The organism is Rhodopseudomonas sp. AAP120 (assembly GCF_001295845.1).
GTDB lineage: Bacteria > Pseudomonadota > Alphaproteobacteria > Rhizobiales > Xanthobacteraceae > Rhodopseudomonas.
Genome location: NZ_LJIC01000178.1, coordinates 1 through 46894, shown reverse-complemented (window position 1 = coordinate 46894; position 46894 = coordinate 1). Strand labels below are relative to the sequence as shown.

Annotated in this window: 42 protein-coding genes; 23 read left to right on the top strand and 19 right to left on the bottom strand. The window is 65.1% G+C overall.

What is annotated here, in order from left to right:
* Positions 1–111: 111 nt before the first annotated feature.
* Positions 112–1725 carry an urea ABC transporter permease subunit UrtB gene (urtB, locus tag IP86_RS24725; RefSeq protein ID WP_054165095.1) on the bottom strand — a complete coding sequence of 538 codons (1614 nt, stop codon included), beginning with the start codon at positions 1723–1725 and terminating at the stop codon, positions 112–114.
* A gap of 97 nt (positions 1726–1822) precedes the next feature.
* Complete coding sequence (gene urtA, locus IP86_RS24720) at positions 1823–3139, bottom strand: urea ABC transporter substrate-binding protein (RefSeq protein ID WP_054165096.1); 1317 nt, start codon at positions 3137–3139, stop codon at positions 1823–1825.
* Positions 3140–3621: 482 nt separating this feature from the next.
* Here urtA and IP86_RS24715 point away from each other — a divergent pair, with 482 nt between their 5' ends.
* The 3 genes from IP86_RS24715 (at position 3622) to IP86_RS24705 (ending at position 5915) form a co-directional block, all read left to right on the top strand.
* Positions 3622–5115 (top strand): DEAD/DEAH box helicase, encoded by a 1494-nt coding sequence (locus IP86_RS24715; protein ID WP_054165094.1) that lies wholly within the window; start codon positions 3622–3624, stop codon positions 5113–5115.
* 23 nt (positions 5116–5138) lie between these two features.
* The gene (gene infA, locus IP86_RS24710) at positions 5139–5423 is read left to right on the top strand and encodes a translation initiation factor IF-1 (protein WP_054165093.1); all 285 of its coding nucleotides are present in this window, start codon (positions 5139–5141) and stop codon (positions 5421–5423) included.
* A gap of 279 nt (positions 5424–5702) precedes the next feature.
* A complete protein-coding gene (locus IP86_RS24705; protein WP_025588297.1) occupies positions 5703–5915 on the top strand; it encodes a cold-shock protein in 213 nt (70 codons plus the stop codon).
* A gap of 133 nt (positions 5916–6048) precedes the next feature.
* Here the strand turns inward: IP86_RS24705 and IP86_RS24700 are convergent, their stop codons facing one another.
* From IP86_RS24700 to IP86_RS24690, 3 genes are all read right to left on the bottom strand, one after another.
* Entirely contained in the window at positions 6049–6669 is a 621-nt protein-coding gene (locus tag IP86_RS24700) for a TadE/TadG family type IV pilus assembly protein (RefSeq protein WP_054165092.1), read from the bottom strand.
* 9 nt (positions 6670–6678) lie between these two features.
* Positions 6679–7221: a TadE/TadG family type IV pilus assembly protein gene (locus IP86_RS24695; protein WP_054165091.1), complete on the bottom strand. Its 543-nt coding sequence runs from the start codon at positions 7219–7221 to the stop codon at positions 6679–6681.
* 173 nt (positions 7222–7394) lie between these two features.
* Positions 7395–7886, bottom strand: coding sequence for a pilus assembly protein N-terminal domain-containing protein (locus IP86_RS24690; RefSeq protein ID WP_054165090.1), 492 nt, complete (start codon positions 7884–7886; stop codon positions 7395–7397).
* Positions 7887–8264: 378 nt separating this feature from the next.
* Here IP86_RS24690 and IP86_RS24685 point away from each other — a divergent pair, with 378 nt between their 5' ends.
* The 10 genes from IP86_RS24685 (at position 8265) to IP86_RS24645 (ending at position 17129) form a co-directional block, all read left to right on the top strand.
* Positions 8265–8435 (top strand): Flp family type IVb pilin, encoded by a 171-nt coding sequence (locus IP86_RS24685; RefSeq protein WP_054165089.1) that lies wholly within the window; start codon positions 8265–8267, stop codon positions 8433–8435.
* A gap of 91 nt (positions 8436–8526) precedes the next feature.
* Entirely contained in the window at positions 8527–8664 is a 138-nt protein-coding gene (locus IP86_RS28870; RefSeq protein WP_156332617.1) for a hypothetical protein, read from the top strand.
* Positions 8665–8759: 95 nt separating this feature from the next.
* Positions 8760–9284, top strand: a complete 525-nt coding sequence (locus IP86_RS24680) for an A24 family peptidase (protein ID WP_054165088.1) — start codon at positions 8760–8762, stop codon at positions 9282–9284.
* A gap of 128 nt (positions 9285–9412) precedes the next feature.
* Positions 9413–10216 carry a Flp pilus assembly protein CpaB gene (cpaB, locus tag IP86_RS24675; RefSeq protein WP_054165087.1) on the top strand — a complete coding sequence of 268 codons (804 nt, stop codon included), beginning with the start codon at positions 9413–9415 and terminating at the stop codon, positions 10214–10216.
* Positions 10217–10230: 14 nt separating this feature from the next.
* Positions 10231–11676: a type II and III secretion system protein family protein gene (locus IP86_RS24670; protein WP_054165086.1), complete on the top strand. Its 1446-nt coding sequence runs from the start codon at positions 10231–10233 to the stop codon at positions 11674–11676.
* Positions 11677–11695: 19 nt separating this feature from the next.
* Positions 11696–12424 carry a CpaD family pilus assembly protein gene (locus IP86_RS24665; protein WP_054165085.1) on the top strand — a complete coding sequence of 243 codons (729 nt, stop codon included), beginning with the start codon at positions 11696–11698 and terminating at the stop codon, positions 12422–12424.
* Positions 12421–13698 carry a CpaE/TadZ family protein gene (locus tag IP86_RS24660; RefSeq protein ID WP_054165084.1) on the top strand — a complete coding sequence of 426 codons (1278 nt, stop codon included), beginning with the start codon at positions 12421–12423 and terminating at the stop codon, positions 13696–13698. The genes IP86_RS24665 and IP86_RS24660 overlap by 4 nt, the downstream gene beginning before the upstream one ends.
* A gap of 17 nt (positions 13699–13715) precedes the next feature.
* Positions 13716–15155: a TadA family conjugal transfer-associated ATPase gene (locus IP86_RS24655; RefSeq protein WP_054165083.1), complete on the top strand. Its 1440-nt coding sequence runs from the start codon at positions 13716–13718 to the stop codon at positions 15153–15155.
* A 13-nt stretch (positions 15156–15168) separates the two neighbouring features.
* Complete coding sequence (locus IP86_RS24650) at positions 15169–16143, top strand: type II secretion system F family protein (RefSeq protein ID WP_054165082.1); 975 nt, start codon at positions 15169–15171, stop codon at positions 16141–16143.
* Between the two features lie 11 nt (positions 16144–16154).
* A complete protein-coding gene (locus tag IP86_RS24645; RefSeq protein ID WP_054165081.1) occupies positions 16155–17129 on the top strand; it encodes a type II secretion system F family protein in 975 nt (324 codons plus the stop codon).
* 270 nt (positions 17130–17399) lie between these two features.
* Here IP86_RS24645 and IP86_RS24640 read toward each other — a convergent pair whose 3' ends face one another.
* The gene (locus IP86_RS24640; RefSeq protein WP_054165080.1) at positions 17400–18188 is read right to left on the bottom strand and encodes a tetratricopeptide repeat protein; all 789 of its coding nucleotides are present in this window, start codon (positions 18186–18188) and stop codon (positions 17400–17402) included.
* A 107-nt stretch (positions 18189–18295) separates the two neighbouring features.
* Here IP86_RS24640 and IP86_RS24635 point away from each other — a divergent pair, with 107 nt between their 5' ends.
* Both IP86_RS24635 and IP86_RS24630 read left to right on the top strand, forming a co-directional pair.
* Entirely contained in the window at positions 18296–19678 is a 1383-nt protein-coding gene (locus IP86_RS24635; RefSeq protein ID WP_054165079.1) for a leucyl aminopeptidase family protein, read from the top strand.
* Positions 19671–20528, top strand: coding sequence for a C40 family peptidase (locus IP86_RS24630; protein ID WP_054165078.1), 858 nt, complete (start codon positions 19671–19673; stop codon positions 20526–20528). The genes IP86_RS24635 and IP86_RS24630 overlap by 8 nt, the downstream gene beginning before the upstream one ends.
* Here IP86_RS24630 and IP86_RS24625 read toward each other — a convergent pair.
* From IP86_RS24625 to IP86_RS24585, 9 genes are all read right to left on the bottom strand, one after another.
* On the bottom strand, positions 20512–21150 hold the full coding sequence (locus IP86_RS24625) for an NUDIX domain-containing protein (protein ID WP_054165077.1): 639 nt from the start codon (positions 21148–21150) through the stop codon (positions 20512–20514). The genes IP86_RS24630 and IP86_RS24625 overlap by 17 nt on opposite strands.
* A 7-nt stretch (positions 21151–21157) precedes the next feature.
* Complete coding sequence (locus IP86_RS24620; RefSeq protein WP_054165076.1) at positions 21158–22795, bottom strand: ABC transporter ATP-binding protein; 1638 nt, start codon at positions 22793–22795, stop codon at positions 21158–21160.
* A gap of 167 nt (positions 22796–22962) precedes the next feature.
* On the bottom strand, positions 22963–23247 hold the full coding sequence (locus tag IP86_RS24615) for a type II toxin-antitoxin system VapC family toxin (RefSeq protein ID WP_054165075.1): 285 nt from the start codon (positions 23245–23247) through the stop codon (positions 22963–22965).
* Positions 23244–23465: a hypothetical protein gene (locus tag IP86_RS24610; RefSeq protein WP_054165074.1), complete on the bottom strand. Its 222-nt coding sequence runs from the start codon at positions 23463–23465 to the stop codon at positions 23244–23246. The genes IP86_RS24615 and IP86_RS24610 overlap by 4 nt, the downstream gene beginning before the upstream one ends.
* 31 nt (positions 23466–23496) lie before the next feature.
* Positions 23497–24675 carry an ABC transporter permease gene (locus tag IP86_RS24605; protein ID WP_054165073.1) on the bottom strand — a complete coding sequence of 393 codons (1179 nt, stop codon included), beginning with the start codon at positions 24673–24675 and terminating at the stop codon, positions 23497–23499.
* Positions 24675–25784, bottom strand: a complete 1110-nt coding sequence (locus tag IP86_RS24600) for a microcin C ABC transporter permease YejB (RefSeq protein ID WP_054165072.1) — start codon at positions 25782–25784, stop codon at positions 24675–24677. Before IP86_RS24600 ends, IP86_RS24605 begins: the two co-directional genes overlap by 1 nt.
* The gene (locus IP86_RS24595) at positions 25785–27662 is read right to left on the bottom strand and encodes an extracellular solute-binding protein (protein WP_054165071.1); all 1878 of its coding nucleotides are present in this window, start codon (positions 27660–27662) and stop codon (positions 25785–25787) included.
* Positions 27663–27676: 14 nt separating this feature from the next.
* Positions 27677–29572 carry an extracellular solute-binding protein gene (locus IP86_RS24590; RefSeq protein ID WP_054165070.1) on the bottom strand — a complete coding sequence of 632 codons (1896 nt, stop codon included), beginning with the start codon at positions 29570–29572 and terminating at the stop codon, positions 27677–27679.
* Between the two features lie 301 nt (positions 29573–29873).
* Positions 29874–30425 carry a c-type cytochrome gene (locus IP86_RS24585; RefSeq protein ID WP_054165069.1) on the bottom strand — a complete coding sequence of 184 codons (552 nt, stop codon included), beginning with the start codon at positions 30423–30425 and terminating at the stop codon, positions 29874–29876.
* A gap of 212 nt (positions 30426–30637) precedes the next feature.
* Here IP86_RS24585 and IP86_RS24580 point away from each other — a divergent pair, with 212 nt between their 5' ends.
* Positions 30638–31375, top strand: coding sequence for a 3-deoxy-manno-octulosonate cytidylyltransferase (locus IP86_RS24580; RefSeq protein ID WP_054165068.1), 738 nt, complete (start codon positions 30638–30640; stop codon positions 31373–31375).
* A 91-nt stretch (positions 31376–31466) separates the two neighbouring features.
* Positions 31467–32321 (top strand): prephenate dehydratase, encoded by an 855-nt coding sequence (locus tag IP86_RS24575; RefSeq protein WP_054165067.1) that lies wholly within the window; start codon positions 31467–31469, stop codon positions 32319–32321.
* A gap of 39 nt (positions 32322–32360) precedes the next feature.
* Here the strand turns inward: IP86_RS24575 and IP86_RS24570 are convergent, their stop codons facing one another.
* Complete coding sequence (locus tag IP86_RS24570) at positions 32361–32987, bottom strand: TetR/AcrR family transcriptional regulator (protein WP_054165066.1); 627 nt, start codon at positions 32985–32987, stop codon at positions 32361–32363.
* A gap of 151 nt (positions 32988–33138) precedes the next feature.
* Between IP86_RS24570 and IP86_RS24565 the strand changes: the two genes are divergently transcribed.
* The 3 genes from IP86_RS24565 (at position 33139) to IP86_RS24555 (ending at position 36573) form a co-directional block, all read left to right on the top strand.
* A complete protein-coding gene (locus IP86_RS24565) occupies positions 33139–34299 on the top strand; it encodes an HlyD family secretion protein (protein ID WP_054165065.1) in 1161 nt (386 codons plus the stop codon).
* Complete coding sequence (locus tag IP86_RS24560; protein ID WP_054165064.1) at positions 34296–35828, top strand: DHA2 family efflux MFS transporter permease subunit; 1533 nt, start codon at positions 34296–34298, stop codon at positions 35826–35828. The genes IP86_RS24565 and IP86_RS24560 overlap by 4 nt, the downstream gene beginning before the upstream one ends.
* Positions 35829–35910: 82 nt before the next feature.
* A complete protein-coding gene (locus tag IP86_RS24555; RefSeq protein ID WP_245290730.1) occupies positions 35911–36573 on the top strand; it encodes a siderophore-interacting protein in 663 nt (220 codons plus the stop codon).
* A 71-nt stretch (positions 36574–36644) separates the two neighbouring features.
* Here the strand turns inward: IP86_RS24555 and IP86_RS24550 are convergent, their stop codons facing one another.
* The gene (locus IP86_RS24550) at positions 36645–37661 is read right to left on the bottom strand and encodes an LLM class flavin-dependent oxidoreductase (RefSeq protein WP_054165062.1); all 1017 of its coding nucleotides are present in this window, start codon (positions 37659–37661) and stop codon (positions 36645–36647) included.
* A 442-nt stretch (positions 37662–38103) separates the two neighbouring features.
* On the opposite strand from IP86_RS24550, the gene metF reads away from it, so the two are divergent.
* From metF to IP86_RS24535, 3 genes are all read left to right on the top strand, one after another.
* Positions 38104–38994, top strand: coding sequence for a methylenetetrahydrofolate reductase [NAD(P)H] (metF, locus tag IP86_RS24545; RefSeq protein WP_054165061.1), 891 nt, complete (start codon positions 38104–38106; stop codon positions 38992–38994).
* 3 nt (positions 38995–38997) lie between these two features.
* Positions 38998–42879, top strand: a complete 3882-nt coding sequence (gene metH, locus IP86_RS24540; RefSeq protein ID WP_054165060.1) for a methionine synthase — start codon at positions 38998–39000, stop codon at positions 42877–42879.
* Positions 42880–42995: 116 nt separating this feature from the next.
* Positions 42996–43265 (top strand): hypothetical protein, encoded by a 270-nt coding sequence (locus tag IP86_RS24535; RefSeq protein WP_054165059.1) that lies wholly within the window; start codon positions 42996–42998, stop codon positions 43263–43265.
* Between the two features lie 78 nt (positions 43266–43343).
* On the opposite strand, the gene IP86_RS24530 is transcribed toward IP86_RS24535, so the two are convergent.
* Both IP86_RS24530 and IP86_RS24525 read right to left on the bottom strand, forming a co-directional pair.
* Entirely contained in the window at positions 43344–45398 is a 2055-nt protein-coding gene (locus IP86_RS24530) for a HAMP domain-containing methyl-accepting chemotaxis protein (RefSeq protein WP_054165058.1), read from the bottom strand.
* Positions 45399–45439: 41 nt separating this feature from the next.
* On the bottom strand, positions 45440–46216 hold the full coding sequence (locus IP86_RS24525) for a carbonic anhydrase (protein WP_054165057.1): 777 nt from the start codon (positions 46214–46216) through the stop codon (positions 45440–45442).
* Positions 46217–46894 lie beyond the last annotated feature (678 nt).

Below are 46894 nucleotides of genomic sequence, written 5' to 3'. Positions count from 1 at the left end.
CCGCGGGCACTGAGCGCGTGGCAAGAGCCCTCACCCCAGCCCTCTCCCGCAGGCGGGAGAGGGAGTCACGCTGCGGCTCGCGGAGAGGCAATGGCACTGAACTTATCATCCTCATGCCTCCACCGCCCGGCCCTTGAGCGCGAACAGACCGCGGGGACGCTTCTGGATGAACAGGATGATCAGCACCAGGATGGCGATCTTGCCGAGCACGGCGCCGGCAAACGGCTCCAGGAACTTGTTCGCAATGCCGAGCGAGAATGCGCCGACCAGCGTGCCCCACAAATTGCCGACGCCGCCGAACACCACCACCATGAAGCTGTCGATGATGTAGCTCTGTCCGAGGTTGGGCGAGACGTTGTCGATCTGCGACAGCGCCACGCCGGCGATGCCGGCGATGCCGGAGCCGAGGCCGAAGGTGAGCGCATCGACCCGTGAGGTGGCGATGCCCATCGACGCCGCCATGCGGCGGTTCTGCGTCACGGCGCGCATCTCGAGGCCAAGCGCAGTGTAGCGCAGCATCGCCAGCAGGATCGCGAACACGGCGAGCGTGAAGCACAGGATCCAGAGGCGATTATAGGTGATGGTGATCTGGCCGAGTTCAAACGCGCCGCTCATCCAGCTCGGATTGCCGACCTCGCGATTGGTCGGGCCGAACAGGGTCCGCACCGCCTGCTGCAGGATCAGCGACAGTCCCCAGGTGGCGAGCAGCGTCTCCAGCGGACGGCCATACAGAAAGCGGATCACCGTGCGCTCGATCAGCACGCCGATCGCGCCGGCGACCAGGAACGCCAGCGGCACGGCGATCAGCAGCGAATAGTCGAACAGCGCCGGATAACGCGTGCGGATCGCTTCCTGCACCACGAAAGTGGTGTAGGCGCCCAGCATCACCATCTCGCCATGAGCCATATTGATGACGCCCATCACGCCGAAGGTGATGGCGAGCCCGATCGCGGCGAGCAGCAGCACCGAGCCGAGCGACAGCCCGTACCAGGCGTTCTGCACCGCCGACCACATTGCGAGATTGCGCTCGATGGCCGCCTTGGCGCTGGCGATGCCGGCGGCAACGGCGGCGCTTTGCTCGACCGGAACGCCGGTGAGCAGCGCCATCGCCTCCTGATCGCCGCGCGCCTTGAGCGTGGCGATCGCGTCGAGCTTGTCGACGTCGCTGGCGCCGGACTTGAACAGCAGGATCGACGCGCGCGCCTCGGTGAAGGCCCGCTTCGCCGCGGCATTCTTCTCGGCCTTCAGCGCCGCCTCGACGGTCGGCAGCATGGTCTCGTCGTGCGACTTGAACACCGACTGCGCCGCCTGGATGCGCTTGTCGAGATCGGGCGACAGCAGCGTCAGTCCGGCCATGGCACCGGCCACGACGCGGCGCAGCTTGTTGTTGAGGCGCACCGCGCTGGCCTTGGCCGGCAGCGCGGCGACCGCCTCGCCGGTGGCGGCATTTGTGATCTTGCCGTCATCGGCCTTGATGAAGGCGGCTTTGCTGTCTGGATCGGCGTAGAGCTTGCCGTCCTGCAGCGCAGTGATGATCACGGCGGCGCGCGGATTGCCGCTGGCGATCAGCTTGCCGATCGCATCTTCAGTGTCGGAGAAGGAGTCTTGGGAGAATTGCGCGATGGCGTCCTCATAGGGACCAGCCAGCGCCGGCAGGCTCGCCAGGCCGGCGAACGCGATCGCCAAGGCGGCCAGAAAAATGCGCGACAAACGGATGAAGGGCACTGAATGATCCCGGCAAGGATGAAGGTGCGTCGAAGGGCGAAAAGGGCGGCGGCGCAACCGGCGTCGCCGCCCTCTCGATCGGTCAGTCAGCCAGCGCTCAGCTGCCGCCGCACTTCTTGGTCACGGTGTTGTAGTTGCCGCACTTGAGCGTCACCCAATCACCAACCAGATCCTTGGAGCCGTCGAGCTCCTTCGACCAGGCGTCGCCCGGCACCAGGCCCGGGGTCTTCCAAACCACGTCGAACTGGCCGTCACCCTTGATCTCGCCGATGAACACCGGCTTGGTGATGTGGTGGTTCGGCAGCAGCTCGGAAATGCCGCCGGTCAGGTTCGGCGCCTTGGTGCCCGGCAGGGTGTCGATCACCTTGTCGGTGTCGGTGGTGCCGGCCTTCTCGACCGCCTTCACCCACATGTTGAAGCCGATATAGGTGGCTTCCATCGGGTCGTTGGTGACGCGCTTCGGATTCTTCGTGTAGGCCTGCCACTCCTTGATGAACTTCTCGTTCTCCGGAGTCTTGATCGACTCGAAGTAGTTCCAGGCGGCGAGATGGCCGACCAGCGGCTTGGTGTCGATGCCGGCGAGTTCTTCTTCACCGACCGAGAACGCCACCACCGGGATGTCGGTGGCCTTGATGCCCTGGTTGCCGAGCTCCTTGTAGAACGGCACGTTGGCGTCGCCGTTGATGGTCGAAACCACGGCGGTCTTCTTGCCCGCCGAGCCGAACTTCTTGATGTCGGCGACGATCGTCTGCCAATCGGAATGCCCGAACGGCGTGTAATTGATCATGATGTCTTCGGACTTGACGCCCTTCGACTTCAAGTAGGCTTCGAGGATCTTGTTGGTGGTGCGCGGATAGACGTAGTCGGTGCCCGCCAGCACCCAGCGCTCCACCTTTTCTTCCTTGGCGAGGTAGTCGACCGCCGGGATCGCCTGCTGGTTCGGCGCGGCGCCGGTGTAGAACACGTTGCGCTCGCTCTCCTCGCCTTCGTACTGCACCGGATAGAACAGGATCGAGTTCAGCTCCTTGAACACCGGCAGCACCGACTTGCGCGACACCGAGGTCCAGCAGCCGAACACGACCGAAACCTTGTCCTTGGTGATCAGCTCACGCGCCTTCTCGGCGAACAGCGGCCAGTTCGACGCCGGGTCGACCACAACCGCTTCGAGCTTCTTGCCGAGCACCCCGCCCTTCTTGTTCTGCTCGTCGATCAGGAACAGCACCGTATCCTTCAGCGTGGTTTCGCTGATCGCCATGGTGCCGGACAGAGAGTGCAGAACGCCAACCTTGATGGTGTCCTCAGCGGCCTTCGCGGGCCCGAAGGCCGCCAGGCCGAGGGTCAGACCCGCGGCGGCGGCCATCACGGCGCGCCGGCTCAATGCCGTCTTCCTCGAAAACTTGGGTTCGATACGCATGCGGTTGTAATCTCCCTGGACGCAGATGATGCGCGGCCCCACGGCCGTCTGCGGCGAAGGAATCGCAAGAAGCATGCCATGCCTGCGTGCGAGCTTAACTGATTGATAACGCCTCATAAAAAGGCACTGTCTGAATCCTGCACTTTACGCACCTGCACAAAATTCGCGCCGTCGAAATGCATGCAGCTTAAACAATCAGCACAAAAAGTAAGCAGACGCGAAGCTCAGGCAGCTTGTGCCCGTCATCTGCTCGATCCGACGCGCAATTCGACCTTGAAAGCGCCGCTTTGATGTTCCATATGAGTTGCAAGACCTTGAGACTCGTCAGGTCGCCGCGAGCCGCGTGTTCTGATCCCCCTGCCCCTGAGTTCGGACAGCGGTTTCTGGCTCGTCTTTCAGCCGATTAGAGCCCACGCTCCAAACACGCGAGCGTCCCGGTTTGTGCCTGCTCCCGACGAGAGCGTCGGGCGCCTGCTTCCACAATGGAAAGAACCCATCTTTTGACCTCGTTTCAGGATTTCGGCCTCGCCGATCCCATCTCCCGTGCGCTTCAGGAAGAAAATTACCACACCCCGACGCCAATCCAGGCGCAGACCATCCCATTGGCCATTACCGGCCGCGATGTCGTCGGTATCGCCCAGACGGGTACCGGCAAGACTGCCTCTTTCGCGCTGCCGATCCTGCACCGGATCCTCGAGAACCGCATCAAGCCGCAGCCCAAGAGCTGCCGCGTGCTGGTGCTGAGCCCGACCCGCGAACTGTCGGGCCAGATCCTCGACAGCTTCAACGCCTATGGCCGCCACATCCGCCTCAGCGCCACGCTGGCGATCGGCGGCGTGCCGATGGGCCGCCAGGTCCGCGCGCTGATGCAGGGCGTCGAAGTGCTGGTCGCGACGCCGGGCCGCCTGCTCGACCTCGTCCAGGGCAACGCGCTGAAGCTGTCGCACGTCGAATTCCTGGTGCTCGACGAAGCCGACCGCATGCTCGACATGGGTTTCATCAACGACATCCGGAAGATCGTCGCGAAACTTCCGATCAAGCGCCAGACGCTGTTCTTCTCGGCCACGATGCCGAAGGACATTGCGGACCTCGCCGAGCAAATGCTGCGTGATCCGGCCCGCGTCGCCGTCACCCCGGTATCGTCCACGGTGGAGCGCATCAACCAGCGCGTGATCCAGCTCGATCACTCGGCCAAGCCGGCGATGCTCGCGCAGATCCTTCAGGCCGACGGCGTCAATCAGGCGCTGGTCTTCACCCGCACCAAGCACGGTGCCGACAAGGTGGTGAAGGGCCTGCAGCGCGCCGGCATTTCGGCCGACGCCATCCACGGCAACAAGTCGCAGAACTATCGCGAGCGCGTGCTCGCGGCGTTCCGCACCGGTGAGCTGCGCACGCTGGTGGCGACCGACATCGCCGCGCGCGGCATCGACGTCGACGGCGTCTCGCACGTCGTCAATTTCGACCTGCCGAACATCCCGGAGACCTACGTCCACCGCATCGGCCGCACCGCGCGCGCCGGTGCCGATGGCACCGCGATCTCGCTGTGCGCCGGTAGCGACGAGGCCGCCTATCTGCGTGACATCGAAAAGCTGATCAAGGTGTCGCTGCCCAAGGAAGACCACCGCACCCCCGGCGCCAAGCCGCCGCCGCCCGCGCAGCAGCGCGGTGGCCAGCGCAATAGCGGCCAGCCGCATCGCGGCCAACGGAACGGTGGCGCGCCGCACCAGGCCCGCGCCGAAGCCGGCGCCAACGACCCGCGCCGTCCGCGTCGCGGCGGCAACCCGAACGCCGGTCGCCATCCGGACGCGCGCCATACCGACACCCGGCATCCGGATGCCGGCCGTCACGAACCGGCGGCTCGCCCGCAGCACAGCGGCGGCCATAGCGCCGGTCATGGCGAGGGACTTCAGGGCGTCGCATTTTTGCAGCGCAAGAATCGGCCTGCTAAGACGACGACTCAACGACCGCAACGCTGATCAAGACCGATCTGGAGATCACGATGGCTAAAGAAGAGCTGATCCAGTTCGAAGGACTGGTGACCGAAATCCTTCCCGACGCGCGGTATCGTGTCCAGCTGGACGCCGGACACGAGATCGTTGCCTATACCGCAGGCAAAATGAAGAAGAACCGGATCAAGACGCTGGCTGGCGACCGGGTGACGATCGAAATGTCACCCTATGATCTGGAGAAGGGCCGCCTGATCTTCCGCCACAAGGACGAGCGTCCGGGCGGATCGGGCGCGCCGCGCGGCGCTCCGCCGCGGGGTCAGTTCCGGCGCAGGTAAGCCGCTGGACCGATACGACCACATGCGCTTTGCCGTTTCGCAGAGCGCGGTTTCCGAATGGATGCGAAACCCGCGCCTCCAAAAAATCCCGCATGTCAGGATTGTTTTGAGCGCAGGCTTCGCATAATATCTGTTAATCGATTTTCGGCCGGACGACATTAGCTACTACCGGTACAGCCGGTTCAGACGCTGACGACCCTTCCAAAAATTCGATGCCACCAGCCCGCCTGGTCACCAGATGGGCTCCGACCGTATCTATATTTAGAAGGGACTACCCCCGTGAGCATGGGAACCGTGAAGTGGTTCAACGCGACCAAGGGCTACGGCTTCATCCAGCCGGATGATGGCGGTAACGACGTTTTCGTTCACATCAGCGCTGTCGAGCGCGCGGGCCTCGGCACGCTGCGTGAAGGCCAGAAGATCAGCTACGAAATCGTTGCCGATCGTCGCTCTGGCAAGTCGTCGGCCGACAACCTGCGTTCTGCCGGCTAAGCAGATCGTCCGGGACTAAGCTACCGAGGGCCGCGCCACAGCGCGGCCTTTTTAATTTGCGGATGAGCGCGTGGGCTCGATCGCCGCGCGCAAGCGTGACTGCCGGGCACCTCGCACCGGCGCTGCCGAACGCTCACTGCGTCGGGCAGGTCGAGGTGCCGTACAGCACACAGATCGACTGCCGCGGCCGCGTGTAGGACAAGTCACTGAGCGTGATTCCCGCCGGCGCGACCACGTAGCCGACCACCGGCTTGTACAGATAGCCGACCTCACTCAGGATCATGTAGGCCTTCGCGACCTTGAGACCGTTGGGGATCGTGATCGTATCGCCAGCCTTCCTCGCCGGGGTGGTCAGCGTCGCGGCGATCGTCGTGCCGTTCTGCGCGACCTTGGCCGTCTGGCTCCACTGCACTTTGGCGACACCGGCGTCGTTCACATAGATCTCGGAGATCGTGGCCGTCACCGTGTCGGTCGGATACGGCGACAGCACGCCGTAGCTCGCCGAGAACACGTTCTTCAAGTCGCTGTCGGTGACGCTGACTGCCTGCGACACCAGATCCGACAGCGTCCGCGCCACCAGCGTCACCTTGCGATCGACCGCGATGCCGGCTGATAGTTCGACGGTCGCGAAGAACGTCACCAGCATCAACGGCACGATGAAGGCGAACTCGGTTGCCGCAAGGCCGCTGCGGTCCCGTAGCAGCCGTCGCCCGGATCGCTGCGCCTCCCGCCAGACCTTCGACAGCAGTCTCATCACTCGTTCCTAATTGTAAGGCTCGTTGCGGAACGCGGCAGTAGCCGTCAGCAGCCGCTTACTGTCGGTCAGGTTGGCGATGTTGTAGCCGAGGCCGGTGACGAACAGCGGCCACTGATAGAACGCCCGCACCACGACGATCTGGCCCGCGGTGCCGGGGTTGTATTGCATGGTGTTGACGAATTTCTTGTTGGCGTCGATCGGCGGCACGATGCTGACGGTCGAGAAATCGCTGCCGTAGCTGCGCACATCGACATAGACGCCGTTGCAATCGAACAAGCTGCTGAGCTTGCCGCACAACGCCGTCTTGAACTGGGCCGAAGAATAGGACGCGTTCTGCGCCTGGCCGGTCAGGATCAACCGGGCTGAATCCTGCACCGCGGTCTCGAGCACCTGTCCGGCGAAGAACATGAAGGCAGTCTCGATGATCGCGAACAGCAATCCGAAAAAGATCGGCGCCACCATCGCGAACTCGATCGCCGCCGAGCCGCGGCGGCTGCCGCGAAATCGTCGCAGCAGCATCGCGGCGCGCGCCATCAACAACGAACTCATCGGCGATCTCTCGGTGTCTGACAGGTTTTCCCGGTGCGAAACCTAGTCAAAACAGATTGTGGAAGTGTTTCGCCGGATCGAGACAACATCGACCGCGCTGTTGAGACTCCGTTAACGACGATGCCGGCGCCGGGCGGCTCCGTCTCGGTCGCCAGTCTAGGCACCCTCGTGCCTCAATTGCTCTTCGAGACCGAAACACCGGTGGCCTGGTTGTTCAGCGTTCCGGCCTGATCGATGGTGGCTTTAAAATAGGGTTCGGAATCGCCCAGCGTGATGCGGCGCTGGCAGATCGGCATACAGCTATAGGACTCGCGCTCGACGCCGCGATAGACCGTCACCACCTTGTCCATCGGGCCCTCGACCTGAATCAGCCGATCGGCCACGATCGCTCCCTTGCGGTCCATGGCAATCACATTGGTGGCGCCGTAGCCCTTGCCGGTAACGACGACCATGCCGCCCGGCTGCATCGTGACGTCGGCGATCAACGGATTGCCGACCACCAGCGTCGAGATGTTCTGCGGCAGCCTGATCAGCTTGGCCTGATCGACATTGACGGAGATGGTTTCCTCCGTCCCCGCCGAAACGACGGACACCGAGCTGACGGCGAACACCAGGGAAGATATCGCAAGCGCCGCGCGTACACCGCGCGAGGGTCGGATCGACATACTGTACTCCGGGACATCAACAGGCCGGCCAAAGCAGATACGCAGCGGGGCCGGCGCCCGACATGGGAAATGTGCCGTTAATTGATGAATGAACCGCAAACGCCGGTGCATCAATTTGACCGATCTGTCCGATGCTGGGGCGATCCTGCACCGCGGTGAGCAGCGACGGTATCGGGCTGACACAATCACTCAAATTTTCGATTAGTTTAATGCTGCATTCACTCTACTCAAGAAGTCGCTGTTGAGGCCGTGTTTCAGCAATCGAATTAACTGCGCTGCAATTTCCAGCTCCTAGGTTCCCCACATGGTCGCGGTGCTGAGAACGCCGGCAAGACCACACTTAGTTCGACAGCCACGGGCACATGGAGCTACTCCCCAATGAAGAACATTCTCGCGCGTTTCGTTAAGGACGAGTCGGGCGCCACTGCGATCGAGTACGGCCTGATCGCCGCCGGTATCGCTCTCGCCATCATCGTCGTCGTCAACGGCATCGGCAGCAAGCTGAACCTGGCCTTCACCAACATCAGCGGCAACCTGAAGACTCAGTAATCGAGCCTTCAGTCGCGACAAGGCCTCGGCTCCGCCGGGGCCTTTTCTGTCCCGAGCCGTTCCGCGATCGTCAACAGTCCGAGTTACGCGTATGAGTCGATCCGATCCGGCAATCCTGACCGGCACCACAAGGCCGGCGCTGCGCGAAATCGCTGCCAGACAGGCGGTCTGCGCGGCGCTGTTGCTCGGCATCGTGGCGCTCGCGGTCCGCATCGCCCTGGTGTGGTGATCCGGGCTTTCGTTTCCCGATCGTTCACCTCTACAGGCTAGCTTCGCCGCTCCGGTCCGCGGCGGTCGCGGCCTTCCCTTCGGCGAGACTCGACGATGATCGCTGACCTGCTACGCCTGTCGCTGTTTCCGGCCCTGATGGCCTTCGCGGCGTCCAGCGACCTGTTCACGATGACGATCCCCAATCGTGTCTCGATGTTGCTGATCGCCGGCTTTCTGGTATTGGCGCCGATCAGCGGCATGAACATCGAGCAGTTCGGCTGGCATCTGGCCGCCGGCTTCACGGTGCTCGCGGCGGCATTCACATGTTTCGCGATGGGCTGGATCGGCGGCGGCGACGCCAAGGTGGCTGCGGCGGCAGCGCTGTGGTTCGGCTTCGCCCACCTGCTCGACTACCTGCTTTACGTCTCGCTGTTCGGAGGCGCGCTGACGCTTCTGCTGCTCGGCTTCCGGCAGTGGCCGCTGCCCTATCCGCTGCACGGTCAGGCCTGGTTGACGCGATTGCACGCCCAGGAAACAGGTATTCCCTACGGCATCGCGATCGCGCTGGGCGCACTGATGATCTATCCGCAGACCGAATGGATCAAGGCCGTGGATCTGTCGCGGTTCGCGCTGCACTGACGGGGCCGCGGGAACATCTCGTTAACTCGATTTAGATACGCGTCATTAACCATGCTTTGACGAATAGCTGGTCAACTCCAGCTACTGCGGCGGGGTCCGTCGCCGAGTCATTCGGGAAGTGAAAGCGTATGAATTCCGCGCGCATCGTCGTTCTGGCCATTGCGATCGGCGCCGGTGCCGTCGCCGCCTATCTCGCCAGCAGCGGTGGCGGGCAGGAAACCGCCGGGCCGCCCGCGCCGGTCGCGCAACTTCCGACCGTCGACGTCCTGGTCGCAAAGTCCGACATTCCGCTCGGCCAGCCGGTCGGCCCTGACGACGTTCAGTGGCAGAGCTGGCCGGCCGCGACCGCCAGCTCACAATTCATCCGCCGCAATGACCAGCCCGAGGCGAACCGGCAGATCGTCGGTTCGATCGCGCGGTCGCCGTTCATCGCCGGCGAACCGATCCGCGAGCAGAAGCTGGTGAAGGCGACTGGCTCCGGATTCATGGCCGCCATCCTGCCGACCGGGATGCGGGCGATCTCGACCGAAATCTCCCCCGAGACCGGCGCCGGCGGCTTCATCCTGCCGAACGACCGCGTCGACGTCATCCTGTCGAAGCGCGATCGCAATCCCGACCGCACCGGCGGCGGCGGCGAAACCGTGAATTCCGAGATCATCCTCAGCAACGTCCGGGTTCTGGCGATCGATCAGACCATCGAAGAGAAGAACGGTCAGCGGGTGGTGGTCGGCAAGACCGCGACGCTCGAGCTGAAGCCCGACCAGGCGGAATTCCTCGCCCGTGCGCGCCAGAGCGGCACGCTGTCCTTGGCGCTGCGCAGCCTCGCCGACGCCAACGCGCCGGCCGGCACCGACGACACCGGCGGCGGCAAGCGGGACAGCATCAACGTCGTTCGTTACGGCGTCGCCACCCAGACGACGATGCCGAAGTGAGCAGAGAGACGGATATGAACCGCGGGGCCCACTACCGATTCATCCGGACCGTTAAAAGCACGGCGGCGGCGGTTTCCGCCGTCGTCGCGCTTTCGCTGCTGTCGGCCTGGTCACCGGTTCAAGCCGGCGATTATCGTGAAACGCCGGCGCAGACGGCCGGTGCTGGCCTGAACGCGCGCCCGCTCGCACTCGGCATCGGCAAATCGGTCGTGATCGATCTGCCGCGCGACATCAAGGACGTATTGGTCGCCGATCCGAAGATCGCCAACGCGGTGGTTCGCTCGGCGCAGCGCGCCTACATCATCGGGGCCGCGGTCGGCCAGACCAACATCGTGTTCTTCGATGCCAGCGGACAGCAGATCGGCGCCTACGATATCGCCGTGACCCGCGATCTCAACGGCATCCGCACCGCGCTGCGCCAGTCGATCCCCAATGCCGACATTCACGTCGAAGGCCTCGGCGACGGCGTCATGCTGTTGGGCTCCGCCGCGACCGCAATCGAGGCCCAGCAGGCGGCCGATCTGGCCGCGCGCCTCACCGGCGACGCCACCAAGGTCGTCAACAATATCGCGATCCGCGGCCGCGACCAGGTGATGCTGAAGATCACCGTCGCCGAAGTGCAGCGCAATATCATCAAGCAGCTCGGCGTCGATCTCACCGCCAATATGAGTTACGGCACCTCGGTGGTGAAGTTCACCAACAGCAATCCGTTCACTCAGTCCGGGCAGGCACTGGTGTCCGGCAATGCGCTGACGACCTCGTTCGGCAACGGCCCGTCGGTTCAGGCGACGCTCAAGGCTATGGAAAGCGCCGGCGTGGTGCGCACGCTGGCCGAGCCGAACCTGACGGCAATTTCCGGCGAGCCGGCGAGCTTCCTCGCCGGTGGCGAGTTTCCGGTGCCGAGTGGCGTCACCTGCACCAACGGCGTCTGCACGCCTTCTGTGCAGTTCAAGAAATTCGGTGTTCTGCTCAACTTCACCCCGGTGGTGCTGAGCGAGGGCCGGATCAGCCTGAAGGTGTCGACCGAAGTCTCCGAAGTCTCCAGCGACAACGCCGTCAACATCAACTCCTTCTCGGTGCCGTCCATCAAGACGCGCCGTGTCGACAGCACTGTCGAAATTCCCTCGGGCGGCTCGCTGGCGATGGCCGGCTTGATCCAGGATCAGACCAAGCAGGCGATCAACGGGCTCCCGGGCATGACGCAGGTTCCGGTGCTCGGCACGCTGTTCCGCAGCCGCGACTACATCAACCGTCAGACCGAGCTGATGGTGCTGGTGACGCCCTATGTGGTGCGCGCGGTGGCGCAGAAGGACCTGTCGCGGCCGGACGACGGCTTCGCCGATGCCTCGGATCCGCAATCCGATCTGCTCGGCAATATCAATCGGATCTACGGCGTGCCCGGTCGCAACGCCGCACAAGGCCAGAACTACCGGGGCCGCTTCGGCTTCATCACCGATTGAGCGGGACGAGGACAGCACGATGATTTCCATGACACCCGCCCGTGCACGCCGCGGCCTCGGTTTCGGGGCCGCTTTAGTCGGTGTATCGCTATCGCTCGGCGCCTGCACCCACACCGGGAGCACCGAGGACGTCACCGCCAGCATTCCGCTCGACTATCGCCAACGGCATCCGATCGCGATTCAGGAAGCCGATCGCAGCATCGTGGTGTTCGTCGGCAACGGCCGCGGCGGACTAACCGCGCCGCAGCGCGCCGACGTGATGGCCTTCGGCCGCGACTGGCTGCGCGAGGGTACGGGCTCGATCATCGCCGAAGTCCCGTCCGGCACGCCGAACGCCCGGGCCGCGGGCGAGACGGTCCGCGAGATCCAGTCGGTGCTGACCGCGGGCGGCGTTCCGGCGCGCGGCGTCATCGTGAAACCCTTTCATCCCGCCGATCCACGCACCTTCGCGGCGATCCGCCTGCTGTATCCGAAGGTCACGGCAGTGGCCGGCCCCTGCGGTCTGTGGCCCGAGGACATCGGTCCATCGATCAAGAACAAGGGCTATCTGGATAACCGGCAGTATTGGAATTTCGGCTGCGCCAATCAGCGCAACCTGGCCGCCATGGTGGAGAATCCGTCGGATCTGGTGCAGCCGCGGGCCGAGACGCCGCCCTACACCGCACGCCGCGCCACCACTTTCGAAACCTACCGGACCACCAAGCCGCAAACCACCGACAAGGCGCAACTGAGTAACGTCGGACCATGATCAGCTACGCACGCCAGAATCAGGACGAAGCCGGCGCCGAAGCGCCCGCGCCCACCGCAGCGTCGGACGAGCACATCGCGCCGGCCCCCCGCGTGTCGGTGCAGGCCTTCTGCGAGTCGGTGGAGACCGCCGCGGCGGTGCAGGCCGCCGGCGAAGACCGCCGCCTCGTCAAAGCCCATCTGAAGATCCAGATGGGCGGGATGGCGGCGGCGATCGAGGCCTATCGCTCGGCGCCGACGCCGAACGTCATCATTCTCGAGACCGATCCGCGCAGCGACGTGCTGGCCGGGCTCGACCAGCTCGCCACGGTCTGCGACCCGGGCACGCGCGTCATCGTGATCGGCAAGGTCAACGACGTCACGCTGTATCGCGAGCTGGTGCGCCGGGGTGTCAGCGACTACGCGATCGCGCCGGTGGCGCCGATCGACGTGGTGCGCTCGATCTGCAATCTGTTTTCCGCGCCGGAGGCCAAGGCCGTCGGGCGCATCATCGCGGTGGTCGGCGCCAAGGGCGGCGTCGGCGCCTCGACCATTGCCCACAACGTCGCCTGGGCGATCGCGCGGGATCTGGCGCTGGATTCCGTGGTGGCCGATCTCGATCTGGCTTTCGGCACCGCGGGCCTCGACTACAATCAGGATCCGCCGCAGGGCATTGCCGAGGCCGTGTTCGCCCCCGACCGGGTCGACACCGCCTTCGTCGACCGCCTGCTGTCGAAGTGCACCGATCATCTCAGCCTGCTGGCCGCGCCGGCGACGTTGGATCGGGTCTACGATTTCGGCAGCGAAGCGTTCGATTCGATCTTCGACACGCTGCGCGCGACGATGCCGTGCATCGTGCTCGACGTGCCGCATCAATGGACGGGCTGGACCAAGCGCGCGCTGATCAACGCCGACGACATTCTGATCGTCGCGGCGCCCGATCTCGCCAATCTGCGCAACACCAAGAACCTCTACGACCTGCTGCGGACCGCGCGCCCGAACGATCGGCCGCCGCTGTACTGCCTCAACCAGGTCGGCGTGCCGAAGCGGCCCGAAATCAATGCCGCCGAATTCGCCAAGGCGATCGAAAGCCAGCCGATCGTCACCATCCCGTTCGACCCGCAGATGTTCGGCGCGGCCGCCAATAACGGGCAGATGATCGCCGAGATCGCCGCGAGCCACAAGGTCACCGACATGTTCCTGCAGATCGCGCAGCGGCTGACGGGACGCGGCGAAGCGAAGAAACCGAAGGGCGGCTTCCTGTCGCCGATTCTGGAGAAGCTGCGGGCCAAGTAGGCCCACTGGAGTGTTTCGTGTTCGGTAAGCGTAGCAGTGCAGATCAGGAGGCGCGATCGAAGCCGGTGAGCCTGGCTCCCGAGCCGGTCGCGCGCGTGGAAGCGCCGGCCCCGGTGTCGTCTCCGCCGCTCGCCCCCTCGCGCAGCGCGCCCCCGGTCGAAGCCCGGCGCTCCGACACCTATTATCAGGTCAAGGCGACGATTTTCGGCGCGCTGATCGAAGCCATCGATCTGGCGCAGCTCGCCAAGCTCGACGGCGAGTCGGCCCGCGAAGAAATTCGCGACATCGTCAACGAGATCATCGCGATCAAGAACATCGTGATGTCGATCGCCGAGCAGGAGGAACTGCTCGACGACATCTGCAACGACGTGCTCGGCTACGGCCCGCTCGAGCCGCTGCTGTCGCGCGACGACATCTCCGACATCATGGTCAACGGCGCCGGCACGGTCTACATCGAAGTCGCCGGCCGCATCCAGCGCACCGGCATCCGTTTCCGCGACAATCAGCAGCTGCTCAACATCTGCCAGCGCATCGTCAGCCAGGTCGGGCGGCGCGTCGACGAATCCTCGCCGATCTGCGACGCCCGCCTCGCCGACGGCAGCCGCGTCAACGCCATCGTGCCGCCGCTGGCGATCGACGGCCCCGCGCTCACCATCCGCAAGTTCAAGAAGGACAAGCTGACGCTCGATCAGCTCGTCAAGTTCGGCGCGATCACGCCGGAGGGCGCCGAGATCCTGCAGATCATCGGCCGCAGCCGCTGCAACGTGCTGATCTCCGGCGGCACCGGTTCCGGCAAGACGACGCTGCTGAACTGCCTGACCAACTACATCGACGACGACGAACGCATCATCACCTGCGAGGACGCCGCCGAACTGCAGCTGCAGCAGCCGCACGTGGTGCGCCTCGAAACCCGGCCGCCGAATATCGAAGGCGAAGGCCAGGTGACGATGCGCGAACTGGTGCGCAACTGTCTGCGTATGCGCCCCGAGCGGATCATCGTCGGCGAAGTCCGCGGCCCCGAAGCTTTCGACCTGCTGCAGGCGATGAACACCGGCCACGACGGCTCGATGGGCACGCTGCACGCCAACAACCCGCGTGAGGCGCTGTCGCGCTGCGAGTCGATGATCACGATGGGCGGCTTCTCGCTGCCGTCGCGGACCATCCGCGAGATGATCTGCGCCTCGATCGACGTCATCATCCAGGCCGCCCGCCTGCGCGACGGCTCCCGCCGCATCACCCACATCACCGAAGTGGTGGGGATGGAAGGCGACACCATCATCACCCAGGATCTGTTCGTCTACGACCTGCTCGGCGAGGATGCCAACGGCCACATCGTCGGCCGCCATCGCTCAACCGGCATCGGACGTCCGAAATTCTGGGAGCGCGCGCGCTACTACGGCGAGGAAACGCGGCTCGCGGCGGCGCTCGACGCCGCCGAAGTCGTCACCAACATCTGACGGGAACGGCTCGATGCAGATGCAAACGCTCGCTCTGGCCTTCTTCGCAGCGATCGCCGTCGGCGGGCTGGCGTGGGTGTTCATCTATCCGCTGCTGTCCGGCGAGAAGCAGGCCGAAAAGCGTCGATCGAGCATCGCCCGCTCGGCGCCGGCAGTGCGTCAGGTCGACAGGACGCAGCGCTCGCGCCGCGAACAGATCGAAGGCTCGCTGCGCGAAATCGAAGCCCGCAACGAGAAGCAGAAGAACGTTTCTCTGAGCACCCGGCTGTCGCAGGCAGGCGTCGACTGGACGCCGAACAAATTCATCACGATCTCGGCCTGCCTCGGTGCGACGATGTTCGCGCTGGTGATGCTGTTCGACGGAGGCCTGCTTGCCGCGGCCGCGCTCGCCTTCGCCGGCGGCTTCGGCCTGCCGCGGTGGACCCTGGGCTTTCTCAAGAAGCGCCGCGAGAAGAAATTTCTCACCGCCCTGCCCGATGCGGTCGACGTGATCGTCCGCGGCATCAAGGCCGGTCTGCCGCTGTTCGAGTCGATCAAGGTGGTGGCCGCCGACGCGCCGGAACCGCTCAAGAGCGAGTTCAACGCTATCATCGAAACCCAGGCGATCGGGATGCCGCTCGGCGAGGCTTGCGCCCGCCTGTACGACCGCATGCCGCTGCCGGAGGCGAACTTCTTCGGCATCGTGATCTCGATTCAGCAGAAGTCGGGCGGCAACCTGTCGGAAGCGCTCGGCAACCTGTCCAAGGTTCTGCGCGACCGACGGCGCATGGCCGAGAAGATCCAGGCGATGTCGATGGAAGCGAAGGCCTCCGCGGCGATCATCGGTTCGCTGCCGCCCATCGTGATGTTTCTGGTCTACCTGTCGACGCCCGACTACATTTCGCTGCTGTGGACTCATCCGACCGGCCGCCTGATGCTGGCGGGCTGCGTGGTGTGGATGACCGCGGGCATCCTGGTGATGAGGAAGATGATCAATTTCGACTTCTGACGAGGTGACCCATGATCGATCTTCTCGTTGAGAAGTTCCACGACCGGCATTTCATGACGATGCTGCTGGCTGCGATCGCTGCCAGCGCCACGGTCTACACGCTGGTGATGCCGCTATTCGTCGGCGAGACGCTGGCAAAGCGCATGAAGGCGGTCGGCAGCGAACGTGAGCGCATTCGTCAGCGCGAACGCGACCGGCTGGCCAAGGTCGAGCGGGTGTCGCTGCGCCAAGCGCCGAAGCAGTTCATCGCCAAGGTCGTCGAAGATCTCAACCTCGGCAAATGGGTCGCGCAGGAGACCGCGCGCGACAAGCTGGTCATGGCCGGCTACCGCGGTCAGGCGCCGTACGTCACTTTCCTGTTCTTCCGCATGGTGATGCCGATCGCGTTCGGCATCGCCGCCGCCATCTACATCTTCCTGCTGACGAATCTCGATCAGTCGACCGCCGTCAAACTCGGGATCTGCCTCGCCGCCGTATTCCTCGGCATGCAGGCGCCGATGCTGTTTCTGAAGAACGCGATCTCGAAGCGCCAGCTCTCGATCCGGCGCGCCTTTCCCGACGCGCTCGACCTGCTGCTGATCTGCATCGAATCCGGCATGTCGATCGAGGCGGCGTTCCGCAAGGTTTCGATCGAGATCGGCACGCAGTCGGTGCCGCTGGCCGAAGAACTCACACTGACCACGGCGGAGCTGTCCTATCTTCCCGACCGCAAGCAGGCCTACGAAAACCTCGCCGCCCGCACCGGGCTGGAGGGCGTCAAGTCGGTCTGCCTCGCGCTGCAGCAGGCCGAACGCTACGGCACGCCGCTCAGCCAAAGCCTGCGCGTCATGGCGCAGGAAAATCGCGACATGCGCATGAACGAGGCGGAGAAGAAGGCCGCTGCTCTGCCGCCGAAGCTGACGGTGCCGATGATCCTGTTCTTCCTGCCGGTGCTGTTCGTGGTGATCCTCGGCCCGACCGGCATCAAGGTCGCCGCACTGCCGTAAGCTGAAACCAGGCGGCGCCGGATTCGGCGGGAATGCCAGATGATCTGGCTACAGCAGTCTGCATCTCGTGGAGTGGTGAGCGAGGATACGTCGCCCTGCCACAGACACAGCATCATCGCGAGGAGACGCAAAGCGTCGTCTCGAACCATGATGGCGAGTGATGCGCAGCCTCTGCCCGAAACGCCCGAAGTCGCCGGGCTCCTCAGCATGAGGATTCAGTGCCGTTGCTAAGCCCTGAGCGCGTCAATCATCTCACGCGTCGTCGGGCGATCACTCGCCCGAAGCGAGCACGCCGCCGCGGCGCGGCGCGGTCTTGCCGTCGAGCATCTGCTTCAGATAAGCGACATTGGCGGCCGCTTCGTCGGCCGGCAGGTCGGCGCGGACGATGTTCTCAGCTTCGGCAAAGCGGCCCTGCAGTCCGATGACCAGCGCCAGGTTCTGCCGTACGCGTGGATCGGCGCGACCGCTGGCATAGGCCTGGCGCAGCGTGTCCTCGGCTTTCGACAGATCCTTGGTGAGCACGTAGGACATGCCGAGGTTCGACAGCACCGACGGCTCACCTGGAGCGAGGTTCAGCGCGCTGGCGTAGTAGCGTCTTGCTTCATCGTGGCGGCCCATCTGATCCAACGTCGTGCCCTGCACCGACAGGATGCGCCAATCCGGATTGTCCGGACTATGCGCATTCGACAGGGCGTCGAACGCAGCGCTGAAATTGCCGTTGTCGGCGAGCGCACGACCATAGGCCGCGAGCACCGTCTTGTTGCCGGGATTGGCGAGGGTGGCACGTTCCAGCATCGCGACCGCCTGTGCGCGCTGACCGATCGCGCGCAGCGCCTGCCCGTAAGCCATCGCAGCGGCGGGGTCCTTCGGATTGGCACGATAACGTTCGCCGGCGAGCTCCGCAGTCCGGCTCGGATCGGCCGGAGCCTCGGCGCGGGCGTTGAGCGCGCCGGTGATGCCCGACATGCCCGTTGTCTGGCAACCGGCCAACGCGGTCGCCACAACGATGGTCAAGGCCGCGGATGTGACAAACCGGGCAAGACAAGAGGGCTGGCGCATGGCAACTTACTCGCGACCTGGATGATCGAACTCCATGCCAGCAATAGACCGTTAACCCTAATCTTGGGTTAATCCGCCCTCTCCGCCCGACGCTCGAAAGACCGTGCATGTCCCTTGTTTTCGCCACTGCTCCGGAACCCCAAGCCATTCCGATTTCCTTCGTCACCAAGTCCGGATGGGAGACGTTGCGCGCTAGCCTGCCGGCGGCGGCGCAGCGTTTCGCACAAGGGCACGGCTACAGCGCGAAAGCCGGGCAATTCCTCGCCCTGCCGAATGCAGACGGCGACATCGATCACGTGCTGTTCGGCCTCGATGAAGCGGACGCACCGGGCGCCGATCCGTTCCGCGCCGGGCAACTGCCAGGGCTGCTGCCCGCCGGCACCTATCGCTTCGCCAACGCGCCGCACGATGTTCGGCTGGCCGTGCTCGCCTTCGCGCTCGGCATCTACAAGTTCGGCCGCTATCGCAAGGCCGAGCCGCCGGCGGTGAAGCTGGTGCCCCCTGATGGCGTCGATGTTGCGGCGATCGAGCGTGCCGTCGAGGCCACGACGCTGGCACGCGACCTGATCAATACGCCGTCGAACGACATGGGCCCGGCCGAACTCGCCGAAGCCGCGCAGATGCTGGCGCAGCGCTTCGATGCGAGGTTCAATTGCATTGTCGGCGAGGATCTGGTGACGCAGAACTTCCCGCTGATCCATGCCGTTGGCAAGGCGGCGACACGCGCGCCGCGGCTGATCGACATGACATGGGGCGATCCGGCGCATCCGAAGGTGACGCTGGTCGGCAAGGGCGTCTGTTTCGACACCGGCGGTCTCGACCTGAAGCCGTCGAGCGCGATGCTCATCATGAAGAAAGACATGGGAGGCGCCGCCAATGTGCTGGCGCTGGCCTCGATGATCATGGATGCGAAGTTGAAAGTGCGGCTGCGCGTGCTGATTCCCGCTGTCGAGAATTCCGTGGCCGGCAACGCGATGCGGCCGCTCGACGTCTATCCGTCGCGCAAGGGCCCGACCGTCGAGATCGGCAACACCGACGCCGAAGGTCGACTGGTGCTCGCGGACGCGCTGGCGCTCGCGGATGAGGAAGCACCAGACCTGCTGATCGACCTCGGCACACTGACCGGCGCCGCGCGCGTCGCGCTCGGTCCCGATCTGCCGCCGTACTACACAAATGACGAAACGCTCGCGCTGGACGTCGCGCGCTGCGCCAGCGCCGAGAACGATCCGCTGTGGCGGATGCCGCTGTGGGGCGCCTACGATTCCTGGCTGGACTCGAAAGTGGCGAATCTCAACAACGCGCCGTCGGGCGGCTTTGCCGGCTCGATCACCTGCGCGCTGTTCCTGCAGCGCTTCGTCGAGAACGCAAAGAGCTGGCTGCACGTCGACATCTATGGCTGGACGCCGAAGTCCAAGCCGGCGCGCCCCGAAGGCGGCGAATGCCAGGCCGCGCGCGCGATCTTCGCGCTGTTGAGCGAGCGCTATGGCTGATCACAAGCACGATCCGCGGCTGACGCCGGCGCGGCCGGACCTCGCGGCCAAGTATCTCGAAGGCCGGGTCAGCGCTGCGAGGTTCGTCGAGGGCGAGGTGTTCGAACTCAGCTACGGCGTGACAGCGATGCGGCGCGAGCCGTTCTCCGGCGCGATGCAGGAAACCGAGGCGCTGAAGGGCGAACGCGTCACCATCTACGACCGCACAGATGAAGGCTGGGCATGGGGACAACTCGCTGACGACGGCTATGTCGGCTGGCTGCCGGACATCGCGCTGTACAGACCCGCGGCCGAGCCCACCCACAAGGTCACCGCACTGCGCACCTTCGCCTTCCCGGGCCCCTCGATCAAACTGCCGCCGGCGGAGACGCTGCCGCTCGGCGCACGGCTCGCCGTCGTGCGCGAGGACGCCGGCTTCGCGGTGACGCAGGAGGGCTGGCACGTGCCGCGCCAGCACGTCGCCGCGCTCGACGTGGTCGAGACCGATTTCGTCAGCGTGGCAGAGCGCTTCGTCGGTACGCCGTATCTGTGGGGCGGTCGCAGCAGTCTCGGCATCGACTGCTCCGGCCTGGTGCAGACCGCACTCGCCGCCTGCGGCGTCAAGGCGCCGCGCGACAGCGACATGCAGGAGGCCGCGCTCGGGCACATCGTGCCGCTGACGGAGCAGACGCGGCTCCAGCGCGGCGATCTGTTGTTCTGGAAGGGGCACGTCGCGATCGCGCGCGATGCCGACAGTATCGTGCACGCCAATGCGTATCACATGGCGACCGCGATAGAGCCGATGCGCGAAGCCATTACACGGATCGCCGCGAGTGGCAGCCCGCTGACGACGATCAAGCGGCTCGGCTGAACAGCTCCTGCAGCCGGGTGCGGTTGAGCGCCAGCCATTGCAGCGCGCTGTAGAGTAGCGCGTTGGCGATGCGGCCGTCGCCGAGCGCAGCCAGCGCCTCGTCGATCGACACGACGAATGGCTGCGTATCCTCATCCTCGTCGGCCACGCCGCCACGCTCCAGGACCGCGCTGGAATCGAGAAAGCCGGCGAAGAACGTGATCTGCTCGTCGGTAAATCCCGGCGTCGGCAGCACGCTGTACAGCTCGATCAGCCGCTCCGGCGCGGCGCCGATCTCTTCGATGCATTCGCGCCGGGCGGCGACCGCCGCGTCCTCACCGTCCTCAATTCGGCCGGCAACGATCTCGACCATATCGCCCCGACCGGTCGCGAGATGCGCCGGCAATCTGAATTGTCGGATCAGGACGACCTGGTCGCGCGCCAGATCGATCGGCACCACTGCGGCGACTCGGCTGGCGCGTAGCACGTCGCGCTTCTGCAGCAACGGCGGCTCGCCGTCCCGCCGCAGCGAGACCTCGTAGCGCTCATAGGTCATGAAGCCACGACCGATAATTTCGGGCGCAGACACGGTCACGTCCGCCTCGCGATCCGCGAGTTGATGAGTCCCGGCAACTTCCGTCATCGAACACCTATTGGGCCGCGGCGCCACCCGGAGCAGTCTCGAGCCGGAATGCGGCGGCGAACAGCGCCCGCGTATAGTCGGTCTTCGGCGACTTGAACAGTTCCACCGCCGGTCCTTCCTCGACGACCTTGCCCTGTTTCATGACGATCAGATGACTTGCGAGCGATGCCACCACCCGCAGGTCGTGCGAGATGAACATGTAGGTGAGATCGCGCTTGCGCTGTAGTTCGCGCAAGAGGTCGACCATCTGGGCCTGAAACAGCATATCGAGCGCGGATGTCGGCTCGTCCAGCACGACAAAGCTCGGCTCCAGCACCACGGCGCGGGCGATGCTGATACGCTGACGCTGGCCGCCGGAGAACTCGTGCGGGTAGCGGAAGCGCGTCGCCGGATCGAGCCCGACATCCTTGAGAGCCTTGATCACCCGCGCCTCGCGTTCGTCTTCCGACAGCTGCGGCTGATGCACCCGCAGTCCCTCGGCAACGATATCGCCGACCGACATGCGCGGGCTGAGCGCACCGAACGGATCCTGAAACACGATCTGCATGTCGCGGCGATGCGGCAGCATCTCTTTGAACTTCAGGCCTTGGATATTCTTGCTGAGGAAGACGATCGGACCTTCGGACGAGATCAGTCGCAGCAGCGCGAGCCCCAGCGTGGTCTTGCCCGAGCCGGACTCGCCGACAACGCCGAGCGTCTCGCCTTTGCGCACGGCGAGCGTCACGCCGTCGACCGCCTTGATATGCCCCACCGTCCTGCGCAACAGGCCGCGCTTGATCGGAAACCACACTTTGAGATCATCCGCAGAAATCACCACGGGCGCTTCCGGCCGGGGCGGCGCCGGATCCGGCTTCGGCTCGGCTGCCAGCAGAGCCTGGGTGTAGACATGCTGCGGCGAGCTGAACACCTGCTCGACCGGCCCCTGCTCGACGATCTTGCCATTGTGCATCACGCAGACCACGTCGGCGATCCGCCGCACAATGCCGAGATCGTGGGTGATGAACAGCATGCTCATGCCGAGCCGCGAGCGGATGTCGGCGAGCAACGCCAGGATCTGAGCCTGCACGGTGACATCGAGCGCGGTCGTCGGCTCGTCGGCGATCAGCAGATCGGGCTCGTTGGCGAGCGCCATCGCGATCATCACGCGCTGGCGCTGACCGCCGGACAGCTGGTGCGGATAGCTGCCGAGCCGCGTCTCCGGCTCGGGAATGCCGACCTGTGTCAGCAACTCGACGATCCGCGCCCTCCCCTTGGCGCCGCGCGGCCCGCCGTGCAACTGAAGTATCTCGCCGAGCTGCTGTTCGATCGTATGCAGCGGGTTGAGCGAGGTCATCGGCTCCTGAAAGATGATCGAGATCTCGTTGCCGCGCAGCTCGCGAATGTCGTTCTCCGACATGCCCAGCAGCTCACGGCCCTTGAACCGGATCTGCCCGGTGGGATGGGACGCCGTCGGATACGGCAGCAGCTTGAGGATCGACAGCGCACTGACCGACTTGCCGGAGCCGGACTCGCCGACCAGCGCGACGCACTCGCCGCGCTTGATCTGATACGAGATCCGATCGACCGCGGTGGTCGTGCCGCTCTGCTGATGAAACGCGACCGAGAGCTCGTCGACGGCGAGCAGAGGCTGGTTGAGCGCGTCCATTAGGTGAGCTCGTCGATAAGTCGTGAGACGTTCTCGCGAGTCGAATCGAGCAATCGTAATTTCTCCGGCGTTCTCAACCGCCGGTCTGCCGAAAGCATCGTACCACACGAGGTGTGAACAGCCGTCATGACATGGGTCGCATCTGCAAGTTTCACCATACCGAATGCCTATCGATAGCTCGCAGTCGCGACCAGAATGCCACATGTTACCGGACACAGATCAAACAGGTCGCTCTCGACGATGAGATCGATGTAGTCGCGTTGTTGAGTGGGTGTCGCCTTTGCCAGGACTTCCGCAATCGTCAGCTCGCTGGTCACGGCGAATCCTCGTCGGCGCTGGAACAGGTCGAACAGAGCACGAAGCGCTTCGGAGATCTCCGTCCGTCCCTCGACGGCGTAGATGAACACATTCGAGTCGAGATAGACGCGCAAGGGATCGAGAGCAGCGCTCATTCCCACTCGTCTCGCTGCCGCCGCCACTCTGCGTCGATTTCCTCTTTGCTCCGAAACGGAGGTCTGCGACGTGCAAAGATCTCGTCCAACGTCGGCCGCTGCTTCGGCGGCTGCTCGCCTTCTTCGATCGTCACGGTCACGACAGGCCCGGCCAAACCTTCGCGCAGATCGGCAGGCAATGCCGACACAGGATAGTTTTCTTTAACGATCCTATTCATGGCTCTGCTCCTCGCTCACCCTACCACACCTTCACCTGAACGTCTTGCGCGGGTCGAAGGCGTCGCGGACGGCTTCGCCGATGAAGATCAGCAGCGACAGCATGATGGCCACCGCGAAGAAGCCGGTGAAGCCGAGCCAGGGCGCCTGAACGTTGGCCTTGCCCTGCGCCAGCAGCTCGCCGAGCGACGGCGAGCCGGGCGGCAGGCCGAAGCCGAGGAAGTCGAGCGCCGTCAGCGTCATCACCGAGGACGACACGATGAACGGCAGGAACGTCATGGTCGCCACCATGGCGTTCGGCAACAGATGCCGCACCATGATCTTGGCGTTGGAAACGCCCAGCGCTCGCGCCGCGGTGATGTATTCGAAATTGCGGCCGCGCAAAAATTCGGCGCGCACCAGCCCGACCAGCGACACCCAACTGAACAGCAACAGGATGCCGAGCAGCACGAAGAAGCCGGGCACCAACACCGAGGACAGGATCAGCAGCAGGTACAGCGACGGGATCGCGGTCCAGACTTCGATGAAACGCTGGAAGCCGAGATCGACCCAGCCGCCAAAATAGCCCTGCACGCCGCCGGCCGCGATGCCGATGATCGACGACACGATGGTCAGGCTGAGGCCGAACAGCACCGAAATGCGGAAGCCGTAGATCAGCCGCGCGACGACGTCGCGGCCCTGATCGTCGGTGCCGAGCCAGTTGTATTCAAGATCGCGGCAGCCCTTCAGGCCCTTCTTCTCGACCACGGTCTTGCACTCTGCTTCGGTGAGCAGCCAGGTCGGCTTCGAGGGCGCCGGCGTCGGCAGGTCGAGATTGTGCGTGCCATAAGAATAGCGGATCGGCGCCCAGATGATGGTGCCGCCCTTGTCGGCGATCAGCTTCTGCAGGAAGGGATCGCGATAGTCGGCGGCGGTTTCGAAGTCGCCGCCGAACGTCGTCTCCGAATAGGTCACCACAGCCGGGAAGTAGAAGTGACCGTCGAACCGGATCAGCAGCGGGCGATCGTTGGCGATGAACTCGGCGAACAGCGAGACGCCGAACAGCACCAGGAAGATCCAGAACGACCAGTAGCCGCGACGGTTGGCTTTGAAGTTCTGCCAGCGGCGGCGATTGAGCGGCGACATCGCCAGCCTGTGCCGCGTCGGCGGCACGGCTTCGCCCATCGGGGCCTGCGTGGTGCTTTCGACCGGTTCGCGTGCGATCAGGGTCATCAGACTTCCCGCGCTTCGAAGTCGATCCGCGGATCGATCCACATATAGGTGAGATCCGAGGCCAGATTGACCACCAGTCCGACCAGCGAGAAGATGAATAGCGTCCCGAACACCACCGGGTAGTCGCGATTCAGCACGCTTTCGAAGCCGAGCAGGCCGAGCCCGTCCAGCGAGAAGATGGTCTCGATCAGCAGCGAGCCGGAGAAGAACGCGTGGATGAAGGCGCCGGGGAAGCCGGCGATCACGATCAGCATCGCGTTGCGGAAGATGTGGCCGTACAGCACCTGGGCTTCGCTGCAGCCCTTGGCGCGCGCCGTCATGACGTATTGCTTGCGGATCTCGTCGAGGAACGAGTTCTTGGTCAGCAGTGTCATGGTGGCGAAGGCGCCGAGCACCATCGAGGTCAGCGGCAGCGCCAGATGCCAGAAATAGTCGATGATTTTCCAATACCAGGGAAACTGGCTCCAGCCGTCCGACGTCAGCCCGCGTAGCGGGAACCAGGAGAAGAACGAGCCGCCGGCGAACAGGATGATCAGCAGGATCGCGAACAGGAAGCCCGGGATCGCGAAGCCGACGATGATGATCGCCGACGTCCAGGTGTCGAATTTCGAGCCGTCCTTCACCGCTTTGCGAATGCCGAGCGGGATCGAGATCAGATAGGTCAGCAGCGTCATCCAGATGCCGAGCGACATCGACACCGGCAGCTTCTCCTTGATCAACTGCAGCACGCTGACGTCGCGGAAGTAGCTCTTGCCGAAGTCGAACCGCGCGAAATTCCACAGCATGATGGCGAAGCGCTCGGGCGCCGGCTTGTCGAAGCCGAACTGCTTTTCCAGGCTCTTGACGAATTCCGGATCGAGCCCCTGCGCGCCGCGATACTTCGAATTCACCGCATCGGACGATGCGCCGGCCTGCGGCCGGCTGCCGAAGTCGCCACCCGACGAACCCGACACCCGCGACGCCGCGCCGGTGTCGGCGCCAGAGAGCTGCGCGATCACCCGCTCGACCGGGCCGCCCGGCGCGAACTGCACCACCACAAACGAAACGAAAAGAATGCCGAGCAGCGTCGGCACCATCAGCAGAATACGGCGGAGGATATAGGACGCCATCTACTTCGCCTCGCCCTTCGGGTCGCTTCGCTCGGCGGCGGGATTGCTCTTCGCCCACCACAGGTCGGGGGCATTGACGCCGGTGTATTTCGGCAGGTTTGGCGGATGGTCAAACACGTCCCAATAGGCCAGCCGGTGCGTCGACGAGTACCATTGCGGCACCCAATAGCGACCGACCCGGATCAGACGGTCGAGCACTCGCGCTGCGATCACCAGCTTGGCGCGGGTATCGGAGGCGATCACCATATCCATCATCGCATCGATCGCCGGGTCGGCGATGCCGGCGAGATTGTTCGAGCCCTTGGTGGCGGCGGACTGCGACGAGAAGAAGTTGCGTAGCGCATCGCCCGGCACGGTCGAGAAGCTGAAGCGCTCGATCGCCATGTCGAAGTCGAAGTCGTCGCGGCGCGCCCGCGCCTGCACCGGATCGACCAACCGCACCGTCGCCTCGATGCCGAGGGTGGCGAGGTTCTTCACGAACGGCATGTGGTGAGCCTGGAAGGCCGGCTCGTCGAGCAGGAACTCGATGTGGAACGGCTCGCCGCTCGGCGTCAGGCGTTTGCGATCCTTGATGATGAAGCCGGCCTCGGTAAGCAGTTGGCCGCCGCGGCGCAGCAGCGTGCGGTCCTGGCCGGAGCCGTCGGAGGCCGGCGGCACGAACGCCTCGCCGAACACCTCGTCCGGCACCTTGCCGCGGAACGGCTCGAGCAGCGCCAGCTCTTCGGGCGACGGCGGGCCGACCGCCATCATGTCGGAGTTCTGGAATGGCGACACTGTACGGGCGTAGGTGCCGTACATGATGGTCTTGTTGGTCCACTCGAAGTCGAACGCGCAGCCGATCGCCTCGCGGACCCGCGGATCCTTGAACTTGTCGCGCCGCGTGTTGATGAACCAACCCTGTGCGCCGGACGGCGTCTCGTCGGGCAGTTGCTCGCGCTTGACACGGCCGTCGCGGATCGCCGGGAAATCGTAACGCGTATGCCAGATCCGCGAGGTGAACTCCTCGCGATACAGATAGGACCTGCCGGAGAAGCCTTCGAATGCGACGTCGCGATCGCGATAGAACTCGTAGCGCACGGTATCGAAATTGTTGGCGCCGATGTTGACCGGCAGCTTCTCGCCCCACCAGCCTTTGACGCGTTCGAACGAGATGAAGCGGCCGGACTCCAGCGGCCCGACCTTGTAAGGGCCACTGCCGAGCGGCACGTCCATCGTCGATTCGTCAAACGGGTGTTTGGCGTAGTACGCCTCCGAGAAGATCGGCATCCCGGCGACGAACAAAGGCACGTCGCGCCCCCGTTTCGGCGCGAAGCTCACGACCAGCGTGGCGTCGTCGGTCGCCTCCGCCTTGATGAAGTCGCGCATCTGCTGAGTGATGATCGGGTGGCCCTTGGCCTTGAGGATGTTGAGCGAGAACGCCGCATCCTTGGCGGTCAGTTTGCTGCCGTCGTGAAACCGCGCCTCGGGCCGCATCGTGAACCGATAGGTCAGCCCGTCGGCCGAAATCGCCACGCTCGACGCCGCAAGGCCGTACATCGCATCCGGCTCGTCGCCGGCCCGTGCCATCAACGACACGAAGGTCAGGCCCATGCCCTGCGCGCCATCGCCCTTGAGGATGAAGGCGTTCAGTGAATTGAAGGTCTGAAACGACTGGTTGAAGGCACGGACCGACGGGATAGTCGAGAACACCCCGCCCTTCGGCGCGTTCGGATTGACGTAGTCGAAATGCTTGAAGTCCGCCGGATACTTCAGGTCGCCGAACGCCGACATGCCGTGCGCGACACTCTCGCCCTCTGCAGCGGTGGCGGGAGTGAGCTGCGTCGCCGCCAAAGCGCCGACGCCGATGACGAGAACTTCGCGGCGGCTCAGCTGCGCCATGCGGGGGCGCCTCCTCAAGTGCGCCGGCCGATCTTGGCGGCCTTCTCGGCGTCGTACCACCACAACGCCGGCAGGCCGGAGCGCGCGTATTTCGGCAGTTCGGCGCGGCTGAAGCGATCCCAGCGCGCGTAGCGCATGAAGCCGTAGGTGAACTGCGGCACGACGTAGAAATTCCACAGCAGCACGCGGTCGAGCGCGCGCGTCGCCGCCACCAGCGTGGCTCGGTCCTTGGCGAAGATCACCTTGTCGATCAGTGCGTCGACCGCCGGATTCTTGATGCCGATGGTGTTGCGCGAGCCTTGCTGATCGGCCGCCTGCGAGCCCCAATAGTCGCGCTGCTCGTTGCCGGGCGACAGCGACTGGCCCCACAGATCGGTGATGATGTCGAAGTCGAAGGCGCGGATGCGGTTCTGGTATTGCGCGTCGTCGGCCACGCGGATCGATACGGTGACGCCGAGCCGCTCCAGCGACGGCTTGTAGAACAGCGAGATCCGCTCCGACGACGGATCCTGCACCAGCATCTCGACCGTCACCGACTTGCCGGATGGATCGACCAGCTTGCGATCCTTGATGTCGAAGCCGGCTTCCTTCACCAGCCGCATCGCCTCGCGCAGATTGCCGCGCACCGCCTCGGGATTGCCACCCACCGGGTTGGTGTAGGGCTGCGTGAACAGCTCGGCCGGCACCTTGTCCCGCACCGTCTCGAGGATCGCGAGTTCGTCGCCCTGCGGCAGGCCGCTGGAGGCGAGCTCGGTGCCCTCGAAGTAGCTGGCGATGCGCTTGTACTGGCCGTAGAACAGCTGCTTGTTCATCTCCTCGAAATCGAACGCGTAGTTGAAGGCGCGCCGCACCCGGGGATCCTTGAACATCTCGCGGCGCAGATTGAGCACGAAGCCCTGCATCCGCCCGGAATCGTTGATCGGAAACTCCTCCTTCACCACGCGTTTGTCGGCGACGGCGGGGAAGTCGTAGGCGGTGGCCCACTGCTTGGCGGAGTTCTCCATGATCCAGTCGGCCTGGTCGGCCTTGAAGGCTTCGAGAGCGACGGTGTTGTCGCGGAAGAACTCGAAGCGCAGCTCGTCGAAATTGTTCTGACCGATCCGCACCGGCAGCTTCTCGCCCCAGTAGTCCTTGACCCGCTCCAGCACGATCGAGCGGCCAGCGACGAACTCCTTAATACGATACGGCGCCGAGCCTAGCGGCGGTTCCAGCGTAGTGGCGGAGACGTCGCGCTTGCGGCCCTGGGCGTCGGTACCTTCCCACCAGTGCTTCGGCAGCACCAGAAGCTCGCCGACGATGGTCGGCAGCTCGCGATTGCCCGGGCCGTCGAAGGTAAAACGGATGTCGCGCTCGCCGGTCTTCTCAGCCTTGACGACGTGTCGATAATAAGAAGCGTAACGAGGACTGAACTTCTTCAGGGTGTCGAACGAGTACACGACGTCGTCGGCTGTCACAGGTTTGCCATCGTGCCAACGGGCCTCCGCGCGGAGCCGATACACCACCCAGGAGAAGTCGTCCGGGTGCGCAGCCGACTCGGCCAGCAGGCCATATTCGGTGCCCACCTCGTCCTGCGACTGGGTCATCAGCGTCTCGTAGAGATAGCCCACCGCCGGCGCGATGTTGCCCTTCACGCCCGCGACCGTGAGGTTGAAATTGTCGAACGTGCCGAGCGAGATCTGCCGCGCCACCCCGCCTTTCGGCGCGTTCGGGTTGACGTAATCGAACCGCTTGAAGTCGGCCGGATATTTGATCTCGCCGAACAGTGACAATCCGTGCCGCCAGGTCAGTTGGTCCGCCGTTCCCTCTGCTGCGACAGGCACGCTCGCCAGCAGGCCGGAGCCGAGGCCGAGAACCGGAGTGGCGGCCGCCGCAGCGCCGGCCTGCAGAAGATGTCGTCGGGTCAAAGTCACGGTCTGGAGTTCCTGTTGGCGTCGGACGGGCACGATGAGGACTGATCCAGGCTGATCTCAGCACATGGTCTCAGGACTTGGTTCTTAAGATTTGGACATCAAGGATTGCACTCAAGCCGCAATATAAGGCGAGGATTCGGCCGATTATGCCGGATTTCCCAAAGGATAGCACCCCGCGGCCGAAGCCGTTGCGGCGAAACGTCCCGATCAGGACGGCGTGATCGCGCAAACGAAAACGGCCGGGAAAACCCGGCCGTTCGACAACATCAGCTGATCTGCGGGCCAGCCCCGGAGAGCGCCGCTATTTGGCGGCCGTCGGGATCGCCTCGGGCTTGTCCGAATTCTTGTTGAGATAGGCGATCAGGTCGGCCCGTTCCTTGTCGTTCGGGATGCCGGCGAAGCCCATCGCCGTGCCCGGAATGTAGCCCTTGGGGTTGGCGAGGAACTTGTTGAGCTCGTCGAAGGTCCACTCGCCCCCCTTGGCCTTCATCGCAGCCGAGAAGTTGAAGCCGCGGCCCTCGCCGCGCTTCTCGCCGACGATGCCGTACAGGTTCGGGCCGACGCGGTTGGGGCCGTCCTTCTCGAAGGTGTGGCAGGCGGCGCACTTCTTGGCGGCTCCCATGCCTTTTTCCACCGACGCGGTCTGCAGCAGCTTCTCGATCGGCTCGGCCGCCGCAGCAGGCGCCGCATCCTTGCCCGCAGCCGGCTCGGCTTCCTTCACCGCGATGGCGTAGCCCTGCTTCTCGACCTTGTCGGGAGTGAAGATGGCTTTGGCGGCGAAGTTCGACAGCAGCAACACCAGACAGGTCGCCAGGACCGCGCCGAGAATCTTGTTGAGTTCGAAAGAATCCATGGTTCGCTCGCGCTCCCGCCAGACCAAGTCTGAAATTGTTTCTTGTTGTCAGTCGCAACTGTTCTTTTCTTTGATGAGATATCGGTTTGCCCCTGCTCTGGCAACCCGTATAAGACCGGTCATCCGCGGCCTTCCACCAGCCTTGTACCGTTCCGGTAGCCGCCTTGGCCGGCCGGTTTTGCCATGAGGCGGGACCTGCGCCCGCGCCCCTGATGACCTCCTCCCCTACGCTCGTCCTGATTCCCGCCCGCATGGCCGCGACCCGGTTGCCCGGCAAGCCGCTGCTCGATATCGCCGGCGCGCCGATGATCGTCCACGTGCTGCGCCGCGCAACGGCGGCGGCTATCGGCCGGGTTGCGGTGGCGACCGACACCCCGGCGATCGCCGATGCCGTCCGGGAGCATGGCGGCGAGGTGGTGATGACGCGGCCGGATCACCCGTCGGGCTCGGACCGCATCCACGAAGCGCTGCAGACGCTCGATCCGAGCCGCAGCATCGAAACGGTGATCAATCTGCAGGGCGATTTTCCAACCATCCGGCCGGAACAGATCGGCGCCGTGCTGGCGCCGCTCGCCGATCCGGCTGTCGACATTGCGACGCTGGCGGCCGAAATCCACACCGAGGAAGAAGCCACCAACCCCAACGTCGTCAAGGTGATCGGCTCGCCGATCAGCCCGAACCGCTTGCGGGCGCTGTACTTCACCCGGGCCACCGCGCCTTACGGCGACGGCCCGCGCTACCATCACATCGGCCTCTACGCCTATCGCCGCGCGGCGCTGGAACGCTTCGTGTCGCTGCCGCCCTCCCCGCTCGAACAGCGCGAGAAGCTCGAGCAGCTCCGCGCTCTCGAAGCGGGAATGCGCATCGACGTCGGTATCGTCGACAGCGTGCCGCGCGGCGTCGACACCCCGGCCGATCTCGAAACCGCGCGACGGGTGCTGGGCGCCTGAGTCGATTGGCGGCTCGCCCGGCGGCCGCCCCCAATCCCTCTGGCGAAAAATGCTGCGGCTGCTAGAACGCCGGCCAGAAACCAGGACTGCCATGACCAAGACCATGAAAATCGCCTTCCAGGGCGAGCCCGGAGCGAATTCTCACATCGCGATCAGCGACGCCTATCCGACCGCCGAGGCGATGCCCTGCGCGACCTTCGAGGACGCGCTTTCGGCCATCAGCTCGGGCGAAGCCGATCTCGGCATGATCCCGATCGAGAATTCGGTCGCCGGCCGTGTCGCGGACATTCACCATCTGCTGCCGCAGTCCGGCCTGTTCATCGTCGGCGAGTGGTTTCTGCCGATCCGGCATCAGCTGGTCGCGGTGCCGGGCGCCAAGCTCGAGGATATCAAGACGGTCGAGAGCCACGTCCACGCGCTCGGCCAGTGCCGCCGCATCATCCGGAAGTTCGGGCTGAAGCCGATCGTCGCCGGCGACACGGCCGGCTCGGCGCGGATCATCGCCGAGCGCGGCGACAAGAGCTGCGCGGCGATTTCGTCGCGGCTGGCGGCGCAGATCTACGGCCTCGACATTCTGGCCGAAGACATCGAGGACGAGGCGCACAACACCACCCGCTTCGTCGTGCTGGCGCGTGAGCCGCGCTGGGCCGCGCAAGGCTCGGGACCGCTGGTGACGACGTTCGTGTTCCGGGTGCGCAACCTGCCGGCCGCGTTGTACAAGGCGCTCGGCGGCTTCGCTACCAACAGCGTCAACATGACCAAGCTGGAAAGCTACATGGTCGACGGCAATTTCTTCGCCACGCAGTTCTACGCCGACGTCGACGGCCACCCTGAAGATCGCAACCTCGCGTTCGCGCTGGACGAGCTGAAGTTCTTCTCCCGCGAATTCCGCATCGTCGGCGTCTATCCGGGCCATCCTTTCCGCGCGACATTTACGGAGCGGTGACGGCACGCCTCGGCGTTCGCGGCGAAATCGAGCGACCGATCACAGATCGATGATGTTCATCTGCTGCAGATAGCCGGACATCGCGGCGGTGACCCGCGCTTCCAGGGCTTGAGCGTCGGTCTCGCCGCGCTCGCCCGCGGCGTCGATCATACCCTTGACGATCGCGAACATGTCGTGGCTCGCCGTCCGCGCGGCTGCACCCCGACCCGCCCCATGCCGCGACAGCAATCGCCCGAGTGCCTTCGCGCCGACCTCTCCGAGGGCGCCGTTTTCGGCCTGTAACGGCAGCCTCGCCTCCTCGAAATCCAGCAGCCGAGCCAGCACAGGCCGCCGCAACTGATGTGCTACCGCCGCACTCACGAAGCGTTGCAGGCCTTCGACCAGTGAAGGCGCGTCGCCGACCTGTTCGAACGCGGCGCTGAGCGGCTCGGTCTCCCGGCGCAGCAGCGCCTTGGTAATCGCGTCCTTGTTTGGGAAGTACTGATATAGCGACCCGATGCTCACGCCGGCGCGCGCGGCGACATCGTTGGTATTGTACCCCCGAAATCCCTTGTCCTCCAGAATGCGAGCAGCGGCTTCCAGGATCGCCGCGACGGTTTCGGCGGATCGCGCCTGAGCCGGCGTTTTACGCGGCTCGATGTGGTTCTTCGAGGTTTTCCTGGCCATGGCGCAATGCGAGTAGCGTTTGTGAGCTTTCACTCATATTTTCGTATTCGCAATCGAAACGCAAGTGAAGTGTCCCGTCCCCCGCGCCGCACTGCCGACCCTCCGGTCCATGCCGGCCTGCGAACCGATGGACACGGATCGGAAGTATCACATGACCCCCACCACCTCGACCACGCCTCCAGATCCCCGAACCGCCCGCCGCAAGCGGCTCGCGTGGTTCGGCGTTCTGCTGGCATCGACCAGTGCCTCGGCAGCCGTTTGGGCTTACTTCTCCAATCCCGCGCTGCGCCACACCGACGACGCCTATGTGGGCGGCCAATCGGTGCAGATCACATCGGAGCTATCAGGAACCGTCGCGCGCATCCTCGCCGACAACACCGATCGAGTCTCGGCCGCCGACGTCCTGGTCGAACTCGACTCGACCGATGCGCGGATCGAACTCGCCAGTGCCAAAGCGGAACTCGCACAGGCGGTCCGCAGCGTCCGCGGCCTGTTTGCCAGCGACGCTCGCTATGATGCAGATGTCCGTCTGCGTCTTGCCGAATTCAACAAGGCCGAGGGCGACCTGCGCGTCCGGCAGACGCTGATCAGCACCGGCGCCGTCTCGCGTGAGAGCCTGCGGCATGCGAACGACGCGCTCAGCGCCGCACAGGCGGCGCTTGCCTCGGCGCAGCAGGCTCGTGCCCAGGCGCTGGCCCTCGTCAACAACTCCACGCTGGCATCCAACCCGCCAGTGCAGGTCGCGGCCGAGCGCGTCCGCGCGGCGGCGCTGGCGGTCGAGCGGACCAGGATCACCGCGCCGGTGTCCGGCATGGTCGCGCAACGCTCCATCCAGCTCGGACGGCGCGTAGGTCCCGGCGAGAAGTTGATGACCGTGGTCCCGCTCGACCGGCTGTGGATCGACGCCAACTTCAAGGAAGTGCAACTCCACGGCGTCTGCGTCGGCCAACCCGCCAAGGTGACCGCCGACATCTATGGCCGGTCCGTGACTTATCACGGCACGGTCCGGGGCATCGAAGCCGGCACCGGCGCTGCCTTTGCGCTGTTGCCGGCGCAGAACGCCACCGGCAACTGGATCAAAGTCGTCCAACGCGCGCCGGTGCGGATCGACCTCGATCCCTCCGAACTCATCGATCACCCGCTGCGGATCGGCATGTCGGCCGAGGTGGAAGTCGACACCGCGACGTGTGATTCCACGGCGACGCAAATCACCAGGCGGGTGGAAGCGTCCGCGATCCAAGACGTGCGGGCTGCGACCGCCGACGCCGTGGTCAGGCAAGTCATCGCCGACAACGTCGGAGCGGACCGATGACAGCCGCTGCGGCTAAGCAGCCGATCCTGCCGCTCGCGGGGGCTTCCCGCGCGCTGGCCGCCGTGACCTTCGGCCTTGCGTCCTTCATGGCGGTCGTCGACATCACCGTGGCTAATGTTTCGGTGCCGACGATTTCCGGCAATCTCGGCGTCAGTTCCGAAGAGGGCGAATGGACGATCACGTTCTTCGCCATCTCCAACGCGATCTGCATTCCTCTGACGGGCTGGCTCGGCCGGCGCTTCGGGCAGGCGCGGCTGTTCGCCGGCGCCGTCGCAGCGTTTACCCTCGCCTCGATCCTGTGCGGGCTGGCGCCGACGTTCGAAACGCTGCTGATCGCCCGCATTCTGCAGGGCGCCGTCGCGGGACCGATCGTGCCGCTGAGCCAGGCCCTTCTGGTCGCGGTCTTCCCACCCGAGAAGCGCACCTTCGCTGTGGCGATGTGGGCGATGACCAACATGGCCGGGCCGGTCGCAGGCCCAATGCTCGGCGGCTGGATCACGGACCAATTCTCCTGGCCCTGGATCTTCCTGATCAACGCACCGGTCGGCTTATTCGTGGTGATTTCGGCCGGCGCGCTGCTGCGCGGCAGGGACACGCCGACGGCCCGGATGCCTGTCGATGTCGTGGGCCTTATCCTGCTGGCGGCCGCGGTCGGCTGCCTTCAGGTCACGTTCGATCGCGGACGCACGCTCGATTGGTTTTCCTCGCCGCTGATTTGTACCACGGCGACCATCTCCGTGGTCGGGTTAGTATTGCTGGTGGTCTGGGAACTCGGCGAATCCCACCCGATCGTGGATCTGCGATTGTTCGAATTCCGCAGCTTCGCGATCGGCACGTTGAGCGTGGCGGTCGGCTTTGGTTTGTACTTCGCGGCACTCGTCCTTGTGCCGCTGTGGCTGCAGACCGGCCTCGGCTACAGTTCGACCTGGGCAGGCGTCGCGACCGCTCCGATGGGTGTCTGCGGGATCGTGCTGGCGCCGTTTCTCGGCCGCTGGGTCGCGGCGCACGGCCCGCGCATCTACGCCAGTGTCGCCTTCGCGGCCTGGGCGCTGGTGGCACTGTGGCGTTCGACCATGACGACCGGCGTGACGGTTACGGATGTCGCGCTGATCCATCTGGCGCAGGGTGTAGGCATCGCATTTTTCCTCACTCCGGTGGTGAGCCTGTCTCTCGCGGGACTGCCGCCCGACAAGGTCGCGTCCGCCTCCGGCCTGCAAACGGCGATCCGGATGATGGCCGGCAGTCTCGCCGCATCGATCGCGCAGACCTTCTGGGACGAACGCGCCCGCTTTCACCGCAACCATCTGGTCGACGCGATCGGCGCGCTCGGCGAACGTGCCGGCGCCGCGATCAACACGCTGCGTGGCCTCGGCCTGGGCGAACAGCAGTCATGGGCGGTGATCAACCAGCAGATCGACGTGCAGGCGCGAATGCTGGCGCTGAACGACTTCTTTTACGTCTCGGCTTTCGCCTTCGCTGCCGCACTCGGGATCATCTGGCTCGCGCGCGGACCTCAGCGTCCAACCTGAAGGTGCTCTCGTGCATACTCTCCGCAACAACAGAACGCTTCACCAAACCGAAGTAGTCGATATCATCGATGTCACACCCCGGATGCGGCGCATCACCATCGTCGGCGAGTCCCTGCCCTTGCTGGGCATTGGCCTGCCCGGCCAATGGATGAAGGTGTTCGTTCCCACACCCGGCGACGAACCACCCGCAGGCCGAGCCTACACGATCCGCCAGTTCGATCACGCGGCCGGGCAGATTGCCTTCGATGTCGTGCTGCACGGCGACGACGGGCCCGGCTCTCGCTGGGCTGGCCGCGCAAGGCGCGGCGATCGCCTCGACGTCGGCGGCCCACGAGCTGGGCACATGATCGATCGCAGCGCCGCAAGCTACATCCTGGCCGGCGATGCAACCGCGCTCCCGGCGATCGCCGCCATTCTCGAGGCGCTGCCGGACGGCTGCCAGGCCGCCGCCTTCCTTGAAGTCGCGGACAAAGCCGAGGAGCGCTATCTCACGCCTCGTCCCGATCAGACCATCACGTGGCTGCATTCCGGCACTTTTGTTCCGGGCACCACCGGACTGATCGAACGCGCCGTGAAGGCGGCTTCGCTCGAAACGGAAGACTGCCAGGTCTGGATTGCCGGCGAGTCGTCGATGATGCGGTCGATCCGAGCCCATCTGCTGCTGGATCGGCGTATCATCCATCCGGCGATCGAGTCAGCTGGCTATTGGAAGCTCGGCACTGCGGATCATCGCGAACGGGACTAGATTCGTCAGCTTGCGTGCGATCAGAATCCGATCGCACATGGAGCTATCGCTGACTCGATTGCCGAGGCGGGCTACGCCGCAGCCTGCTGCTGCTTGAAGGCTTCCGCCAGCAGTGTGTAGCTGCGCTTGCGGGCTTCGTGGTCGTAGATCGCGGTGATGACCATCACTTCGTCAGCCTGGCTGGCCTTGATCAGCGGCTGCAGCAATTGCACCACCCGCGACGGACTGCCGACGAACAGCCGCGCGCGGTTGCGGGCGATCGAGGCGCGGTCCGCGTCGGTGAGCGGGATTGCCTGCGCCTCTTCGACGCTGGGCAGCGGCACGTAGCGGCCGCGGTCGCGCAGCAGGCGACTGACGTCCATAGACAGCGCCAGCCGTTCGGCTTCCGCGTCGGTCTCGCCGACAACAGCCGCAACGGCGAGGATGCCGTGCGGCTTGGTGCGCCAGCGCGTCGGCTGAAAGCGGGCGCGATAGTGCGTCAGCGCTTCGACGGCGTCGTAGGAGGCGAAGTGGTGCGCGAAGGCGAAGCCCATGCCGACCTGAGCGGCGAGTTCCGAACTGTAGTCGCTGGAGCCGAGCAGCCAGATCGGTGGCAGCGGCACGTCGTTCGGCATCGCCATGACGTTGTTGTAGGGATGGCCGGCCGGGAAGCCACGAGTCTCCCATAGCGTCAATTCCTGCAGTCGCTCCAGGAAATCGTCGCCCTCGCGGATATCGAGCCGGCGCCGCAGGGCATGCATGGTCGCCTGGTCGGTGCCGGGCGCGCGGCCGATGCCGAGATCAATCCGGCCGGGAAACAGCGCCTCCAGCATCTTGAAGCGCTCGGCGACCATCAGCGGCGCATGGTTGGGCAGCATCACGCCGCCCGAGCCGACGCGGATGCGCTCGGTCACCGCCGCGATCTGCCCGATCATGATCTCGGGAGCCGGGCTCGCGACCGACGGCAGATTGTGATGTTCGGCAAGCCAATAGTGCCCGTAGCCGAGCCGATCCGCGTGGCGGGCCAGATCGATGGAATTGCGCAGCGCCGCCGCGGGCGGCGTGCCGGATGTGACGACCGAGAGGTCGAGAATGGAGAGCGGTAACATGTCGTTAAACTAGGGCGCGTGCAGACGCCGCGCAAAGGTACCCGGCTAAGAAATTCGCTGTAGGGAGAAAACGACCAGCGGGGTGGGCGGGATGATGAGATCGACGGCTCCGAAACTCACAGAGGCGTAGCCATGCCGGTCACGGCCGGCTTCGCACGTCAGTTTTTTCCTCGAAATGGCGCGGATAGCGCCTTTCTTGTCGAATTCTGGCCCACTTCTTACCGATTGAGCAGTAATATCGGGCCGATTTCTCGGCATGTTGGGCAAATTCCCACCTAGATTTCACCAAGTGTGGGCTGGCTCTCGCCCCGGGTTAGGCCTAGGTTTATGCGGCTATCGCAGTGCCGCATGAATACTGAGCCGGCGATGGGCTGGATCGTTGCGCCATGTGGGGCCGAGCCAAGACGCCGACTGACCCGACCGCCATCCTGGATGACGTGACATGACCGACCTGCTGCCGCAGCTGCCCGCGATCTCCTTCGAATTCTTCCCGCCGAAGAGCGAGGAAATGGAGCGCAATCTGTGGCAGGCGATCAGCCGGCTGGCGCCGCTCGCCCCGCGCTTCGTTTCGGTCACCTACGGTGCCGGCGGTTCGACGCGCGAACGCACGCATTCGACGATCGCCCGGATCCTGAACGAGACCAGTCTGACCCCGGCGGCCCACCTCACCTGCGTCGACGCACCTTGCGCCGATGTCGACGACGTGGTCGAGCGCTATTACGAGATCGGCGTCCGCCACATCGTGGCGCTGCGCGGCGATCCGTCGAGCGGGCTCGGCGGCGCCTACTGCCCGCACCCGCAGGGCTATCGCAGCTCGGCCGATCTGGTCGCGTCGATCAAGCGGCGGCACCCGGACATCGACGTCACGGTGTCGGCCTATCCGGAGAAGCACCCGGAGAGCAGCGGCTTCGACGCCGATCTCGACATGCTGCAGGCCAAGGTCGATGCCGGCGCCACCCGCGCCATCACCCAGTTCTTTTTCGACAACGATCTGTACTTCCGCTACCTCGACCGCGTCCGCGCCCGCGGCATCAATATTCCGATCGTGCCGGGCATTCTGCCGGTGCAGAACTTCAAGCAGGCATCGAGCTTCGCGACCCGCGCTGGCGCCAGCGTGCCGGACTGGCTGGCCAAGCAGTTCGAAGGCCTCGACGACGATCCCGACACCCGCAAGCTGGTGGCCGCGACCGTCGCGGCCGGCCAGGTGCACAAGCTCGCCAAGCACGGCGTCGATACCTTCCATTTCTACACGATGAACCGCGCCGACCTGGTATTCGCCATCAGCCACCTGCTCGGCCTGCGGCCGCAGGCGGCCGCTCAGAAAGCCGCGTAACTCATGACTCGACCGATCTCTCCGAAGCGGACCGAACTCACCGCGCTGGCGCGCGAACGCATCCTCGTGCTCGACGGCGCGATGGGGACGATGATCCAGGCGCGGCAGTTCGACGAGGCTGCATTCCGCGGCGAGCGGTTCAAGGATTTCCACCGCGATCTGCGCGGCAACAACGATCTGCTGATACTCACCCAGCCGCAGGCGATCGAAGACATTCACGCCGCGTATTTGCGCGCCGGCGCCGACATTGTCGCGACCAACACCTTCTCGTCGACCTCGATCGCGCAGGCCGATTACGACCTCTCCGAGATCGCCTACGAGATGAGCCGCGAAGGCGCCCGCCTCGCTCGTAACGCGGCGACGCGCGTGGAGGCCGAAGACGGCAAGCCGCGCTTCGTCGCGGGCGCGATCGGCCCGACCAACCGCACCGCTTCGATCTCGCCCGACGTCGCCAATCCCGGCTATCGCGCGGTGACCTTCGACGATCTGCGCATTGCGTATGGCGAGCAGATCAACGGCCTTCTGGACGGAGGCGCTGATCTGCTGCTGGTCGAGACCATCTTCGACACGCTCAACGCCAAGGCAGCGCTGTACGCCATCGCCGAGATCACCGAGGCGCGCGGCATCGACGTGCCGGTGATGATCTCCGGCACCATTACCGACAAATCCGGCCGCCTGCTGTCGGGCCAAATGCCCGAAGCGTTCTGGAATTCTGTGCGGCATGCCAAGCCGCTGACCATCGGCTTCAACTGCGCGCTCGGCGCCAAGGATCTGCGCGCGCATATCGCCGACATCGGCCGCGTCGCCGACACGCTGGTCTGCGCCTATCCCAACGCCGGCTTGCCCAATGAATTCGGCCAGTACGACGAGAGCCCGGAATACATGGCGTCGCTGGTCGGCGAATTCGCCGAAGCCGGCCTCGTCAACATCGTCGGCGGCTGCTGCGGCACCACGCCTGCCCACATCAAGGCGATCGCTGATGCGGTCGCTCCGCACAAGCCACGCGCGATCCCGACGATCGAACCGCGGCTGCGCTTGAGCGGTCTCGAACCTTTCGACCTGACCAAGGATATCCCGTTCGTCAACGTCGGCGAACGCACCAACGTCACCGGCTCGGCGAAATTCCGCAAGCTGATCACCGCCGGTGACTACGCCGCCGCGCTGCAGGTGGCGCGCGATCAGGTCGAGAACGGCGCGCAGATCATCGACGTCAACATGGACGAAGGGCTTCTGGATTCCGAAGCCGCGATGGTGACGTTCCTCAACCTCGTCGCCGCCGAGCCGGACATCGCCAAGGTGCCGGTGATGGTGGACTCCTCGAAGTTCAACGTCATCGAGGCCGGCCTGAAGTGCCTGCAGGGCAAGCCGGTGGTCAACTCGATCTCGCTCAAGGAAGGCGAGGACAAGTTCATCCACGAGGCCAACATCGCGCGGCGCCACGGCGCCGCCGTCGTGGTGATGGCGTTCGACGAGACCGGGCAGGCAGATACTTACGCGCGCAAGACCGAAATTTGTAAGCGCGCCTACGACATCCTGGTCGAGCGCGTCGGCTTCCCGCCCGAAGACATCATCTTCGATCCGAACATCTTTGCGATCGCGACAGGTCTGGAAGAACATAACAATTACGGCGTCGACTTCATCGAGGCGACGCTCTGGATCCGCCAGAATCTTCCGCACGCGCACGTCTCGGGCGGCGTCTCCAACCTCTCCTTCTCGTTCCGCGGCAACGAGCCGGTGCGCGAGGCGATGCACTCGGTGTTCCTGTATCACGCCATCAAGGCCGGCATGGACATGGGCATCGTCAATGCCGGGCAGATGATCGTGTACGACGATATCGATCCCGAGCTGCGCCAGGTGTGCGAGGACGTCATCCTCAACCGCGATCCCGGCGCCTCGGAGCGGCTGCTGGCGCTCGCCGAGAAGTATCGCGGCCAGGGCAAGGTCGCCAAGGAGCAGGACCTCGCCTGGCGCTCGTGGCCGGTGGAGCAGCGGCTCAGCCATGCACTGGTGCACGGCATCACCGAATATATCGAGACCGACACCGAGGAAGCGCGCGCCAAGGCGGAGCGTCCGCTGCACGTGATCGAAGGCCCGCTGATGGCCGGCATGAACGTGGTCGGCGACCTGTTCGGCGACGGCAAGATGTTTCTGCCGCAGGTGGTGAAGTCGGCCCGCGTGATGAAGCAGGCGGTCGCCTATCTGATGCCGTTCATGGAGGAGGAGAAGGCGCGCAATCTGGCCGCCGGCACCGACACCGGCGAACGCGCCACTGCCGGCAAGATCGTGCTCGCCACCGTCAAGGGCGACGTCCACGACATCGGCAAGAACATCGTCGGCATCGTGCTCCAGTGCAACAATTTCGAGGTGATCGACCTCGGCGTGATGGTGCCAGCCGCGAAGATCATCGAGACCGCCAAGGCCGAGAACGCCGACATCGTCGGCCTGTCGGGCCTGATCACGCCGTCGCTCGACGAGATGAGCTTCCTCGCCGGCGAACTGCAGCGCAACGGCATGGACGTGCCGCTGCTGATCGGCGGCGCCACCACCAGCCGCGTCCACACCGCGGTGAAGATCGACCCGGCCTACCCGGCCGGCAGCGTGGTGCACGTCAACGACGCCAGCCGCGCCGTCGGTGTCGCCTCCTCGCTGCTGTCGCGCGAGCGCGGCCCGAGCTACGCGGCCGAGATCCGCGCCGACTACGCCAAGATCACCGCGGCGCATCACCGCGCCCAGGCCGACAAGAAACGGCTGTCACTCGCCGCCGCCCGCGCCAACGCTGTGAAGATCGACTGGAGTGCGCACCAGCCGGCGAAGCCGTCGTTCCTCGGCGTGCGCCGCTTCGCCAACTATCCGCTGGCGGAGTTGGTCGACTACATCGACTGGACGCCGTTCTTCCAGAGCTGGGAGCTCGCCGGGCGCTTCCCCGCGATCCTCGACGACGCCAAGGTCGGCGAAGCAGCGCGCGCGCTCTATGCCGACGCCCGCAAGATGCTCGACCGCATCGTCGCCGAGAACTGGTTCACCGCCAAGGCGGTGATCGGGTTCTGGCCGGTGAATGCGGTCGGCGACGACATCATCATCTACGCCGACGACGAGCGCGATGCCTCGATCGGCGCGCTGCACACGCTGCGCCAGCAGCTCGAGAAGCGCGAGGGCCGGGCCAATGCGGCGCTGGCCGATTTCATCGCGCCGCGGGGCGTGCCGGACTATATCGGCGGCTTCGTCGTCACCGCCGGGATCGGCGAGGACGTCGTCGCCGACAAGTTCAAGAACGACGGCGACGACTACTCGTCGATCCTGGTCAAGGCGCTGGCCGACCGCCTCGCCGAAGCCTTCGCCGAGCGGATGCACGCCCGCGTCCGCCGCGAATTCTGGGGCTACGCAGCCGACGAAGCGCTGTCGGCCGAGGAGCTGATCCTTGAGAAGTATCAGGGCATTCGGCCGGCGCCCGGCTATCCGGCGCAGCCCGACCACACCGAGAAGGCGACGCTGTTCCGTCTGCTCGACGCTGAAGTGAATGCCGGCGTGACGCTGACCGAGAGCTACGCGATGTGGCCGGGCTCGTCGGTGTCCGGCCTGTATTTCAGCCACCCGGACAGCTATTACTTCGGCGTCGGCAAGATCGAGCGCGACCAGGTCGAGGACTACGCGCGGCGCAAGGGCTGGGCGACGTCCGAGGCCGAGCGCTGGCTCGCCCCGGTGCTGAACTACATCCCCGACCGCGCGCCGGACGCCCCGCGCAATGCCGAGCCGATGCCGCCGCTCGCGCCGATCGGCGAAGCGTTGCCGACCGCGGAGGAGGTCAGCGACCTGCCGGCGCATCCGCCCGGCTGCAACTGTGCGGTGCACTTGGCGTGGCGTAAGAAAGCGGTGGGGGCGAAGTAAGTCTCCGCCAGCGCCGCAAGTCCGACGCGAGAAAGGCTCCGAACGCCTGCTGTTCCCTAGGAACGATGCCGCGCGCGACACGTTGGTGCGTCAGGAAACCTAGGGAGCCTCGTCTCATGATCAAGTCACTCACCGCCGGCCTGTGTCTCGTCGCGTTCACCGGTTCGCTCGCTTTCGCGCAGCCGAGCCAGAGCCAGGGCGCGGGCAGTTCCGGGACCGGCGGCACCTCCGACACCACGATGCAGAACGGAACCATGTCGGGCAAAACCACGGGCGCCGGGTCGGCGACGTCGGGCAGCATGGCCAAGCCGGGCGACGCCAAGCACAACAACGGCATGAAGAAAAACAGCGGCACCGGCGCGGCCGGTGGTAGCATGTCGAAGTAAGTCGTTCCGCGACCGACTTCAACCTAGCGCCGCGTCCCTTCAGGGCGCGGCGTTTCTGTCGGTGCTAGCGCACGTTCCTCAGGCGGCCCGCACCGTAGCGAGGAAGCTGGAGACCTGCTGTTTCAGCATCGTGCTGTCGCGGGACAACGACTGCGCCGCGCCGAGCACCTGGCCGGACGCGGATCCCGTTTCGGTGGCGCCGCGCTGGACCTCCACGATGTTCTCCGACACTTCCTGGGTTCCGATCGCGGCCTGCTGAATGTTGCGCGAGATCTCCTGAGTCGCGGCGCCCTGCTGTTCTACCGCCGCCGCAATGGTCGAGGCGATCTCCGACATCTTGGAGATCGTCCCGCCGATCTGCCGGATCGCCGTCACCGACTGATCGGTCGCGGACTGAATGCCGCTGATCTGCGCGCTGATCTCGCCGGTCGCTTTCGCGGTCTGTTCGGCCAGCGCCTTCACCTCCGCCGCCACCACCGCAAACCCGCGCCCCGCCTCGCCGGCGCGCGCCGCCTCGATCGTGGCGTTGAGCGCCAGCAGATTGGTCTGGCCGGCGATCTGATTGATCAGCTCGACGACGTCGCCGATCCGCGACGCTGCGGCGGAGAGTTCGCCGACCTGGGCGTTGGTGCTCTGCGCCTGCGACACCGCCTCGTCGGCGATCCGCGCGGACTCCTGCACCTGACGGCTGATTTCGTTGACCGACGAGGCCATCTCCTCGGTCGCCGACGCCACCGACGAGACGTTGGTCGAGGCTTCTTCGGAAGCCGCCGCGACCGCGGTGGTGACCTGCTGGGTGCGCTCCGCCGTCGCGGTGAGGGTCGTCGCCGACGCCTCGAGTTCGGTCGAGGCCGACGACACCGTCTGCACGATCTCGCCCACCGCGCCTTCGAACTGATCGGCGAGCTGGATCATCTCCTGCTTGCGCAGCGCGGCCAGCCGGCGATCCTCGGCGGCCTTGGCGTCCGCTTCCGCGCGCGCCTTCTCCTCGGCCTTGACCTTGAACAGCTCGACCGCCTGCGCCATGTCGCCGACCTCGTCGCCGCGCCCAAGCCCCGGCAGCACGACCTGGAAATTGCCGTCCGCCAGTTCACGCATGCCGGCGCACAAGCCGATCACCGGACGGGCGATCGCGCGTCCGATCAGCCAGGCGAGCGCCAGGCCGAGCACCAGCGCGCCGATCGCCAGGATCGCAACCAAGCGCTCGGTGGATACGATCAGTTCGGCGGTCTCGTGCTCGATCTGCTTCTCCTCGGCCATGCCGGATGCCTTGATGGCGTCGGCATCGGCGGTGATGGCCTGTGCCAGCTTGGTCATCTCGCCGTTGCTGAGCAGCTCGATCTCGTGCGCGTTGTGCGCCGCCTGATGATAGGTGTCGGCGTATTTGTCGACATTGGCGTTGACCTCGGCGAACACCTTGCGGACCTCGTCGTTGACGATCGACGCCGAGAACGCCGCCATCGCCACCTTTAGCGCGGCCAGCGCGCGTTCGGCGCCGTCGGCGGCGCTTTGTTCGTGGCGGCCGAGCAGCTTGTTGACGTTGAGGCGAACCAGCAGCAACTGCTTTAGCGCTTCGCCCGCCAGCACCATGTTGTTGGAGTTGCCGGAGCGGCTCACCGACAGCGCCTGCATCTCCTCGATCTCCGCCCGCGATGCCAGGCCGAGCGGATCGAGCGTCTCGCGGACCAGCCTGTCCTGCTTCTGCCGCAGCGCGATCAGTCTGTCGAACTGATCGCCGTAGAGCTTGAAGGCGTCGCCGAGTTCGACGAACTTCTTGTGACGCTCGGGATTCTTGGTCTCGGCCACCGCACGTCCTATCAGTTCGGCCAGCACGGGCTGCCGCCGCTTGGCCTCCTGCATCGGAGCCGCCTCACCCGTCAGCGCGTATTCGCGCACCAGCCGCCGATAGCCGACGAAGCCACGATCGACCTCGCGGGCCATGCCGACCACGGCGACGCGCTGATTGAACGTATCGAAGCCGGCCTTGACCTCGCTGAGGCCGCGATACGACACCACTGCCAGCACGGCGGTCAGCGCCAGGATCGAGGCGAAGCCGAGCATGATCTTGGTGTTGATCCGCCGGTTGTTGAAGAAGCCGAACAGGCTGATCGGCGCGTGGGCTTGAGACGACATCTGGAATCCTCTGCGATCAGGAGACGGCACGATCGATGCGATCAGGAGGCGTCGATCAGGAAACGTCGGTTGCGGCGCTGCACTGGCCGGGCGTTGTTGGGGAACAGCGCGGCGCAGCGCTGGATCTGCGCCGGCGACAGCTCGATCGGCTCCTTGAACACGGTCCAGGTCAGCCCTTCGGAGCACGGCGGCGTCGTCAGCGAGCCCATGTAGCGGAAGTAACCGCCGCTCCTCGGCAGCGCCGCCGCCGGATCGATCGAGCCCGCCGCCCGCACCTCCGCGCCGGCCGTCGCCGGCAGCTGGTCGAACAGCGCTTTCAGCGCGGCGTTCTCGCCGCCGGGCCGGATCAGCACGCCGGTCACCGCAAGCGCGCCACTGGCTGATTTGTGCACGAAGTGGCACTCCATCTCGAAGCGCTTGCCACCCAACAGATGCTCGCTCGGATGGTGGAAGTGAAACTGCAGCAGTTCGTAGCGGACGCCGTCCACCACGCAGGCCGAGCCGGGATCGGCATTGACCTGGATGGTGTGGCCGTTGTTGACGACGCGCAGCGGCATCGGCTTGTAGTCGTGGTGCGCGATGCCCGGCTCGCCTTTGATGCCGGCGGTCAGATCGATCGGCGTCTGCTCGCTGCCGAGCTGGCAGACCTTGTAGTCGGCCTGCAGGTCGCCCCATTTGTCCGGAGCGCCGTCGCCGTCGTAGCCCCAATGCGCCGCGCCGCCGCCGTGGCCGACGCCCTCCGCGAAGCTCGCGCCCGCCGCCGCGCAGCAGGCGCAGGCGACAAATCCTCTCAGAACCGACCTTCGATCAACCGACATGCATCCCTCGTTTCCGCGCCGCCCACGTGCGCGGCTGGCGCTGGGCAACTTCGCCGTTTGTAGATTTCCGAACAAACGCTGCTCAACGCGTAGACCTACGAAGTCGCGTTCGGCGTTGCCCCTCTCGTTCAGCGCCGTTGCGCAACCTGGACGAAAACCGCCGGGATATTCCGCCGAACTTAATGCCCTGACGCCGGCGCTCTCACCCGCACCCACGCCATCGACTCCTACCGCCGCATGACTCCGCTAGTTGTCCGAGTTCGGGACTAATAATGTGTTAGTTCGGTTCCCGAACTCGCCACCTGCATCACAACCTCGCAATGATACGAGTCCGGCGACTTGCGCGACGCAGGTCTGGGTTCGTTCGCTACAAGGATCCGGAACGATGAGCGAGAGGTTTCCGCTCGAGGTGGCCGTCGCCCCGAGCACCGCGCGCTCCCTCTCCCGCCTGCGGGAGAGGTCTGTGGCGAGGGCACCCCACACCGTGAGGCTGCAATGATGTGGTCCCTCGAAGTCTCGGAGTCATCGCTCCGGCCGACGATCGTCGGTGACGTGCTGCCACACAACTCACCGTCATCACCCGCGAAAGCGGGTGATCCAGTATCGCAGAGCGCTTGCGGCAATGCTGATGCCGAGCAACGAATGCTCTGGGATACTGGGTCGCCCGCCTGCGCGGGC

What these genes read in the sequence shown, in the direction of transcription:
- IP86_RS24715 (WP_054165094.1), top strand. Translation starts at nt 3,622, where the DNA reads ATGGAAAGAACCCATCTTTTGACCTCGTTTCAGGATTTCGGCCTCGCC.
- IP86_RS24600 (WP_054165072.1), bottom strand. Translation starts at nt 25,784, where the DNA reads ATGGCGTCCTATATCCTCCGCCGTATTCTGCTGATGGTGCCGACGCTG.
- IP86_RS24555 (WP_245290730.1), top strand. Translation starts at nt 35,911, where the DNA reads ATGCGGCGCATCACCATCGTCGGCGAGTCCCTGCCCTTGCTGGGCATT.
- IP86_RS24660 (WP_054165084.1), top strand. Translation starts at nt 12,421, where the DNA reads ATGATCAGCTACGCACGCCAGAATCAGGACGAAGCCGGCGCCGAAGCG.
- IP86_RS24575 (WP_054165067.1), top strand. Translation starts at nt 31,467, where the DNA reads ATGACCAAGACCATGAAAATCGCCTTCCAGGGCGAGCCCGGAGCGAAT.
- IP86_RS24620 (WP_054165076.1), bottom strand. Translation starts at nt 22,795, where the DNA reads ATGGACGCGCTCAACCAGCCTCTGCTCGCCGTCGACGAGCTCTCGGTC.
- IP86_RS24605 (WP_054165073.1), bottom strand. Translation starts at nt 24,675, where the DNA reads ATGACCCTGATCGCACGCGAACCGGTCGAAAGCACCACGCAGGCCCCG.
- IP86_RS24665 (WP_054165085.1), top strand. Translation starts at nt 11,696, where the DNA reads ATGATTTCCATGACACCCGCCCGTGCACGCCGCGGCCTCGGTTTCGGG.
- IP86_RS24595 (WP_054165071.1), bottom strand. Translation starts at nt 27,662, where the DNA reads ATGGCGCAGCTGAGCCGCCGCGAAGTTCTCGTCATCGGCGTCGGCGCT.
- IP86_RS24560 (WP_054165064.1), top strand. Translation starts at nt 34,296, where the DNA reads ATGACAGCCGCTGCGGCTAAGCAGCCGATCCTGCCGCTCGCGGGGGCT.
- IP86_RS24700 (WP_054165092.1), bottom strand. Translation starts at nt 6,669, where the DNA reads ATGAGACTGCTGTCGAAGGTCTGGCGGGAGGCGCAGCGATCCGGGCGA.
- IP86_RS24635 (WP_054165079.1), top strand. Translation starts at nt 18,296, where the DNA reads ATGTCCCTTGTTTTCGCCACTGCTCCGGAACCCCAAGCCATTCCGATT.
- IP86_RS24615 (WP_054165075.1), bottom strand. Translation starts at nt 23,247, where the DNA reads ATGAGCGCTGCTCTCGATCCCTTGCGCGTCTATCTCGACTCGAATGTG.
- IP86_RS24695 (WP_054165091.1), bottom strand. Translation starts at nt 7,221, where the DNA reads ATGAGTTCGTTGTTGATGGCGCGCGCCGCGATGCTGCTGCGACGATTT.
- IP86_RS24610 (WP_054165074.1), bottom strand. Translation starts at nt 23,465, where the DNA reads ATGAATAGGATCGTTAAAGAAAACTATCCTGTGTCGGCATTGCCTGCC.
- cpaB (WP_054165087.1), top strand. Translation starts at nt 9,413, where the DNA reads ATGAATTCCGCGCGCATCGTCGTTCTGGCCATTGCGATCGGCGCCGGT.
- IP86_RS28870 (WP_156332617.1), top strand. Translation starts at nt 8,527, where the DNA reads ATGAGTCGATCCGATCCGGCAATCCTGACCGGCACCACAAGGCCGGCG.
- IP86_RS24550 (WP_054165062.1), bottom strand. Translation starts at nt 37,661, where the DNA reads ATGTTACCGCTCTCCATTCTCGACCTCTCGGTCGTCACATCCGGCACG.
- IP86_RS24640 (WP_054165080.1), bottom strand. Translation starts at nt 18,188, where the DNA reads ATGCGCCAGCCCTCTTGTCTTGCCCGGTTTGTCACATCCGCGGCCTTG.
- infA (WP_054165093.1), top strand. Translation starts at nt 5,139, where the DNA reads ATGGCTAAAGAAGAGCTGATCCAGTTCGAAGGACTGGTGACCGAAATC.
- metF (WP_054165061.1), top strand. Translation starts at nt 38,104, where the DNA reads ATGACCGACCTGCTGCCGCAGCTGCCCGCGATCTCCTTCGAATTCTTC.
- metH (WP_054165060.1), top strand. Translation starts at nt 38,998, where the DNA reads ATGACTCGACCGATCTCTCCGAAGCGGACCGAACTCACCGCGCTGGCG.
- IP86_RS24685 (WP_054165089.1), top strand. Translation starts at nt 8,265, where the DNA reads ATGAAGAACATTCTCGCGCGTTTCGTTAAGGACGAGTCGGGCGCCACT.
- IP86_RS24580 (WP_054165068.1), top strand. Translation starts at nt 30,638, where the DNA reads ATGACCTCCTCCCCTACGCTCGTCCTGATTCCCGCCCGCATGGCCGCG.
- IP86_RS24530 (WP_054165058.1), bottom strand. Translation starts at nt 45,398, where the DNA reads ATGTCGTCTCAAGCCCACGCGCCGATCAGCCTGTTCGGCTTCTTCAAC.
- IP86_RS24585 (WP_054165069.1), bottom strand. Translation starts at nt 30,425, where the DNA reads ATGGATTCTTTCGAACTCAACAAGATTCTCGGCGCGGTCCTGGCGACC.
- IP86_RS24565 (WP_054165065.1), top strand. Translation starts at nt 33,139, where the DNA reads ATGACCCCCACCACCTCGACCACGCCTCCAGATCCCCGAACCGCCCGC.
- IP86_RS24535 (WP_054165059.1), top strand. Translation starts at nt 42,996, where the DNA reads ATGATCAAGTCACTCACCGCCGGCCTGTGTCTCGTCGCGTTCACCGGT.
- IP86_RS24645 (WP_054165081.1), top strand. Translation starts at nt 16,155, where the DNA reads ATGATCGATCTTCTCGTTGAGAAGTTCCACGACCGGCATTTCATGACG.
- IP86_RS24630 (WP_054165078.1), top strand. Translation starts at nt 19,671, where the DNA reads ATGGCTGATCACAAGCACGATCCGCGGCTGACGCCGGCGCGGCCGGAC.
- IP86_RS24690 (WP_054165090.1), bottom strand. Translation starts at nt 7,886, where the DNA reads ATGTCGATCCGACCCTCGCGCGGTGTACGCGCGGCGCTTGCGATATCT.
- IP86_RS24680 (WP_054165088.1), top strand. Translation starts at nt 8,760, where the DNA reads ATGATCGCTGACCTGCTACGCCTGTCGCTGTTTCCGGCCCTGATGGCC.
- urtA (WP_054165096.1), bottom strand. Translation starts at nt 3,139, where the DNA reads ATGCGTATCGAACCCAAGTTTTCGAGGAAGACGGCATTGAGCCGGCGC.
- IP86_RS24650 (WP_054165082.1), top strand. Translation starts at nt 15,169, where the DNA reads ATGCAGATGCAAACGCTCGCTCTGGCCTTCTTCGCAGCGATCGCCGTC.
- IP86_RS24625 (WP_054165077.1), bottom strand. Translation starts at nt 21,150, where the DNA reads ATGACGGAAGTTGCCGGGACTCATCAACTCGCGGATCGCGAGGCGGAC.
- IP86_RS24525 (WP_054165057.1), bottom strand. Translation starts at nt 46,216, where the DNA reads ATGTCGGTTGATCGAAGGTCGGTTCTGAGAGGATTTGTCGCCTGCGCC.
- IP86_RS24570 (WP_054165066.1), bottom strand. Translation starts at nt 32,987, where the DNA reads ATGGCCAGGAAAACCTCGAAGAACCACATCGAGCCGCGTAAAACGCCG.
- IP86_RS24670 (WP_054165086.1), top strand. Translation starts at nt 10,231, where the DNA reads ATGAACCGCGGGGCCCACTACCGATTCATCCGGACCGTTAAAAGCACG.